The sequence below is a fragment of the Butyricicoccus sp. OF27-2pH9A genome (assembly GCF_027693185.1).
Taxonomy (GTDB): Bacteria; Bacillota; Clostridia; order Oscillospirales; family Butyricicoccaceae; genus Agathobaculum; species Agathobaculum butyriciproducens.
On sequence record NZ_JAQEXK010000007.1, the window covers coordinates 1 to 57671 of the forward strand.

Genomic DNA, 57671 nt, shown 5'->3' on the forward strand with positions numbered 1-57671 from the left:
CAGTTCGCGTCCCCCGCTCAGCCGGTGCAGAGAAACAGGCTGCCGCCCGGAAAGGGCGAACACGCCTGCGCAGTTCACGTCCCCCGCTCAGTCGGTGCAGAGAAACAGGCTGCCGCCCGGATTGGGCGAACTGCCTGCGCGGTTTGTGCGCCCCGTGTAAAATTTACCGCAGAATAGTTAGCGACTCTCGATTTGCCGAACGGTCAGCAAGTCACCTTCCACGGTGAATTTGACCTCAAATCCCGCAAACGGGAAGCCGTACACGCGACCCGGCTCGTGCTGATAGCCCGGTCGGGGGTCTTGTGCGAGCACGTTCAGCAGGGTTTGACGGCGTTCCTGCGGCAGCTTTTCGAGCAGCTGCGCCGGACACTTAACCCGCACCGCATCGGTCGTCAGCGCAAAACCGCCGCGTGCCTCCGGATGCGAATCCGTGTACGCAAGGTACGGCTTGATGTCGAAAATCGGCGTGCCGTCCATCAGATCCGCGCCCGAAATGTGCAGCACCGGACCGTCCGGCGTGTTGGGCTCCACGCGGTCAAGGCGCACCGAGGACAGCCCGATCTCGTTCGGCCGGAACGGCGAGCGCGTCGCAAACACGCCGATGCGCTTGTTGCCGCCCAGCTTGGGCGGGCGCACAGTCGGGGACCAGCCGTCACGCACGGCTGCCGAAAACTGCCAGATGAGCCACAGGTGAGAGAAACCCTCGATGCCGCGCAGCGCATCCGCGTTGCGGTATTCCGGCTCGAATACAATGCGCGCCGGTACGTCCGCCAGTCCGCTCTGCCGCGGAATGCCGAATTTGGTGGGGAAATCGCTGCGTATCCGCGCAATAATGTGCATTTCTACCGTCTGTGACATAAAAATTCTCCTTTTGGGTGATATATTCAGTATAGCACAGGAACTGTCAGGTGCAAAGCAGTGTTTTACAAAATGTTAATGCATTCCACCTCAAAACGCGCTATAATAGAATCAGATTAAACTGGGAAAGCAGGGGAGAACTATGCCCAAGAAGATATTGATCGTAGAGGACGAGGCCAACATCCGTGAGCTGCTGCGCCTGTATCTGGAGCGCGAAGGCTACACAGTGCTTGAGGCGGAAAACGGCGTGGAGGGCATCAAAAAGTGGAAGTCCGACAAGCCGGACATGCTGCTGCTCGATGTGATGATGCCGGTGATGGACGGCTGGGCGGTCTGCAGGGAGATCCGCGCGGAGAGCGATGTGCCGATCATCATGCTGACGGCCAAAGGCGAGACCGCAGACCGCGTTTCCGGTCTGGAGATGGGCGCGGACGACTACATCGTCAAGCCGCTCGAAATGCCGGAGGTCATTGCGCGCGTGCGTGCGGTATTCCGCCGCATGGCGCCGGATGATGCGCCCGAAAAGCTGTCATTTGACAATCTGGTGATCGACAAGCAGGCGTATGATCTGGTCATCAAGGGCAAGCGCGTGGATGCGCCGCCGAAGGAGATCGAGCTGCTGTACTTCCTCGCCTCCAGCCCGAACCGCGTGTTCACCCGCGCACAGCTGCTCGACGATGTATGGGGCTTTGACTATTTCGGTGACACGAGAACGGTTGACGTACACGTCAAGCGTCTGCGCGAAAAGCTGGAGGGCGTTTCGGACAAGTGGGAGCTGAAAACCGTATGGGGTGTCGGCTACAAGTTTGAGACCAAGGAGTAAGCCATGGGCAGACGCAGTTTTTTCTTCAAGGACTATGTGGCCCACCTGATTTTGATCGTGTGCGCGTTTGCACTGGCCGGCGTGGTGTTCTGCTACCAGATGAGCAGCTACGCGCTGCACGCCAAGCAGACCGAGCTGCGCACGACCGTGCAGAGCCTTGCCGAGCAGAGCAAGCTGCTCGAGGGTACGGACTCTGACGTGATCCGTCAGATTTACGTGCTGTCTATCGCGCGCGTGGCGAAGGAGGACGAGCTGACCGTGCTCATCACGGACGCGGACGGCAACATTGAAATGGGCGCCAAGCCGGACGGCACGACCTACACGCTGCCCGGCTATCATATCTCAAACGAAGTGGTTGCGGAGATGCACAAAAACGGCAGTTATGCGTCTGTCGGGTCACTCGGCGTGCTGAGTGAGTCCTCGTTTTACACGGTGGGCACCTGCGTCAAGGATGATAACGGCGATGCGGATTTGATGATCTTCGTCTCCACGCAGGACCCGAATTCGGCAGGCGTGGTGCGTCACTCGACGCAGACGCTCGTGCTCATCCTGCTGGTGACACTGGCGGTCATGCTGGTGATTTCGTTCATGATCTCGCAGCACTTCACGCGTCCGCTCAAGACGATTGCCGCCGCCGCCAAGGAATTTGCGGGCGGCAACTTCGATGTGCGCGTGCCCGAGGACAACCGCTGCTACGAGATTGACGAGCTGGCGGTCTCGTTCAACAACATGGCGCGCGACCTTGACCAGCTCGAGGAGCTGACCCGCGGCTTTATTTCCAACGTCAGCCACGAGTTCAAGACCCCGATGACGACCATCGGCGGCTTTGTGGACGGCATGATCGACGGCACGATTCCGCTCGACCAGCGCGACAAGTATCTGAAGATCATCGCGGAGGAGACCAAACGCCTGTCCCGCATGGTAAACCGCATGCTGGATGCCGCAAAAATTCAGTCCGGCGAGCTGATCCTCAGTCCGGCGCCGTTCGACTTTACCGAAATGACGGCGCAGATCCTGCTCTCGTTCGAGCAGAAGATTGAGAAAAAGAAGCTGGATGTGCAGTGCGATCTCGAGGAACGGCTGACCGTTATGGGCGACCGCGACCACCTGTACCGCGTGGTGTACAACCTGACCGATAACGCGGTAAAGTTCATCGAGGACGGCGGTACGCTGAGGCTGAAGGTCCATCAGGAGGGACAGCTGTGCGTGTTCGCCATCAGCAACACCGGTATCGGCATCTCGGCGGAGGATCTGCCGCATGTGTTCGACCGCTTCTACAAGACCGACCGTTCGCGCTCGATGGATAAGACCGGCGCAGGTCTCGGCCTGTATATTGTGAAGAACATCATCAACCTGCACGGCGGCGAGATCTCCGTCCGCTCGGGCGGCGGCGAAACCGAGTTTGAGTTCACCCTGCCGCTCGCACCGGAGCAGAACCGACAGAATAACGCGTAAAAAGTGGCTTCCATGTGCTATCACTGTGCATGGAAGTCCTTTTTCTGCATGTGCTGTATTGAAGCGTTTCGCGCGGCAGCGCACATGAAATAGCATTTGCTCTGCAAATGCTCAAAAAGGGGGAGCATGTATCACCATTTTTGGACTTCTGGAGGGAGAAAGTTTCTGAACAGGAACTTTCGGACGACTTTGGAACGGCCCACGGTCCGTTCCTCTTGTCGGCGAAACTGTAGTTTCGCGACAGGCAGTGTTCAAAAAATATTCATATTGTTTTCAACAAACTGCCACATTGAGAAACTATGATAGAAGCATCAACAGAGGGAACAGAATGGTCCCGCGAATAACAACAGGAGGTCAGTATCATGGACGACTTCAACATGAACAACAAAACACCGCTGAACAGCAGCGATCAGAATAACGAACAGCCGACCGCCGAAACCCGGAACACCGCACCGCAGAGCGAGCAGCCGATGCAGCAGCCGCAGGAAGAACAGCCTGCACAGGCACCGCAGAACGACCAGCCGCAGGCAGAACAGCCCGCACAGGCACCGCAGAACGACCAGCCGCAGGCAGAACAGCCTGCACAGGCACCGCAGAATGACCAGCCGCAGGCAGAGGAGCCGCGCACGCCGTTCCAGACGCCGGTGCAGCATCCGGAGTTCCATCAGGCGCAGCAGCAGACCGGCTTCGGCGAGGTTCCGCCGATGAGTCAGAAGCCGCACACCCCGAAGAATAAAAAGCACAGCAGAGGCTTAGCGCTTGGTCTGTGCGGTGTAGCAGCTGCGTGCCTGCTGTTTGCAGGCGGCGCCGTTGTCGGCAATATGGCGTTCGGCGGCAATGCAAACAACAATTCGGGCACAACGGCTTCCGATTCCTCGGATTCCGCGCCGACGCTGCAGATCAACAGCAAGCCGGAGTCTGATTCGAGCAATTCCTCGGACAACTACGACACCGCGGACGGCATGGCCGGTGAGGATATCTACAAAAAGGTCAATCCGTCGGTCGTATCGGTTATCTCCACCACCTCTGAGGGCACGGGCAGTGGCTCGGGCGTCATCATGAGCAAGGACGGCTACATCATCACCAACAACCACGTTGTGGACGGCGCGCAGTCGGTTTCCGTACAGCTGAGCGACGGCACCTCTCTTGATGCCGAGATCATCGGCACGGATGAGCAGACCGACCTTGCGGTCATCAAGGTAACACCGACAAGCGACCTGACCGCCGCAGAGTTCGGTGACTCGGATGAGCTGGAGCCGGGCGAGTATGCCTACGCGATCGGTTCTCCCGGCGGTGTACAGTTTGCGAACACCATCACCGGCGGCCGTATTTCCGCTATCAACCGCGATCTGACCGTCAATGACCGTGTTATGACGCTGATTCAGACCGATGCTTCCATCAACAACGGCAACTCCGGCGGCGCACTCATCAACAAGTACGGTCAGGTGGTCGGCATCACGTCCGCTAAGCTGTCCGGCAATGCGTTCGGCAGCGCCACTGTTGAGGGCATGGGCTTTGCCATCCCGATCAACACCGCCAAGGATATTGTTGATGAGCTGATTCAGAACGGTTACGTTTCCGGCCGTCCGTCCATCGGCATCACCGGCCAGAACGTCGAGTCCGCGGACGGCAAGGTGTCCGGCGTGCAGGTATATTCCATTGATTCCCGCGCAAAGGCAGCCAGTGAGGGTCTGCAGGTCGGTGATGTCATCACCGCCGTTGACGGTACTCCGACCCCGGACATGGATAAGGTAAACGAACTCAAGCAGGATAAGAAGGCCGGTGACAAGCTGACGCTGAGCGTATACCGCATTTCGACCGGCAAGACGCTCAATATCACCATCACGCTGACCGATTCGCACGACCTCGAGGGCGATGACCCGAATGCCCAGACCCAGCAGCGCCAGAGCAGCCAGAGCGATAATTCGCAGCAGGATGACGGCTACGGCAGCTATCGGTTCTCCAGTCCGTTTGGTTCGTTCGGCTGGTAAATAATTGAGGATTGAAAATGGAGAATTGATGTAACGGTCAGCCATTCTCCATTTTTTCATTTCGAGAAATATAATAGAGCGGTTTTCCGTAGGGTGCCGCAATTCACCTTGCCGCACCCTACGGTAGAGCGTATGCAATACCCAAAACATTCCGAAACAACGGAAATGGTTCCACAATAGCAACAAAACGCAGACCTATGATTTTAAGGTCTGCGTTTTGTTTTATTTAGATGCAGAAATGAAAAATGAAATCATTCTCCATTCTCCATTCTCCATTTTCAATTACTTCCCATACTGCTCCGCCAGCTGCTGGCTGATAAACTGTCTTGCGGTACGCGGCGAGCGGCCGTTGCGGCGCAGCGCGAAGCGCTCTGCAAGCAGGTGCAGCTCGTCGATATCAAGGTTCAGGTCGTTCTCCTTGGCCAGCTGCTCGACGATGTACAGATACTCGTCCTTATCCGGCACGGAGAAGGTGATCTCCAGACCGAAACGGTCGGACAGCGAGGTAACGGTCTCGAGGGTATCGCGCACGCGCACCTCATCGCCCTGACGGTCGGCCATGCTCTCGCGGATGAGATGACGGCGGTTGGACGTTGCGTAAATGACCAGATTGGACGGCTTTCCGGCCAGACCGCCCTCGATGAACGCCTTGAGCGCGGCAAAGTTGTCGTCCTCGCGGCTGAAGGTCAGGTCGTCGAGGAACACGATGAAGCGGAACGGCGAACGCAGGGTCTGCTCGAACAGCTTGGGGAAGTTGGTGATATGCCGCGGAGACATCTCGATGATCTTCAGGCCGCGGTCGGCGTACTCGTTGGCAACCGCCTTGACGGTCGAGGACTTGCCGGTGCCCTTGTCGCCATAGAGCAGGATGTTGTTGGCGTCGCGTCCGTCGAGGAAGGCAAGCGTGTTCTTGAGGATCTTCTGCTTCTGCATCTCGTAGCCGGGCAGGTCGTGCAGACGGATGGCGTCCGGATGCACGATCGGGGTCGCCGAGCCGTCGTCCTGCATGGCAAACGCCGAGGACTGTGCGAAGAAGCCGTAGCCCTCCTCGCGGTAGTAATCGGCAAGTGCCGCACCGGTGGAGAACGGAAGCGAATCCGCAGCCTCGAAGTCCGGCAGATCCTCGAGGGCAGGCTCGTAGAATTTGTCCGCTGCGGCGGACTTGAAGGCTTCGCCGTCGAGCGCGAGCAGAGCGTTCAGCACGTCCAGATCGTGGGTTGCGGCGTTGAGCACAGCCGCTTCCGGTGCATTGATGGTATCGGTCAGGGTGTTGGTGTCAAAGTGCACGACGTCGAGCACTGCCTGCGCGATATCGCCGCAGGAGAAGCGGGTCGCGCACAGTGCGCCGTAGCGGTCGGCAAAGTCGGCAGCTGTGCCGTCGAGCGCGGTCAGCGCGTCACTGTAGGCGCGCACCAGCGGATGGGGGAGCAGTCCGCGCAGCACGGAAAGCGCGCGCAGACGCAGGGAAAGGGCGGAAAGCTCCATTGTTTTCAGCTCCAGTCGGGATTGTAGTTTATAACCTAATCAGCATAGCACACTTTTTCGCTCATTTCAACATAGTATGAGGGGAGAAACCTTAGGGCAACACCGCACAATTAAAGCTGCGGCTCCTTGCGCAGGCTCCGGTCGCGCTGCCGAGATTTCACGGTAATACATCAAGTATTACCGCAAAGCTGCGCCTCGTCAGTTCGCAAAATTTACTCACAAATCGCTCTTGTTCAATTATGCGGTATTGCCTTAGTTTCTCAGAATTGGGAGGGAGGAGTGCCCTTATGGGCGGTTATGCGCTGTTGATCTGCCGCAGTCAGACCGAGGCTATCGGCCTGCGGCGGCATTTGGCGCGGTTGGGTGTACCGGGAGAGGTCGCGCGCCCGCCGCGTCACGAACGAACCGAATCCTGCGGATGGGCGGTGCGCGTGAGCGCGCAGCAGGCGGACTGGGCTGTGCATCGGCTGCGGCAGCTTGGTGCGCCGCCGTGCCGCGTGCTGCGGGAGGACTGACATGATCTATCTGGATAATGCTGCCACCACCTTGTATAAGCCGCGGGCGGTCGAGCAGGCGATTCGCCGTGCGATGTACGGCGCGGCAGGCTACGCACGAGGCGGCTACGCGGCAGCCGATCGAGCGGGAGAGCTGGTGTACGCCTGCCGGGAGCAGGCAGCGGCGCTGTTCGGCGTGGGCGAGCCGGAGCGAGTTATTTTCACGCTGAACGCCACGCATGCGCTGAATATTGCGATAAATGCGCTCGTAAAACCGGATTCCCGCGTCATTGTGAGCGGTTACGAGCACAATGCGGTCATGCGGCCGCTGACGGCTCGAAATATCGAGCCGACCGTGTTGGATACGCCGCTGTGGGACGGCGCGGCTATGGTTTCCGCGCTGAAACAGGCGCTTGTGCAGGGCGCCGACTTGATGATACTCAGCCACGTTTCCAACGTATTCGGCAGCATTGCGCCGCTGGACGAAATCGCGGAATTGCTGACGGCGGCAGGCGTGCCGCTCATCCTGGATGCGTCGCAGTCGGCGGGCGTGGCGGAGATTGACGTAAAGCGCTATCCGTGTCTTGCGGCGGTGTGCATGCCCGGACACAAGGCGCTGTACGGACCGATGGGCACGGGCATTCTGCTGGCGCTCGACGACCGGATTGCCGCGAAGCCGCTGCTGACCGGAGGAACGGGCAGTCTCTCCGAGGAGCTGCACCAGCCGGATTTTCTGCCGGATGCGCTCGAGAGCGGCACGCCGAACGTGCCCGGCATCGCGGGACTCGCGGCGGGCATCGCCTTTGTCCGGGCGGTCACGCCGGCGCACATTGCCGGGCAGGAGAGACGGCTGGTGCATGAGCTTGCCCGTGCGCTCTCCCGCGAAAGCAAAATCGAGTGCTTTGCCGGAAAGAAGCAGACCGGCGTGCTGTCCTTCCGCGTTCCCGGCACGCCGAGTGAGGTGCTCGCGGATATGCTCTCGGACGAGGGCGTGTGCACCCGGGCGGGGCTGCACTGTGCGCCGCTCGCGCACCGGACGGCGGGCACGGAGGACACCGGAACCGTGCGGCTGTCCCTGTCGTTCTACTCGACGGCGCGGCAGCTGGAGCAGGCCGCAGACAAAGTTTGCAGATTGGTAAAAAAACTGTGAACACGCTATACAGAAAGCCGGATTTGTGGTAGTATAAGTAAGGTAAAACATGGCTTTCTGTAAAGGTAACAGACTGCGGCTTGTCGAAAAGAAGTCTGTGCTTTACCGATTTGTTTTTTCTTCGCGCGTCAGCGCGCATAAAATAGAATTTGCTCAGCAAATTCATAAAAAGCGGGAGCATGTATCGGCGCAGCGCGGCCAAGAAGCCGCGCAAGGATAGCGCTGGTTTTTATGCCCTGAGAGGGAGAAAGTTTCCGAATGGGAACTTTCGGACGACTTTGGAACGGCCCACGGTCCGTTCCTGTTGTCGGCCAAACCGTGGTTTGGCGACAGCCAAAAAATGAGGAGCAAGTTAGGATAGGTGACAAAATGGGAGCGCTGCAAAATGTATTCTCACCGAATTTATCATGGCGGACCATAATAAGTTCTTTTTTCAGTGCGTTTGATCAATTCCGCACAATGACGCCGATCGACGTGGTGGATATCCTCGTCGTGGCGTATATCATTTACCGTGTTATGAAGCTGCTGAAGGATACCAGCGCCGCACGACTGGCCAAGGGTATTCTTATTCTGGTGCTTATCATGCTGTTCGCCAGCTTCCTGCGTCTGACCATGATCTCGTGGCTGCTGCGCAACGCGCTCAGCGTCGGCGTATTCGCCGTTGTGGTCATTTTTCAGCCGGAGCTGCGCCGCCTGCTCGAGCAGATCGGCAAGGGCAACCTCAGCCGCATGCTGATTCCGGATACCGACCCGAATGTGGTAGAGAGCATGATCGTTGCAACCGTTTCCGCGTGCGCGGATATGTCTAGGACCAAGACCGGTGCGCTCATCGTGTTCGAGCGCAAGGAGCGTCTCGGTGAGATCATCGCCACCGGCACGAGAGTGGACGCAGCACCGTCTGCCGAGCTCATCAAGAACATTTTCTTCAAGAACAGCCCGCTGCATGACGGCGCCATGATCGTCCGTGCCGGACGGGTGTGCGCTGCAGGCTGCGTGCTGCCGCTTTCCGGCAATCAGGGTCTGTCGCGCGACCTCGGCACGCGCCACCGCGCGGCTGTCGGCATGAGCGAGACCGCGGACAGCGTGCTCGTCGTTGTCTCCGAGGAGACCGGCGCGATCTCTGTCGCCATCGGCGGCATGCTCAAGCGCCATCTGTCGCCCGAGATTCTGCAGAAGATGCTCGAGAGCGAGCTGCTCGGCGATGAACTCAGGAACAGGAACGAAAAAAGCCGTATTGCCGCCATCCGCGACAAGTGGAAGGGAGGTGCCGGCAAGTGAAGAAGAATTTTATCAAAAAGCAGGATTTTCTGCTGAAGCTCCTGTCGCTGGCGCTGTCTATCGTTCTGTGGGCAGTTGTTATGGATATTGACAATCCTGAGCGCAACATGCGCTTTGACGATGTGCCGGTGCGCGTCATTGGTGCGTCGCAGCTGAAAGCATCGACCGGTCTGGAACTCATCGAGGGCGAGAACACAACGGTCACTGTCAGCCTGCGCGGTCAGAGCAAGAGCGTCGGCGAGGTCCGCGCCAGCCAGATCACCGCAACGGTGGATATCTCGGGTCTGACCGAGGCGAATGAATACGATCTTCCGGTCACCGTGTCGGTCAGCAAGTCCGGCGTGGAGACTAACTATGTCAATCCCGGCAAGGTGCACGTCCGCGTGGACCGCGTGGAGAGCAAGGATGTTCCGATCGAGGTCAATGTGACCGGCACACCGAGCGATGGCTACCGCGCAGGCAAGCCGACCGCGGCCACCAAAAAGGTCACCGTTTTCGGTCCGGCAACCGATCTGGCGCAGGTGGCCAAGGCGGTTGCAGCCGTGGATGTTACCGGCCGCAATTCCTCGCTGACCAACTACGAATGCAGGATAACCCTGTATGATCAGGACGGTGCGGCGTTCACCTCGAACTATATCACCAGCCAGACCGAAAAGATCAAGGTTTCGGTTCCGATCTACCGCGTCAACAACATTCCGCTGACCGTTACCCTCAAGGACGGCGGCAGCCTGACGCAGAATCAGGTGCAGTGCGTCATCGACCCGGAGAACGTAGAGGTTATCGCGAGCGATCAGGCGGTGCTGAGCGACATCAAGGAGATCAACCTCGGTGAGATCGACCTCGGCAGCGTCCACACGGGCACGCCGATCTCCATGTCCATCAAGGATAAGCTGCCGAGCGGCGTTTCGCTCGTCAGCGGTCAGCCGGAAACGGCAAACGTCACCATCTCGGTGGACGGTATTGCGACCCGCAAGGTTCAGGTCTCTAAGTTCGCGTGGAACGACACCGCGCAGGAGAATACGCCGTACAAGGTTTCCATCCTCACCAAGTCGGTCGAGATGGAGCTGCGCGGCAGTGAAAGCCAGCTGAAGAAGGTCGATGTGAATAACCTGTCCATCGGTCTGACATACGATTCGGTATCGCTCGGCGTTGGCAGGCACAAGGTCAAGGGCGTGGCTACGACCGTCGGTCTGCCGAGCGGCGTAACGCTCGTCGAGGAGGATATCGAGGTCGAGATTGAGATCACCGACCCGCATGTGTCGGATGAGACGATCACCTCGGATAAGACAGACAGTACAGACGATACGGACAGCACGGCCGCAGAGCCGACCGTGCACCGTACAAGAAAGGGCGGTGACAGCCAGTGAGCCTGATGGTAACCGGCATCCGTCTGCCGTTTGATCTGCCGGAGCAGGCCGCCGTTGCGGAGGCACGCCGGCTGACCGGTTTGACGGCAAACGACATACAAGCGGCGGTCTGCCGCGTCAGCATTGACGCGCGGCGCGGACAGATCAGCCGGGTATATTCGGTGCGTCTGGACGCGCCGTTCGACGAAAAGGCATTTGCGGAAAAACTGCAAATGCCCTTCGTGCGTTATAAACCCAATACGAAAATCGTCATTCCGCACGGCGAAAAGCGGCTCGAGCACCGTCCGGTGGTGGTCGGTCTCGGCCCTGCGGGATTGTTCGCAGCCTATGTGCTGGCAAAGCACGGCTACCGTCCGCTCGTGCTCGAGCGCGGCGGAGATCTGGACGAGCGCGACAAGGTCGTGGACGCGTTCTGGAAGGGCGGTGCGCTCGATACCGACTGCAATATCCAGTTCGGCGAAGGCGGCGCCGGCGCTTACTCGGACGGCAAGCTGACCACGCGCATCGGTGATCCGCTGTGCGACAATGTGCTGGAAATCCTTGCCGCGCACGGTGCTCCGGCAGATATCGTCAAAAAGGCGAAGCCGCACGTCGGCACGGATATCCTCAAGAATGTAGTTCGTGAAATGCGGCGTGAGATCATCAAAAACGGCGGTGAAGTGCGCTTTCGCACGCCGCTGACCGGCGTTTCGGTCAAAAATGGTACGCTCTGCGCCGTCGAGGCGGACGGGCAGGACATCGCCTGCGAGCGGGCGGTGCTGGCCATCGGCCACTCGGCGCGCGACACCTTTGCTGCGCTGCACGGAAACGGCGTGTACTTTGAGCCGAAGGCGTTCTCTGTGGGCGTGCGCATCGAGCACCTGCAGACCGAGATCGACCGCGCTCTGTACGGAAAGGCGGCGGGACATCCCATGCTGCCGCCTGCGGAGTACAATCTCTCGCGCAGAGCCGACGGACGCGCGTGCTATTCCTTCTGCATGTGCCCGGGCGGCGTGGTCGTTGCGGCACAGAGCGAGGAGAATACGGTCGTCACCAACGGCATGAGCTATCATGCGCGCGACGGCAAAAACGCCAACGCGGCGCTTGCTGTGTCGGTTGACCCGAAGGACTACGACGACGGAACACCGTTCGGCGGCGTGGCGCTGCAGCGCCGGATCGAGCACGCGGCGTACGTGCAGACCGGCTCGTACCGCGCGCCGTGCCAGAAGGTCGGGGATTTTCTGAACGGCAAGCCGACCCGAAAACTCGGTGCGGTCAAGCCCAGCTATCCCATCGGCGTGGAGCTGGGAGAGGCGGCAGCCTGCCTGCCTGACTTCGCGCAGACCATGCTGCGGGACAGCCTGCCGTATTTCGGCCGGAAAATTCGCGGCTACGACACAGCGGACGCGCTGCTGACCGGTCCGGAAACGCGGACCTCGTCTCCGGTGCGCATGACGCGCGGCGAGGACCTGTTCGGACTCGGCTGCAATGGCATCATTCCGTGCGGCGAAGGCGCCGGATACGCCGGAGGCATTATGTCTGCCGCCGTGGACGGAATCAGAGCGGCATTTCGGATTATGGAAGAGTTTGCAGATTGAGAATGGAAAATGGAGAATGGAGAATGAATGTGCCGCCCAAAGGGCGGAATTAAATAAATGCGCTTTGCGCATAACCTGTCGCAACGCGGACGGAACTCGCGCAAGGAGAGCGACATTTTCAATTCTCCATTCTCAATTTTCCATTACTGCAACCGGTTTTGAATAATAGAGAGGAAGATTTCAACGTGACCCAACAGGGAACCATCAAAAAGCTGCTGCCGAACGGTCTGGCAGAGGTCGAGGTAACGCGCCGCTCGGCGTGCGGCCACGACTGTGCCAAGTGCGGCGGCTGCGGCGGTCTGGAAACCCAGACGCTTTACGTTACCGCGCGCAATCACGCGCATGCGTCCGTCGGCGACCGCGTGCTGCTCGAGGGCGAGACCAAGCAGGTGCTCGGCTTTGCCGTGCTCGTGTATCTGCTGCCGCTCGTGCTGTTTTTTGTCGGCTACGGCGTCGGCGCAGGAATGAAACTTGGCGGCGGACTGTCCGCGCTCATCGGCGGCGTGCTGTTCATCGGCGGCATTCTGGCGGCGATGTGGTACAGCCATAAGCTGAAGCTCAGAAATGAAGCGCCGTTTGCCATCACCGAGCGGCTTTGATGTGGAATAGAGTCGGCGAAACCGTGTTTTCACGACAGGCAGTTTTAATTTTTTATGAATTTTCGCCAATTTTCCGCGTTCGCCCTTGTCAGATACGCAAAAGTTCGGTAAAATAGATTGAATACGAAAGTCCGTGCACACCGCACGGCGGGAAAGGGCTATGCGATGTTTGGCTTTATCCGTCCGGTGAAGGCCGAGTTGCGGGTGAAGGAGGCTGACCGTTTTCAGCAGGTTTACTGCGGCTTATGCCACACGATCCGCACAGAATACGGCAGATTTTACACCTTATTTTTAAGCTACGATATGACGTTTTTTGCACTTGTTGCAGGAAGTGAGGAGGCGGAGACTGCTCCGCCGTGCAGAAAACGATGCGACGCTTCTCCGTTTCGGCGGAAAAGCTGTGCCGAGACAGACGATGCACTTCGTCTGGCGGCGGACGCGAGCATCCTGCTGACCTATCACAAGTTTCAGGATGACCTGGCGGACGAAAAGGGCGCGAAACGCGCGCTTGCGGCGCTGCTGTGCCGCCTCGGCCGCCGCGGCTACGAGAAGGCACGCGCACGCATGCCCGAAGCGGACGAGGACATCCGGCAGGCACTCGAGGATCTGCGCTGTCTGGAGGCGGAACGCTGTCCGTCCATGGACCGTGCGGCGGATACGTCCTCGCGCATGACGGCTGCCGTTGTGCCGCACACCGGAGACACCCGCGAGCGTATTCTGCACCAGATGTTCTACCAGATCGGCAGGTGGATCTACCTTGTCGATGCGGTGCAGGACATCCAAAAGGATATGGAAGAGAACAGCTACAATCCGGTCGTTCTGCGGTACGAGCTGCAAACGCCGGACATCTCTGCGGTAAGGGAACCGCTCGAGCGCACGCTCGAACGCTCACTGGCGGATATCTGCATGGCGTTTGACCTGCTGAGTCCCCGGAGAGATGCGGACCTGATCCGCAATATCATTTTTCTTGGTATGCCGACCGTAACCCGACAGGTACTGAACGGCACCTACCAGACGAACGAAGGAAGGGGCAAACATGGATCCCTATAAAGTGCTCGGTGTAACACCGCAAACAAGTGATGATGACGTTAAGCGCGCGTACCGTGAACTGGCGCGCAAGTATCATCCGGATAACTATGTAAACAATCCGCTGGCAGATTTGGCCGAAACCCGCATGAAGGAGATCAACGAAGCGTACGACATGATCATGAACGAACGCAGGAATCCGGCGGGAGGCAGCAGCGGACAGCAGCAGAGCTATGGCGGCGCATACAACGGACAGCAGTACGGCGGCTATCAGCAGCGCACCTACACCGGTGCGAATGCCGCGCTGTACAGTCAGGTGCGGCAGGCCATCAATCAGGGCAACCTCGGCATGGCGGAGGCGCTGCTGCAGCGTGCCGCAGGACGGGATGCGGAGTGGTTCTATCTGACCGGCACGGTATACTACCGCAAGGGCTGGTACGATGAGGCCGCCCGCGCGTACACGCAGGCGTGTCAGATGGACCCGAACAACGCGGAGTATCAGCACGCGCTGCAGAATCTCCATCTGTCCGGCGGCTACGGCGGCTACCGGCCCATGCAGGAGACAAGCATGTGCGACTGCTGTGTGCAGACGCTCATCTGCAACTGCTGCCTGAACATGTGCTGCGGCGGAGGCGGCTGCTGATATGAGCACGCGCGAGATCGCCCGCGGCGGACTTCTGGCAGCGGCGGCCACGGCGTGGCTGTATTTCGGCGGCGTGATGCCGCAGATCGGACCGGCGGCCTGCCTGATAGCGGGTATCGCCTCGGCGATACCGCTGCTGCGCCGCGCGAACGTAAAAACGGCGGTGCTGCTGTACCTCGTCACCTCGGTGCTGGGACTGCTGCTGACACCGCGCAAGCTGATCGCGGCGGCCTATGTGCTGCTGTTCGGCCTGTACCCGATCGTGAAATATCTGATCGAGTGCCGTCTGCCGGTTTTCACGCAGCTGAGCGGCAAGCTGGCGTATTTTAACGTGGTGCTGGTGCTCGCAGCCGTTCTGGTAAGCTGCGGTCTGTTTCCGCAGGTGCAGATGCCGGGTATTTTCCGGCTCGCCGGACTGTGGATCGCGGCAAATATCGGCTTTATTGTATATGATATCGGGCTGTCAAAGGTGATCGCGCTGCTGCGCCGCACCTTGCCGCCCGAATAAGAAGGGAAAGAGATATCTATGAAGAGTATGACCGGCTACGGACGTGCCAAGCAGGAGCTGCACGGCAGAACCATCACAGCAGAGCTGCGTGCGGTCAACCACCGCTATCTGGACTGCACGGTAAAGGCTCCGCGTCAGTACGGCTTTCTGGATGATGCCGTGAAAAAGGCCGCTGCGGCGCGTATTGCACGCGGCAAGGTTGAGGTTTACATCGGCGTGGAGACGCAGGAGGGCGGCGACATTGCGGTTACGGTGAACCATGCGGTCGCGGAGCACTATCTGACGGCGCTGCATGAGCTGGCCGACAAGTACGGTCTGCGCGACGACGTGAGCGTGATGAGTCTGGCGAAGCTGCCGGACGTGCTCGGCTCCGAGCGCATCGAGCAGGACGCGGACGAGATGACCCGCGATGTGCTGTCCGTCTTTGGCGAAGCCTGCGACAATTTCGACGAAATGCGTACCCGCGAGGGTGCTAAACTGGCTGAGGATGTGCGAAACCGTGCGTCCGAGATCGAGCGCATGGTCGGTGAGGTGGAGGTCCGCTCGCCGGAGCGCGTGCGCGAGTACCGCGAGAAGCTGCTTGCCCGCATGAAGGAGGTGCTGGCGGATACGTCCATCGACGAGACCCGCATCGTCACCGAGGCGGCCATCTACGCGGACAAGACCGCCGTGGACGAGGAGACCGTGCGTCTGCGCAGCCATCTGCAGCAGCTGGACGGCATGCTGAATGAGGTCAAGCCGGTCGGCCGCAAGCTGGATTTCCTTGTGCAGGAAATGAACCGCGAGACCAATACCATCGGCTCCAAGGCAAACGATGTGTCCATGGCGCAGATCGTGGTCAATATCAAGAGCGAAATTGAAAAAATCCGCGAACAGATTCAGAATATCGAGTAATTTACAGTATATCGAGGAGTGAGGTCAGCGATGAAGCTCATCAATATCGGATTTGGCAATATGGTCGCTTCGTCGCGGCTGATCGCCATTGTCAGCCCGGAATCCGCACCGGTCAAGCGCACCGTGCAGGAGGCCCGCGACCGCGGCATGGTCGTGGACGGCACCTACGGCAGACGCACCCGCGCCGTGCTCATCATGGACAGCGACCATGTGGTGCTCAGTGCTCTGCAGCCGGAGACCGTTGCGGCTCGTTTTGCGGGCGAGACCGAGGAAGGAGAACCAGAAGATGCGTAAGGGAACGTTGTATGTATTCACCGGACCGTCCGGTGCAGGCAAGGGCACCGTGCTGTCCAGGCTGCTGAGCGAGGACGAGAAGCTGTTCTTCTCGATCTCCGCGACGACCCGTGCGCCGCGTCCGGGCGAAAAGGACGGCGTACAGTATTATTTCCTCACGAAAGAGGACTTTGAGGCGAAGATCGCCGCCAATGCGTTCCTCGAGCACGCGAAGTACGTGGATAACTACTACGGCACGCTGGAGGCTCCGGTGAACGAAAAGCTGGAGGAAGGCTATGATGTTATCCTCGAGATCGAGGTGCAGGGTGCGATGCAGGTGCATGAAAAGCGTCCGGATGCCGTGATGGTGTTCATTGCGCCGCCGTCGTTCGAGGAACTCGCGAACCGTCTGCGCGGACGCGGCACCGAGGACGAAGCCAAGGTGCAGAAGCGTCTGGAAACGGCGAAGGGCGAGCTTGCGCAGCAGGATAAATTTGATTACGTTGTCGTAAACGACACGGTGGAGCGTGCGGTTGAAGAATTGCACGGCATTCTCGCCAAGCGTCGATAAGCGACATTATATAAACAGAAACTTTCATAAAATAAAACTATATCTGGTAAATAAGGAGAACTGATTACTATGCTGAACCCTTCTATGCAGGAACTGATGAAACGAGTAGGCAACCGCTATCTGCTGGTAAACCTGGCAGCGCAGCGTGCCCGCGATATTGCCGATGAGGCAGAGGAAAAGGGCGAGCCGCTGCCGGACAAGGCTGTTAAGCTGGCGCTCGACGAGATCGCAGCCGGCAAGATCGTTTACCGTCCGGGTCCGCGTGTGGAGACTGCCATTCCGCAGAACAATGCCATTGCAGCTGCTATGGTTGACGTGGACGACACCCTTGATCTGGATGAGGACGAGGAGCACACCGACTCCGAGGCTGACGAGGACAAGGATGAGAATGCGGATGAGGTGCGCCGCCTGAACGAGTTTGACGACGGCTCTCTGAGCGACGGCGACATTCCGGAGGAGGACCTCTAAGCCATGCGTTTTGCAGGGAAAACGGTCGTTCTGTGTGTGACGGGCGGCATTGCGGCCTATAAAGCTGCCGATCTCACCAGCAAGCTGCACCAGAACGGCGCGACTGTCCATGTGCTGATGACCGAGTCCGCGGCCCAGTTTATCGCGCCGATGACGTTTGAAACACTGTCCGGCAACCGCGCGGTCGTGGATACGTTCGACCGCAGCTTTCCGTGGGAGGTGGAGCACATTTCGCTCGCGAAGGCGGCTGACGTGTTCGTGATCGCACCGGCGACCGCCAACGTCATCGCCAAGGCGGCGCACGGCATCGCGGACGACATGGTGACGACCACGCTGCTTGCCACCAAGGCGCCGGTCGTTGTCGCTCCCGCGATGAACACCGGCATGTATGACAATCCGGTGACGCAGGAGAACCTTGCTGCGCTGAGAAAGCGCGGCTTCCACATCATCGAGCCGGACGCAGGCCACCTCGCCTGCGGCGACAGCGGACGCGGCAAGCTGCCGGACACGCCGACGCTCCTCTGGGGCATTGAAAAGGCGCTGACCGAGCAGGATCTGGCAGGCAGGCACGTTCTTGTCACCGCCGGTCCGACACAGGAGGCCATGGACCCGGTTCGGTTCCTGTCCAACCACTCCACCGGCAAAATGGGCTACGCGATCGCGGCCCGCGCAGCCATGCGCGGCGCTGACGCAACGCTCGTTTCCGGACCGACCGCACTCGATACGCCGCACGGTGTCACGCGTGTGGATATTGTTTCCGCGCGGGATATGTACGACGCGGTGACGAGCCGCGCACCCGAGCAGGATTTCATCATCAAGGCTGCCGCCGTCGGTGATTACCGTCCGGCGCAGACAGCGGATGAAAAGCTCAAAAAGGGTGACGGCGAGATGAATATCGAACTGACCCGCAATCCGGATATTCTCGCCGCACTCGGCAAGGATAAAAAGCCGGGACAGCTGCTGTGCGGCTTTGCGATGGAAACGCAGAACCTTCTGGACAATGCCGAGAGCAAGCTGCGCCGCAAGAACTGCGATATGCTCGTGGCGAATTCGCTGCGCGATAAGGGCGCGGGCTTCGGCACGGATACCAATGTGGCTACCTTGCTGTTCAAGGACGGACATCGAGAGACGCCGCCGATGATGAGTAAGGAAGATCTGGCGGACCTGATTCTCGATAGACTTCTCTCGATGCAGGGTTAAAATCTGTTCCGTAGGGCACCCCGCCCTACGGTGTATTATCACATGGTTATATGGTGTTATACCGTGTGCAGAATGTTAAATTATTGTAGGGACGCGCATTGCGCGTCCAAAAACGAAAGGTTGGTGTGTTCCTTGGCGGAAAAAATCTGTGCGGCCGCCGTGGATGCGGCAACCTATGCCATCGACAAGCTATATTCTTACCGTGTGCCGGACGAGCTGCGGGAACAGGTGCAGATCGGCACCCGCGTTCTCGTGCCGTTCGGCTTTGGCAATAAACGGGCGGAAGCGGTGGTGCTCTCCTTCCGCGAGGATGCGGGCGAGTTCAAGCTCAAGCCCATCGTGGAGGTGCTGGACGAAACGCCGATTCTGACCGCCGAGCAGCTGAGACTCGCGGCGTGGATGCGGGAAAGATTGTACTGCACCTACTTCGACTGTGTACACGCCATGCTGCCCGCCGGCTTGTGGTTCAAGCGAAACGAGACGTACACGCTCGCGCCGGACGCGGATTTGGCGGCTCTGCGGGAGCGGGACGGCGAAGCCGGTCAGGTGCTGGCGCTGTTTGAGCAGCCGGGACAGACGCTCTCGGTGAGCGAGATACGCGAACGGCTCGGCAAAGGCGCGGGACAGACACTGGACGCGCTGGCAGGCGAGGGAATCCTCATCTACCACAGCAATACGGCGCAGAAAACCGGTGATAAGACCGAAAAAATGCTCCGTCTGGACATGGAAGCAAGTGAAGCCATGTCGCATATCAGCCGCCGCAGTCCGGCGCGGATGGACGTGGTGTCGCTGCTGTCGGACGGCGGTGCGATGAGCCAGAAGGAAATTGTCTACATGACCGGCGTGAGCGACGCCGCGCTGCGCGACATGACGAAAAAGGGCATCCTCCGCGCGGAATACGAGGAAGTGCTGCGCGCACCGGACTTTTCCGAGGTGCCGCGCGCCGCGGCTCCGGTGCTTTCGGCGGCACAGCAGCAGGCGTATGACGGCATGGCGGCGCTCATGGACGAAAACGCGCCTCGTGCGGCGCTGCTGTTCGGCGTGACCGGCAGCGGCAAGACGCAGGTATACCTGCAGCTGATCGCGCACGCGCTCGAGCAGGGAAAGAGCGCCATTGTGCTCGTGCCCGAGATCGGACTGACACCGCAGCTTCTGCGGCAGTTTGCCGCCCGATTTGGCGAAGAAGTCGCGGTTCTGCACTCGGCGCTGTCCGCCGGTGAGCGGTACGACAGCTTCAAGAAGATAAAAACCGGCAGAGCAAGGGTGGTCATCGGCACACGCTCGGCGGTGTTCGCGCCCGCGAAGAACCTCGGCGTTATCATCATCGACGAGGAGCAGGACGCGGCGTACCGCTCGGAGCAGTCGCCGCGCTACCATGCGCGGGATGTGGCAAAGTACCGCGCGGCACAGACGAACGCGCTGCTCGTGCTCGGCTCGGCAACACCGTCGGTCGAGACGTATTACGGCGCAAAACAGGGAAAATACCCGGTTTTCGCGCTCACCGAGCGCTTCCTCGGTGCCGGACTGCCCGAGGTCATCATCTCGGACATGCGCGGACTGGCACGCGAGGGACGGAGCGGCATCATCGGGCCTGACCTCGAGCGCGAACTGATCAGCACGCTCGAAAAGGGCAAGCAGGCCATCCTGTTCCTCAACCGGCGCGGCAACAGCCGCGTGATCGGCTGCGGCGTGTGCGGCTGGGTGCCCGAGTGCCCGTCCTGCTCGACTACCATGACCTACCATTCAGTGTCCGGCCGCGCGATGTGCCACTACTGCGGCGCATCCATCAAGATAACCGGCAAGTGCCCGGCCTGCGGCAGCACGAGCCTGTTCACCGAAACGCCCGGCACGCAGAAGCTGGAGGAGGAGCTGCATGAGCGGTTTCCGTCCGCGCGGGTGCTCCGCATGGACGCGGACACCATGACCGCCAAGGGCGCACACGAACGCCTGCTGAATCAATTCGGCAAAGGCGAAGCCGATATCCTTATCGGCACCCAGATGGTGACCAAGGGACTGGATTTTGAGAACGTCACGCTGGTCGGTGTGCTGGACGCGGACCAGAGCCTGTACGCGCAGGACTACCGCGCGCATGAGCGCACGTTTTCGCTCATCACGCAGGTGGTCGGCCGCGCCGGACGGCGATTTGACACCGGCCGCGCCGTGATCCAGACGTACAGCCCGCTGCATCCGGTCATCCTGACCGCCGCGCGGCAGGACTACGAGGCGTTCTACGAGAGCGAAATGCAGACGCGCGAAGCGCTTCGGTGCCCGCCCGTGTGCGACATCACCATGATAACCGCCGTCGGTGAACTGGAGCAGCAGGTGCTCAGCAGTCTGCTCGCGCTCAAAACGCGCTTGCAGAGCCTGATGGAAGGGCAGTTTGCCGATGTGAAAGCGCCCGTGCTCGGCCCTGCCGCGGCGCAGATGGTCAAGGTGATGGGACGGTATCGCTACCACCTCACCATCCGTGCGAAGGACTGCGCAAGATGGCGCAGGCTCATCTCGGGCGTGCTGCGGGAGTTTATGCAGGACGGTAAAAACCGGGGCGTTACTGTGTTCGCGGATTCCAATAATGAAATGTAGCAGTAATTGAGACCCCGGCAAAGAAGGTTAATTCAATGAGTAAATTTGTCATTCGCAAGGCAACAGAAAACGATGCAGAATCGCTTTTGAAGATTTACGAGCCTTACATAACGGATACAACCATCACGTTTGAATATGAGGTGCCGACGGCTGAAGCGTTTGCGGACCGTATCCGCGAAACGGCGGCTGCGTTTCCGTATCTCGTCTGCGAGTGTGACGGCGTTATCATGGGTTACGCCTACGCGCACCGCATTCGTGAGCGCGCGGCCTACGACTGGGATGCGGAGCTGTCCATCTATCTGGCACAGGGCACCCACGGACATGGTGTGGGCACGACCATGCTGGCGTGCCTGATCGACCTGCTCGAGCTGCAGGGACTGCGCCATCTGTACAGCTGCGTGACCCTGCCGAACGAAAAGAGCATCCGCATGCAGCGCAGACTGGGCTTTGCGGACGCAGGCGTGTGGCACGACTCCGGCTGGAAGTTTGACGGCTGGCACGATGTGGCATGGCTGGAAAAGCATATCGGCAGCGGAAAACCGCAGCCGGTGACGCCGTTTCCGGCGCTCGATGAGAAAAATATACAGGAATGTTTACAAAAATACATGGATAAGCTGAATCAAGTGGAGGAATAAAACAATGGCACTGAGAAAGATTTTGACCGAGGGCGACGAGCAGCTGCTCAAGCACAGCCGCAAGGTAGAGAAGTTTGACGACCGTCTGCACACGCTGATCGACGATATGCGTGAGACGCTCGAGAACTCCGGCGGCGTTGGTCTGGCAGCACCGCAGGTGGGAATCCTGCGCCGCGTTGTTGTGCTGCTGGATGTGAACAAGGAGCCGGAGGAGATGGTCGAGCTGGTAAACCCGGAAGTTATCGAGCAGAAAGGCTCCGAGCGCGTTGTCGAGGGCTGCCTGTCTGTGCCGGGCGTTTACGGCTATGTGACCCGTCCGACCTGGGCGAAGATTCGCGCACAGGACCGTTTTGGCAACTGGTTCGAGCGCGAAGGCGAGGGCATTGTAGCGCAGTGCTTCTGCCACGAGACCGAGCATCTGGACGGTCATCTGTTCACCGAGAAGGTCGAGGAGTATATCGACCCGGAGGCAATGCAGGGTGGTGACGAGGAATAATGCGTATCGTATTCATGGGCACGCCGGACTTCGCCGTGCCGAGCCTGCAGGCGCTCATCGATGCCGGACATGACGTCTGCGCCGTGTACACCCAGCCGGATAAGCCGCAGGGCCGCAAGCAGATTCTCACTGCACCGCCGGTGAAAACGCTCGCACTCGAGCATGATATTCCGGTTTTTCAGCCGAATACCCTCAAAAATGAGGACGAGCAGGCGCGTCTGCGCGAGCTGGCACCGGAAGTCATTATTGTTGTCGCGTACGGCAAGCTGCTGCCTAAGGCGGTTCTCGACATTCCGCCGCACGGCTGTATCAACGTGCATGGTTCGCTGCTGCCGCGCTGGCGCGGCGCCGCTCCGATCCAGTGGGCGGTCATCGCGGGCGATGAAATGGCAGGCGTTACCACCATGCAGATGGCGGAGGGTCTGGACACCGGCGATATGCTGCTCACCTATGAGACCAAGGTTGGCGAGAAGGAGACCGCAGGCGAACTTTTTGACCGTCTGGCGCAGTCCGGTGCGAAACTTTTGACCCAAACGCTCGTCAAATTAGATGAGATCGAGCCGCGTCCGCAGGACGATGCGCAGAGCTGCTATGCCCATATGCTGGATAAGCAGATGGCGGTGATCGACTGGAGCAAGTCCGCACATGAAATCGACTGCCTGATTCGCGGCCTGAATCCGTGGCCGATCGCGCTGACCATGCTTTCCGGCGAAAGACTGAAGGTGTTTGCCGCCGAAAAGGCAAACGGCAGGGGAGAGCCGGGCACGGTGCTCGAAGCCGACCCGAAAAAGGGGCTGACCGTGGCGTGCGGAGAGGGCGCGCTGGGACTGACCGAGATTCAGCTGGTCGGCGGTAAGAGAATGAAGGCGACGGACTTTCTGCGTGGGCACGTAATCGAAGTCGGCACTAAGCTGGGAGACGAATGAAAAAGCGTGAGGAGTGAAGAACGGAGAGAACGTAAGCTCCAATCTCCAATTCTCCGCTCCGGTATGGAGGTTTTCTTATGCCTTATCATGGTTACTACTACGGCATTGATATGTACTACATCGTACTGGTTCTGCCGTGCGTTTTATTTGCATTCTGGGCACAGAGCAAGGTAAACAGCACGTTTAACCGCTACTCGCGGGTGCAAAATCTGCGGGGACTGACCGGCGCACAGGCGGCGGAGGCGGTGCTGCGGTACAACGGCGTTTCCGGCGTGCGCATTGAGTACGTTTCCGGCAAGCTGACCGACCATTTTGACCCGAGAAGCAATGTCATTCGCTTATCGAGTGCGGTGTACTCGTCCACGTCGGTGGCGTCCATCGGCGTTGCCGCGCACGAGGCAGGGCACGCGGTGCAGTACGCCATCGGCTATGCGCCGATCAAGCTGCGTGCGGCGATCATCCCGCTGACGCAGTTCGGCTCGATGGCGGCGATGCCGCTGCTGATCCTCGGCCTGATCCTTAACACGAGCACGCTCGTCACGATCGGCATTGCGGCGTTCGGTCTGTCCACGCTGTTCCAGCTGGTGACCCTGCCGGTGGAGCTGGACGCATCCCGCCGCGCCCTGCAGACCATTCAGCAGAACGGCCTGCTGACCGCAGACGAGTACCCGATGGCGAAAAAGACGCTCACGGCGGCGGCGCTGACCTATGTTGCCGCGCTGGCGACCTCGCTGGCACAGCTGCTGCGTCTGGTGCTGATTTTTGGAGGAAGAGACCGCAATGATAGATAAACGTCCCAAAACACCGCGTGAAGTGGCGGCATTTTCGCTGTTTTCCATGGCAGAGGAGGCCGCCTGGTCGGACGGTGCGCTGCACCACTATTTATCCCGCACGGGACTGGACAGCCGTGATGCGGCGCTGGCCTCGCGGCTGACCTACGGCACGGTGCAGAACCAAATTTTACTGGACTGGTACTTGCGGCACTTCTCGAGCGTGCGGCTGAAAAAGATCGCGCCGCGTGTGCTGGCGTGCCTGCGGATGGGTCTTTACCAGCTCATCTTGATGGATAAGATTCCCGCGCATGCGGCGGTTGCCGAGACGGTCGCGCTGGTCAAGCACTACGGCCATGCAAATGACCGCACGGTCGCCTTTGCCAATGCGGTGCTGAGAAATGCCGCAAATGCGGCCCAAAACGGCTCTTTGCCGCGCCTGAACTGCCCGGATAAGGAAAGCTACTACGCGCTGCAGTACAGCCATCCGGAGTGGCTCGTGCGCCTGCTTTCCGAGCAGTACGGCCAGAAGCTGACGCAGAAAATCTGTCAGGCGGATAACGCGGACGCGCCGATTTCGGTGCGCGTGAACACGATGAAGAATACGCCGGAGCAGGCAAAAGAGGAACTTGAAGCCGCCGGACTGACCGTGCAGCCGCACGAGGCATTCCCGGAAATCCTGCTGTGCAGCGGCGGAGACGCAGCCGCGCTTCCGGCGTTTATCGAGGGCCGCGTGACCGTGCAGGACGCGGCAAGCGCACTCGCGGCGGCGGTCGCTGACCCGAAACTGGGCAGCACCGTGCTCGACTGCTGCGCGGCGCCCGGCGGCAAGAGCTTTGCCATGGCTGAAAAAATGCAGGGGAAAGGCAGCGTCACCTCGTGCGATATTTACGAGCACAAGCTGAAACGCATCCGCGACGGCGCAGCCCGCCTCGGATTGCCGAATATCCGCACCGAGCTGCAGGACGCGTCGGTCTGCCGCGAGGAATGGAAGGACAGCGCGGACGTTGTGCTGTGCGACGTGCCCTGCTCGGGACTGGGCATTATCCGCAAGAAACCCGAAATCCGGTTCAAAAATCCGGATGAGATCGCCGGACTGCCGGAGATTCAGGCGAGAATCCTTGCAAACTGTGCACAGTATGTAAAGAAGGGCGGCACGCTCGTTTACTCGACCTGTACCATCCTGCAGCGGGAAAACGAGGACGTTGTCCGCGCGTTTCTCACCGAAAACCCGGAGTTTGAAGCGGTTTCGTGGACGCATCCGGTCTGCGGAGAGAGGGCAGACCGGATGGTGACGCTGCTGCCGCCCGTTCACAATACGGATGGATTCTTTATTGCGAAAATGCACCGTAAGTGATAGTGGAATCGTAGGGCGGGGCGCCCGCCCTACAGGAAAACGAGAGAGAAGATTTGAAGGAGAGACACATGGTCGAAATCAAATCCCTTACAATAGATGAACTGAAAAGCGCTTTGAAGGAAATGGGCGAAAAGCCGTTCCGTGCGGGACAGATCTTCAAATGGCTTCACGAGGGTGTGGAGTCCTTTGAAGAGATGTCCAACTTATCCAAGGACTTACGGGCGCGTTTAGCGGAAAATTTCCTGCTGACCGTACCGGAGGTTGCCCGCAAGCAGGTGAGCCGCGTTGACGGCACGGTGAAATACTTATGGCGTCTGCGGGACGGCAACTGCGTGGAGTCCGTACTGATGCACTACGAGCACGGCGTGTCGGTCTGCGTTTCGACGCAGGTCGGCTGCCGGATGGGCTGCAAGTTCTGTGCCTCCGGTCTGAACGGACGCACGCGCAGTCTGTCCGCAGGCGAGATTCTGGACGAAATCCTGTTCATGCAGAAGGACAGCGGCGAAAAGGTCTCCAACATTGTGCTGATGGGCACCGGTGAGCCGCTCGACAACTATGAAAACGTGCTCAAATTCCTGCATCTGGTGAGCTGCCCGGAGGGGATCAACATCGGGCAGCGCCATATCTCCTTGTCAACCAGCGGAATTGCTGATAGAATAGAGATGTTAGCACGGGAAAAGCTGCAGATCACGCTGTCCGTGTCGCTGCACGCGCCGGATGACGAAACACGCTCGTCCATCATGCCGGTGAACGACGCGTATCCGGTCGAGCGCTTGATGAAGGCGTGCCGTTACTATTTCGACACCACCGGACGGCGCATTTCCTACGAGTACATGATGGCGCGCGACAAGACCGACCGCCCGTGGCAGGCCGACCTGCTGGCCAAGCTGCTGAAAGGAAGACCGGCACACGTCAACCTCATTCCGCTGAATGAGGTTGCGGAAAGTCCGCTGAAGCCGTCCAGGCCGGAAACCGTCCGCAGGTTCCAGCAGGCGCTCGAGAAGCGCGGCGTTACCGCGACCGTAAGGCGCAAGCTGGGTCCGGATATTGATGCGGCGTGCGGTCAGCTCCGACAGCGGCAGCTGAAGGAGGACGGAAAGGGCAGTTCTCGTGATTAACTTGAATATTCTCACATATAAACACAATCGAAGGAGGTTGTGAAATGGAATATTTCGGCTTGACCGATAAGGGACGGGTGCGCCCGACCAATCAGGATATTTTTCAGATCGAAGCGCGGGAGGACAACCGGACCGCGCTCCTCGTCGTGTGCGACGGCATGGGCGGTGCAAATGCGGGCAACGTAGCCAGCCGCTTTGCCGCGCAGAGCTTTATCGAGTCCGCGGGTGACGCTTTAAGCGGCACGCTGGACGAAACGGCACGGCAGAACCTGCTGACGCAGGCGCTCAAGCAGGCGAACGAGACGGTTTTCTCTCTGGCGGGCAGGCAGCCGGAGTTCCGCGGCATGGGCACGACGCTGGTTGCCGCGCTCATTCAGGGCGACTGCGCGACCGTTATCAACGTGGGTGACAGCCGCGCGTACCGCTTTGACGGCGAAGCCATGCACCAGATCAGCGAGGACCACTCCTATGTGGAGGAGATGCGCCGCCGCGGCAAGATCACCGAGGCGGATGCGCGCACCCATCCGCAGAAAAACCTCATCACCCGTGCGGTAGGCGTGGAGCCGTATGTCGAAGGCGACCTGTTTGAGGTGCGCCTGACCGAAAAGGACATGCTGCTGCTCTGCTCGGACGGTCTGACCGGCATGGCGGAGGACAGCCGGATCGCGGAGGTGCTGGCAAACGCGCCGACGCTCGAGCTGGCCGGTGACGCGCTGCTGCAGCTGGCGCTTGACGGCGGCGGCCGCGACAACATCACCGTTGCGCTGTTCACCCTCGGCAAAAAGCAGGGAGCGTGACAGATTATGGATAAATATATCGGCAGTATGCTCGGCGGACGCTATCAGATTGAGGAAATCGTCGGCGTCGGCGGCATGGCGGTCGTTTATCGGGCGCGGGATACCATTCTCGGGCGCGATGTGGCACTCAAGGTGCTCAAAAAGGAGTTCGCGGAGGACCCGGATATCCGCAAGCGGTTCTCCATTGAGTCGCGCGCCGTTGCCAAGCTGAGCCACCACAATATTGTTTCCGTGTTCGACGTCGGCAGCGAGGACGGCACGGATTATATCGTTATGGAGCTGATCGAGGGCATCACCCTCAAGCAGTATCTGCAGCGCAAGGGCCATCTGTCGTGGGAGGAGACCATTTTCTTCGCTGAGCAGGTTGCCCGCGCACTCATGCACGCACACTCGCGCGGCATCATCCATCAGGACGTTAAGCCGCAGAACGTTATCATTCTGCGGGACGGTACGGCAAAGCTGACCGATTTCGGCATTGCCTCGTTCGCTGCCGCGCAGGAGACCCGCGTGGTGCAGGAGGCCATCGGCTCGGTGCACTATATCTCGCCGGAGCAGGCCAAGGGCAGCAAGATCGACTACCGCACCGACCTGTACTCGCTTGGCGTGATGATGTACGAAATGCTGACCGGCAAGCTGCCGTTTGAGGGCGAAACCGCGCTCCAGATCGTCATGCAGCACATCAATGAGGTGCCGATCATCCCGAGCGCGTTTGTGCCGGGCATTCCCAAGGGCGTGGACGACATTGTCATGCACGCCATGAGCGCGAACATCAGCCGCCGGTACGAGTCCGCGGAAAAGATGTACGAGGATATGGAGCAGATCCGCTCGGACCCGAATGCACGCTTCCACTATGTGGCAAGCGAGGATAACTCGGGCGAGACGCAGATCATCGGCGCGGACATTCAGCGTGCGGCGCGCCGCAGTGCGGCAGAGCATGAAGCCGCTTCCGTTGAGGGCGCAGCTGCGCCGCGCACCCGCACGCGCACGCAGACCCGGACCCGCACCCGCACCGGTTTCCGCAAAAAGGAACAGGATGAGCCGGACGGCTTTTTTGAAAAGCTGGCCGAGCGCCCCGGCATGGCGGTCGGCATGGCGGTCGGCGTGATTGCGGTGATCAGTCTGCTGCTGGTCGGCATTCTGATGCTCACCGGCAGCAGCGACAAGTCGGAGAAGATTATCGTGCCCGACCTCATCGGACGCAATATCGACGAAGTGATGGCCGACCCGGATATAACCGACAACTTCACGGTAAAGGAAGCGACCGAACGGCAGGAATCCGACCGTCCGGTCGGTGAGATACTCGAGCAGGACCCGGACGGCGACGGCAAGAAAAAGGCAACCAAGGGTACGATCATCACGGTAACGGTATCCTCGGGCGGCGAAAACGTCAAGGATACCTACAAGGTGATCGACTTTACCGGCAAGACGCTCGATTATGTGCAGGCGGCGCTGGCATCGCACGACATCAAGTGCGAGGTCGTTGAGGAATACAGCGACGACGTGGAGGAAGGCAAGGTCATCCGCACCGACCCGGAGGCGGGCGCCGAGCTGGAAAAGGGCGCGACGCTGACCGTCTATATCAGCAAGGGCAAGCAGAAGGACGATAACGAAAACGTCTCCGTGCCCGGTCTGCTCGGCATGACCGAGGACCAAGCACGCGCGGCGCTGGAGGCAAAGGGCCTGAAGATCGGCTCGGTAGACTCGGTGGACAGCTCTGCGGAAGCGGGGTCGGTCGTATGGCAGTCGCAGGATGCCGGTGCTGAGGTGACCAAGGGCAGCACGGTCAACATCCAGATCTCCAAGGGCAAGAGCACATCGAACAATAACTCGCCGGATAATAACAGCGGCGGCAATTCCGGCGGTCAGGACAACGGCGATGGCGGCTATGACGATACGCCGAGTCTCGGCAGTGCGACCATTCCGGTTTCGCTGCCGGACAACACGGATACCGCGCATGTTATCATCTATGTGGACGGCGTGATCCAGTATGACGACACCTGCAGCACGAGCGGCGGAAGCACGTCCATCTCGGTGAGCGGCTCGGTGGGCGACCATGATGTTACGGTCAGCGTGGACGGTTCGACTACCTCGCAGACGTACACATTCAGTTAAAAACGGAGGAATTAAGTTTGATCGAAGGGATCATTCTGAAGGGCATCGGCGGTTTCTACTATGTGGATACCGCCGAGGGTCTCATTGAATGCAAAGCACGCGGACGGTTCCGCAAGACCGTGGGCAAGCCTATCGTCGGGGACCGGGTAACGCTGGAAATCCAGCCGGAGGACGGCACCGGCTATCTGCAGACGATCGCGCCGCGCAAGAACAGCCTGATCCGGCCGGCTGTGGCGAATCTGGATCTGGTCGTTGCCGTGGCGAGCGCGGCACCGCCGGTAACCGACCCGTTCCTGATCGACAAGGTAACGGCGATCGCGGTGCACAAGAACATGGACGCACTGGTCGTCATCAACAAGACGGATGCGAATCCGGGTGACGAGCTGTATGAAACCTACCGCAGGAGCGGCATCGAGGTGCTGCGCGTGAGCGCGCACACCGGCGAAGGCATTGACGCACTGCGCGAGCGCATCCGCGGCAGGGTGAGCGCGTTTGCGGGCAACTCGGGTGTCGGCAAGTCGAGCGTGCTCAACCGGCTGGACAGCTCGTTCGGCGCTGAGGTCGGTGCGATTTCGGACAAGATCGGCCGCGGCAAGCACACCACCCGTCATGTGGAGCTGCATCCGATCGAAGGCGGCGGCTACATCGCGGACACGCCCGGCTTCTCCTCGTTTGAGACCGAGCAGATGGATTTGGTGCTGGCCGAGGATCTGCAGTACGCATTTCCGGAGTTCGAGCCGTACATCGGGCAGTGTAAATTCACCGGCTGCGCGCATGTCAAGGAGAAGGGCTGCGCCATCCTTGCGGCGGTCGAGAATGGAGAAATTGCGAAAACCCGTCATGAAAGCTATGTAAAGCTGTACGAAAGTGTAAAGGATCTGAAGGAATGGGAACTTACCAAGGGCGGCACGCGCTGATTTTTGCGGCTGCACCGGAAACCGATTACGGTTATATCCGCGCGTTTCTGCGCGAGCATCCGTCCGCGCTTGTTGCGTGTGCGGACGGCGGTCTGCGGCATGCGCGGGCGCTCGGTCTGCATCCGGATTTCATGATCTCCGACCGGGATTCCATGACCGAGGTGGAGGGAGAGGACGTTATCCTCTTGAAGCCCGAAAAGGACGACACGGATTCGCAGAGCTGTCTGCGCGAGGTGTTCCGCCGCGGCTGCCGCGAGGCGACGCTCGTGTGTGCGACCGGCGGGCGCATCGACCATATGCTGGCAAATCTCTCACTGCTTGAGGAAGCAAAGACGCTCGGCGGTCACCTGACCATCCTCGATCCGTACAACCGCGTCGAGCTGCATCAGGGCGGACGGCAGGAATTCATCATGCCGGAGACGTTTACCTACTTCTCGGTCGTGCCGATGGACGCGGTGCTCGAGGGCGTGACCATCGAGAATGCAAAATATGAATTAACGAACGGCACGGTTACCCGTGTCGGCATGATCTCCACCTCGAACGAGGCAAAACCGAACAGCCGCTTTGCCGTCACGATTGAACGGGGAACGGCTCTGATTATCTTCTCGCGCGACCGTGTTTTGTGAAAATTCCACCCCTGACCCGCCAATATCGGCGGGTTTTTTTATTGTGTCGATTTTGCAATTTATTAAGTCAGGACTTGCAAAAATAAGTTCGCAGGCATATAATAAAAACACATGATAACTGATGAGAGATATAAGGGAGTGCTGAGCATGGCATTGAAGCCGATTTCCAAGATTGCAGCAGGTGTGCAGGCGTCCACGACGCTGGCCATTGATTCGCTGTTCAAGCAGATGAAGGCAGAGGGCAAGGACGTTGTCGGCTTTGGTGCCGGTGAGCCGGATTTTCCGACGCCGGAGCACATCAAGCAGGCCGGTATCGAGGCCATTGAGAACAACCAGACCAAGTACACGCCGGCAGCCGGTCTGATGGACCTGCGCAAGGCAGCCTGCTACCGTCTGAAGGAGGACTGCGGTCTGGACTACGAGCCGACGCAGATCGTTGTGGCTTCGGGTGCAAAGCACTCGGTCTATATCGCGCTGATGACGCTGTGCAACCCGGGCGATGAGGTCGTTATCGCGGCTCCGTACTGGGTAAGCTATTCCGAGATGGTAAAGCAGGCAGGTGCAATCCCGGTCATCGTAGCCGCAACCGAGGAGGCGGACTTCAAGATCACCGCAGAGCAGCTGGACGCCGCCATCACCGACAAGACCAAGGTGTTCATGCTGAACTCTCCGTCCAACCCGACCGGCATGGTATACACCAAGGCCGAGCTGGAGGCGATCGCTGAGGTTTGCTGCCGCCATAACATCTACGTTATCGCGGATGAGATTTACTGCAACCTTGTATATGATAACAATGAGTTCGTTTCGTTCGCTTCTCTGGGCGAGGATGTGAAGAACCGCACCATTCTGGTAAACGGCGTATCCAAGAGCTACGCGATGACCGGCTGGCGTATCGGTTACAGCGCGTCCAATCCGCAGCTGGCCAAGGTGATGGCGAACTACCTGAGCCACTCCACCTCTGCACCGTCCACCATTTCCCAGCAGGCGGCCATCACCGCGCTGACCGGCCCGCAGGAGGACATGCAGGTGATGAAGCAGGCGTTCGAGCAGCGCCGCGACCATCTGGTAGAGCGCATGAACAAGATCGAGGGCGTTTCCTGCATCAAGCCGGAGGGCGCGTTCTATGTTATGATGAACATGAAGGGCTTCCTCGGCAAGACCATGTACGGCAAGGTCATCGAGAGCGCCGAGGACTTCGCGCAGCTGTTCCTTGAGAAGGGTCTGGTTGCGACCGTTCCGTGCACCGCATTTGCCGCGCCGGGCTTCGTCCGCTGGAGCTATGCGACCTCGCTCACCGAGATTGACAAGGGTCTCGACCGCCTCGAGGCGTTTATCAAAAACGCGTAAGCATGCGTAATTCTGAGCAGCACTCTGAAAAGGGTGCTGTTTTTTGGTTTCTGCACCGAGCCTCTGGGGCACTTGAACCGCGCAGGCGGTGCAGGAAAAAGAGGAGGACGCAAAATCTAACGGCGAAACCGCTGCAAACTTTGTTTATTGCTACAAGATAGCGCAAAACCGGTCGGTTTTGCTTGAAATGACCGGTGCAAAGTGTTAAACTAAAATCGGACTGTTATGGAAGATTAGATACCATCCAAGTCCGTTATTTCGTTATAATTTGGATAAAATACACACCGGAAAGGACGAATAACATGAACAACGTGTACGAAAGCCCGCTTTCCTCGCGCTACGCTTCCAAGGAGATGCTCTACACCTTCTCCTCGGATATGAAGTTCTCCACCTGGCGTCGGCTGTGGCTGTCGCTGGCTAAGGCGGAGCTGGCGCTCGGTCTGCCGATCACGCAGGAGCAGGTGGACGAGATGGCCGCGCACCTGACCGACATCGACTACGATGTGGCTCGTCAGCGCGAGAAGGAGGTACGCCATGACGTTATGGCGCACGTTTATACCTTCGGCAAGGCGGCTCCCAAGGCGGCCGGCATTATCCACCTCGGCGCTACCAGCGCGTATGTCGGCGACAATACCGACATCATCCAGATCCGCGAGGGTCTGCTGCTGGTTCGCAAAAAGCTGGCGACCGTACTGGACAAGCTGGCACAGTTCGCGGATGCGCACAAGTCCCAGCCGACCCTCGGCTTCACCCACTTCCAGCCGGCACAGCTGACCACGGTCGGCAAGCGCGCTACCCTGTGGATGAACGAGCTGCTGATGGATTTGAATGAGGTAGAATACCGCATCGAAAACCTGCGCATGCTCGGCAGCAAGGGCACGACCGGCACGCAGGCGTCCTTCATGGAGCTGTTTGACGGCGACGAGAGCAAGGTTAAGGAGCTGGAGAAGCGCATTGCCGATGATTTCGGCTTTGCAGGCGTGGTTCCGGTCTCCGGCCAGACCTACTCCCGCAAGATCGACGCGCAGACGCTCGCAACGCTCGCCGGTATCGCAGAATCCGCTTCCAAGTTCGCAACCGACCTGCGTCTGCTGCAGCACCTGAAGGAAGTAGAGGAGCCGTTCGAGAAGAACCAGATCGGCTCGTCCGCCATGCCGTACAAGCGCAACCCGATGCGTTCCGAGCGTATCTGTGCACTGGCGCGCTACGTCATCTGCGACAGCCTGAACCCGGCGTTCACCTCGGCTACCCAGTGGTTCGAGCGCACGCTCGACGACTCTGCGAACAAGCGCATTTCCGTGCCGGAGGCATTCCTTGCCGTTGACGCAATCCTCAACATCATGATCAACGTCGTTTCCGGTCTGGTCGTTTACCCGAAGGTCATCGAGGCGCACGTTATGAACGAGCTGCCGTTCATGGCAACCGAGAACATCATGATGGACGCCGTAAAGCGCGGCGGCAACCGTCAGGACCTGCACGAGCGCATCCGCGAGCACTCCATGGCTGCGGGCAAGCGCATCAAGGAGGAGGGCCTCGAGAACGATATGGTTGACCGCATTGCCGGCGACCCGATGTTCGGCATGACCCGTGAGCAGATCCTCGAGCACCTCGACCCGTCCGCTTACATCGGCCGCTGCCCGTCGCAGGTGGACGAGTTCCTGAACGAGTGCGTTCGTCCGGCGATTGCGCCTTATCTGACCGGTGAGGACGTAAAGGTAGAGATCAACCTTTGATTCGTTTCAGATTATAGTCTGAAACGAGATAGGATGTACCGCACACGGCGCGGATACATTCCGGGCGCATATTTGCGCGCCGCACGCGGCACACAAATATGCTTACCGGTATAAAAATCGGTGCTAACCTTGCGCGGCATTAAAAAGCCGCGCTGCACAGGTACATGCCCCACGGTTTTTATGAATATCCCGCGCAGCGGGATATTCTATTGCACACGCGCCACAGGCGCGGAATTGTTATACAATATGTGCAGAATGATTGACTTTTTGGCTATTATGCTGTATACTAAATCAGTTGTGTAACAAAAAAATAAAGGAGGCACTTGCAAGTGAAAAAGAGTGTAACTTCCTTTATCGCGGTCATGCTGATCATCATTTTCCTCGGCGTGACGGCGGTAACAGGAGTGTACATTCCGGGCGGCTGGACCATGCCGTTCCGGAACACGGCAACGTCCGACACGTCTGCGACGGATACGAGCGACACCTCGTCTACCGACAGCAGCGCAGACAAGGCGGACAACAAGGCAGACAGCACGGATGCGTCTGCTGACACCTCTGCTGACTCGGCTTCGACCGATTCTGCAGACACGACAGACTCCGGTCTGAAGGCCATCATCCCGAGCGTACTCGATACCGACAACGGTATCCGTCTGGGTCTGGATCTGGTCGGCGGCTCCCGTATCGTATACGAGGCCGAAATCCCGGACGGCTACGACACCAGCAACCTGTCCGACGACATGAACTCGGTACAGAAGGTCATCCGTCAGCGACTGACCGGTAAGGGCTTTACCGAGGCTACCGTATCCCTCAGCGGCGAGAACCGCGTAACGGTTGAGATCCCGCAGATCACCAACCCGGAGGAGGCCGTACAGACCCTCGGCACCACCGCACAGCTCACCTTTGTTGATGCTGACGGCAAGGAGTGGCTGACCGGCTCTGACGTTAAGAAAGCTACTTACGGCTATGGCCGCCCGACCGGCAACGAAGTTGCGGATACCCATTATGTAGAGGTACAGTTTACCTCTGAGGGCAAGCAGAAGTTTGCTGAAGCGACCGAGAGCATCGCGGCCCGCACTGACGGCACCAACGTGATGGCTATCGTCATGGACGATCAGGTTATTTCCGCACCGTCCGTTTCTTCCAAGATCGACAGCGACAGCTGCGTAATCTCCGGCTCGTTCACCCGCGACAGCGCGACCGAGCTGGCAAACCTCATCAACGCAGGTCAGATTCCGTTCTCGCTCAAGCAGGTAGAGCTTCGCTCTGTCGGCCCGCAGCTCGGCGCTGACGCGATGAGCTCCAGCCTGAAGGCAGGTATGATCGGTCTGGTACTTGTTATGCTGTTCATGATCATCATGTACCGCATTCCGGGCTTTGTTTCCTGCCTCGCTCTGTGCTTCTACATGGTTATCGAGGCGCTGCTGTTCAGCCTGATCCGCGTAAACCTGTCCCTGCCGGGCATTGCAGGTATCATCCTGTCCATCGGTATGGCGGTTGACGCAAACGTCATTATCTTCGAGCGCATCAAGGAGGAAATGGCTGCCGGCAAGACCGTCAAGAGCGCTATTGACTCCGGCTTCAAGCGTGCGTTCACCGCAATTCTGGACTCCAACATCACCACCCTGATCGCGTGCGGCGTGCTGTTCTTCCTTGGCACCGGCACGATCGTCGGCTTCGCTACCACGCTGGGCATCGGTGTTATCGTGTCCATGTTCACTGCGCTGACCATCACGCACTTCCTGCTCAGACGCATGGTGGATTTCCACATCCGCAATCCGAAGGCTTACGGCCTGCGCGAGCGCAAGGAAGAGAAGAAGCATTTCCCGATCCTCAAGAACTTCAAGATCTTTGGCGGTATCTCTGTCGTACTGATCGTAACCGGCCTTGTTGCGCTGATTCTGCTGCCGTTCGGCAAGAACCTGTTCAACCTGAGCATCGACTTTGCCGGCGGTACCGAGATGGAGTTCAACATGCATACCGCTGTTACGCAGGATATCCAGACCGAGGTCAGCGATCTGTTCAAGGACGCAACCGGTGTGGACGCATCCTCTGTAACCTCCTCCGGTGACGGCAATGAGGACGTGCTGATCCGCTCCACCTCCATCGACTCCGAGCAGCGTGCTGCCGTGATCGACAAGATGCTGGAGAAGTACAGCCTTGCCGATACCGATATCCTCAACAACAACGACGTATCCGCTTCTGTCGGCAGCGACCTGCAGCGTTCGGCATTCATCTGCTCGATCCTTGCAATCCTGCTGATGCTGGTGTACATCACCTTCCGCTTCGAGCTGACCAGTGGTCTGGCTGCGATCTGCTGCCTGGTTCACGATCTGCTCGTTATGCTGAGCGTTTACGTTCTGCTGCAGATTCCGCTCGACAGCAACTTCATTGCTGCTGCACTGACCATCCTCGGCTACTCCATCAACGCGTCCATCATCGTATTCGACCGCGTTCGTGAGAACCTGCGCACCGCGCGCAAGGAGCCGTTTGAGGTCATCGGCGAGAAGAGCATCTGGCAGACCATGGGCCGTACCATCAACACCACGCTTACCACGCTGTTCACCATCGGCATGGTATACATCCTCGGTGTTCCGTCGCTCAAGCAGTTCACCCTGCCGCTGATCGTCGGTATCCTGGCCGGCGGCTGGTCGTCCGTTATGCTGTCTACCGGTCTGTGGGGCTTCTTCCGTAAGAAGTTCCGCCGCCGTCGCAAGATCTAACGACTATCGAAAAGGCACCCGTTCGGGTGCCTTTTTGCGTTTGTTTATCGGCACAGGGGGAGCGGTACAGAGAAAGGAGCCGCCCGGAGGGCAGGGCAGGAAAAGGTGCCGCTTTATCACAATAAAAAATTGACTTAACAGCACCCCGCGTAGTATAATAACAGCAGACAGATAACAAACCACGCGCGTGAAGCGGTGTTCACAAGGGGGAAGTACGATGAAGTGCCCATTTTGCAGCTTTGAAGACAGCAAGGTCGTAGACTCCCGTCCGACGGACGAGGGTACCAGCATCCGTCGCCGGCGTGAATGTCTCCACTGCGGAAAACGCTTTACCACCTACGAGACGGTAGAGCGCATGCCGCTTATGCTGATCAAGCGCGATGGCACGCGGCAGGCGTACGACCGCCAGAAGCTGCTCAACGGTCTGGTGAAGGCGTGCGAGAAACGCCCGGTTTCGCTGATGCAGCTGGAACAGATCGTCGATCACGTTGAGCAGAAGCTGTTCAGCTCGCTCGAAAGCGAGGTTTCCAGCAAGGTCATCGGTGAGCTTGTCATGGAGCAGCTGCGTAAGGTTGATGAGGTCGCGTATGTGCGGTTTGCCTCGGTCTACCGCCAGTTTAAGGACATCAACACCTTTATGGAAGAGCTGAACACGCTCCTCAAAGATAAATAATTCGGCGGGTATGGCGCAGGCTGTACCCGTTTTTTCATATCGAAAGGAAGATGGATTTATGGACGAACGGCTGCAGAAACAGCTGAATTTCATTCTTGAGATCGACAAGGAGAAGAACATTTTCCGGCAGACGCATCTCTCCGGCCACGGCCGCCGCGAGAACGACGCCGAGCACGCATGGCACATGGCCATCATGGCGTATCTGCTGCAGGAATATTCCAACGAGCCGGTGGATGTGGCGCGGGTCATGCTCATGTGCCTGCTGCACGATGTGGTGGAGATTGACGCAGGTGACACATACGCCTACGACACCGACGGTCTGCAGACGCAGAAGACGCGCGAGGACGCGGCAAAGCAGCGCATTTATTCGCTCCTGCCGGACGACCAGAAGCACGAGCTGATGGCTGTTTTTGACGAATTTGAGGCCGATGAGACCGCCGAGGCGCACTTTGCCCACGCGATGGACAATCTGCAGCCGCTTCTGCTCAACAACAGCAACGGCGGCAGCGACTGGGCTGACCACGATGTGACCGCTAAGCAGGTCTACGGCCGCCAGAGCCGCACGGAGAAAGGCTCGGCGTACCTGTATGAGCTGACAGATAACATTCTGCAGGCGAACATCGAAAAGGGTGCGCTCAAAGAAAAATAAAAGAAAATAGGAATAGTTTTCGACCGAGTTGACCATTCGTGGTCAATTTTCGCCGCCGAACGGCGTATGGGTGCAGGCACTTATGCGAAGCAAGGAGGTGAAAACGTGTCAGCTGAGATCATCATTGCGGGACTGAGTCTGCTGGGGACGCTGGCGGGCACGGCCGGCGGCATGATCGTCTCCGGCAAGCTGGTCAATTACCGCATCGAGCAGCTTGAAAAGAAGGTCGAAAAGCACAATAACCTCATCACCCGAACCTTCAGGCTGGAGCAGCAGGTCGCGCTGCTGGACGAGCGTGTCCGCGTGGCTAACCACCGCATCAGTGATTTGGAAAAGGAGGAAGTCGAGTGAACTGGAAGGTGCGGTTTAGGAATCCGGTGTTCTGGGTGCAGATCGTCGTGAGCGCGTTCGCCGCGGTGCTGGCGTATGCCGGTCTGACCGCCGCTGACCTCACCACCTGGGAGAGTGTCGGCGCGCTGCTCTGCAATGCGGTGCGCAATCCGTATTGCCTGTTCCTTGTGCTGTCGAGCGTGTGGAACGCCGTCAATGACCCGACAACTAAGGGTGTCGCGGACAGCGAACGGGCAAGGCAGTATACCATTCCGCAGAAGTAAACAGAAAAAACCCCTCTCATAGAGCAATGTCAGCTTAACTTGCTGGCATTGCTCGTTTGAGAGGGTTTTTCTTACAGAATCTCTTTCAGCGCGGCGATAAGCTTATCCATCTGCTCATCCGTGCCGACGGTGATACGCAGGTAATTATCAATGCGCGGCAGCTTGAAATAGCGGATAAAGATACCCTTTTCGCGCAGGGCGGCGAAGATATCCGGCGCTTTCTTGTTCGGATGGGTGACAAACAGGAAGTTTGTCAGCGACGGCAGCACGGTAAAGCCGAGCGCCCGCAGCGCCTCCGCCGAGCGGTCGCGGGTGGTGCTGACCTTGCGGCAGGTCTGCTGGAAATAGTCCTCGTCGCGGATGGATGCCTCACCGACAGCGAGTGCGATGGCGTCCATCGTGTACGAGTTGTACGAGTTTTTAACCGCCTCGAGCGTGGAAATCAGCGTCTCCGAGCCGAGCGCGTAGCCGATGCGCATGCCCGCGAGCGAGCGCGACTTGCTGGTTGTCTGCACGATGAGCAGGTTTTCGTACTTGCCGAGCAGCGGAACCGCGCTCTGCGCGCCGAAGTCCACATACGCCTCGTCGATGATGACAACGCAGTCCTGATTGTGCTGCAGCAGGTCCTCGAGGAACTCGAGCGTTACGCCGCGGCCGGTCGGCGCGTTCGGGTTCGGCAGCACGATACCGCCGTTCGGCTTGTCGTAATCACGCACATTGACGCAGAAATCCTCGTCAAGCGGCATGTTTTCGTACGGAATGCGGAACAGATCGCACCACACCGGATAGAACGAGTAGGTGATATCCGGGTAGAGGATGGGCTTGTCCGAGCAGAAGAACGACTGGAACGCCAGCGCAAGCACATCATCCGAGCCGTTGCCGAGGAATACCTGCGACGGCTGCAGGTCAAACCGCTCTGCGATAGCGGTTTTGAGTGCTTTTGCGTTCGCATCCGGGTAAATCGCGAGTTTTGCGGCGTCAAACGTGCGCAGAACCTCGGTCACGCCCGGAGCGGGCGGGTATGGGTTTTCGTTGGCGTTCAGCTTGATGATATCGGCGGTTTTCGGCTGCTCGCCCGGCACATACGGGTCGATCTTGCGCAGCTTATCGAGAAAAGGCTTGTCCATGGGGAGACCTCCTGTGTTCGTTTTCTTTGATGGGGATAGTTTATCATAATAAAGTGATAAAGTCAAGAGGGTTTGTCGATAACGAAAGTTTGTGATATAATTTCACATATATCAATATTGAAATGATACACCGTAGGGCGGGGTGCCCTCAGAAGGTGAATTGCCCGTAGGGCAAGAGAAGCCACCCTGGGGTGTCCCGCCGTCTAACGATTGGCACATGTTATTTCGTAGGGGAGCACAGTGTGCTCCCACGCAACGTCACATTACACGGTTCCCGGGCGAACAATGTTCGCCCCTACGATTACGCAATGTGCAGATGATTTAATATACGGCGGGGCACCCCGCCCTGCGGAGAAGATTATAAACGAGGGAAGAAAATGTACCAACCTTTAGCAGATAAAATCCGTCCGAAGACTTTGGACGATGTGGTCGGGCAGCGGCATTTACTGGGCGAAAACGGCCTTTTGCGCCGCGTCATTGAAAGCGGCAGCATCCCGAACCTGATATTTTACGGGCCGTCCGGCGTGGGCAAGACCACGGTTGCGTCCATCATCGCGCAGCAGACCGACCGCAAGCTGTACCACCTGAACGCCACCACGGCGGGCATTGCCGACATCAAGGCGATCATTGACGAGCTGGACACCTTCCTTGCGCCGAACGGTGCGCTCGTGTACCTCGATGAGATCCAGTATTTCAACAAAAAGCAGCAGCAGAGCCTGCTGGAGTTCATCGAAACCGGAAAGATCACGCTGATCGCATCGACGACGGAAAACCCGTATTTTTACATCTACAACGCGATTTTAAGCCGCTGCACGGTATTCGAGTTCAAGCCGGTCGAGGCTGCCGATATGCGCCGGGCAGTGGAACGTGCGTTGAAACTTGCGATGGGCGAGGACGCGAAGCCGGTCGAGGACGGTGTGGCGGATTACATCGCGCAGGCGGTCGGCGGCGACGTACGCAAGGCGCTCGGTGCGGTCGAGCTGCTCGTCTCCGGTGCGGGGGCGGACGGCATCACGCTCGCGGACGCGCAGCAGGCGGCGCAGCGCTCGAATATGCGCTACGACCGCGACGGTGACAGCCATTATGACATCCTCTCGGCGCTGCAGAAGTCTGTGCGCGGCTCCGACCCGGATGCGGCGCTGCATTATCTCGCGCGGCTGCTCGAGGCAGGCGATATGATCTCCGCGGCGCGGCGCATGCTTGTCATTGCGAGTGAGGATATCGGTTTGGCGTACCCGCAGTGCGCCGCCATCGTCAAGGCGTGCGTGGACAGCGCGTTTCAGTTGGGATTGCCCGAGGCGCGGATTCCGCTTGCGGAAGCGATCATTTTGATGGCGACCGCGCCCAAGTCCAACAGTGCCATCAACGGCATTGATGCCGCCATTGCCGACATTCGGGCGGGCAGGGCAGGCGATATTCCGGCGCACCTCAAGGATACGCATTACGGCGGCGCAAAGAAATTAGGCCGCGGACTGACGTATCAGTATCCGCATATGTACCCCAACCATTGGGTGCAGCAGGAGTATCTGCCCGAGGAGCTGCGCGGTGCACAATACTACGAATACGGCCCGAATAAGACCGAACAGGCCGCGAAAGCGTACTGGGATAGAGTGAAAAATCAGAAATAATGGAAAATGGAGAATGAACGTGACGGTTTCATTCTCCATTTTTTTGCTGTTCACTCGAAAACGGTTTTAACCGGCTTTTTATCGCACCCAACCGGCGTATAGGTCCACGCATCAATATGTCCGCCCGTGATGAAATACCGTGGCGGTGTCGGTGCGTCATACGGCGAGAGAACGTCGATGATGGTCAGCTTTACCTTCATCCGCTGCGGCAGGATGGACTTGATGTACACGGATACCGCCATGCCGGGCCGCAGGTCTGCGCGCGGCTCCGCGAGACCGGACAGGTTGGGCGTAAGCTCGATGAACACGCCGTACGGCTCGATGGAGCGGACAACGCCGCGCACGGTCTCACCGACGGAGAACAGCGCCGCGTTCTGCGCCCAGGTGCCGAGCAGCTCGCGGTGGGTGAGCGAAATTCGCCGGTTTTCCGGCTCTACGGTGCGGACAGCGGCTAAAATGGACTGCCCGACGGTCAATCGGTCGCTCGGGTGGCAGATGCGCGACACGGACAGATTTTCGATGCCGATGAGCGACGGCACGCCGCAGCCTGCGTCCACGAACGCGCCGAACGGCTCCAGATGCGTTACGCGCGCCGGAATCACGTCACCCGGACGGAGGGAATCGAGCAGCCGGTCCTGCGCCTTCTGCTGAACGATGGTGCGCGACAGCCACGCCGTGGGCGGGTCCGTGCTCTCGTCGATATCGGTGACGACGAAGCAGGTGGGCTTGCCTACACGCGACAGGATGGCAATCTCGCGCGTGTCGCCCTCTGCCACGCCGAGCGCGCAGGACACGCGCGGCAGGATGCCCTGCGCGATGCCGAGGTCGAACAGCAGGTCGTGCGCGGCGGTGCACCGCTGGGCGACGGCTTCCAGAATGCGTCCCTCGTCCTGCGCCTGCCGCAGTGCGCCGAGCGTTGAAAATGCCTGCCGAACCGCAGGCTGTACCATGTAGCTGCCCTCAGGCAGATAGGATTCGCTTGTTTTCATATGCAGCCGAGCCTCCTTTGGGGTCTGCCTTACTATATGTGCAGGCAGGGCAGAGTAGCACCAAATTTCGCAAAAGTGCATAGTCTGTAAGCAGAAATTATGGATAAGGGGCTGATTGGATGGCAGATTCGGCAAATATTTCGCTGTCGGCGCTGCGGGACGGACAGCAGGCGCGGGTTGCGGCGCTGCACCTCAGCGGCGGCATGCGGCGGCGCGTGCAGGATTTAGGGTTAGTGCCGGGCACGCGCGTCACCTGTGTGCGGCGTGCGCTTTCGGGCGACCCAATCGCGTACCGGATACGCGGCGCGGTGGTTGCTCTGCGTAAATGCGATGCCGCTCAAATCGAGGTGCAGCCATGAGGCGCACCGTGGCGTTGGCGGGCAACCCGAACGTCGGCAAATCGACCGTGTTCAACGCCCTGACCGGCAGCCGTCAGCACACCGGCAACTGGAGCGGAAAAACAGTCGCGTGCGCCGAGGGCAGGCTGCGCGGCGGCGGTCTGACGCTGACCGACCTGCCGGGTACTTACTCGCTGCGGGCGCACTCAGAGGAGGAGCGTGCCGCGCGGGAATTTCTGGTTTCGGGTCAGGCGTGCGCGGTGGTGCTCGTGGCGGACGCGGGCTGTCTGGAGCGCAGCCTCATCCTCGCTTTGCAGGTGCTGGAGGTACAGAAAAACGCCATTCTGTGCCTGAATCTCATGGACGAAGCCGCGAAAAAGGGCATTGAGATTGATGTTGCCGCGCTCGAGCGAGAGCTTGGCATACCGGTGATACCGTGCGCCGCACGGCAGGGAAAGGGTCTGCACGAGCTCGAAGCCGCGATACGCCGAGCGGCGGCAGGCGAAAATGAAACGCACCCGACCGCCATCCGCTATCCGGCGATGGACGAGGATTTGACGGAGGAGCAGAGGGACGATATTGCAACCGCAGCGGCGGCACTCCGCGCGGAGGAGATCGCACTGACGTGCGTCAAGCAGCCGGAATGCGCCTGCGTGCGGGACGATAAAGCGGACGATGTTATCCTCAGCCGGAGATTTGGCGTGCCGCTCATGCTTTTACTGCTCGCAGGCGTGTTTTACCTCACCTTATTCGGCGCAAACGTGCCGAGCGAGTGGCTGAGCACGCATCTTCTGGCACTCGGCACGCCGTTTGCGGGCGCGCTTGCGAAGCTGGGACTGCCGCCGTTTTTCGTCTCGATGCTGACCGACGGGTTATGGCGCGTACTGGCAACCGTAGTCTCGGTCATGCTGCCGCCGATGGCGATCTTCTTCCCGCTGTTCACGCTGCTCGAGGACGCAGGCTACCTGCCGCGCGTGGCGTTTCAGCTTGACCACGCCTTCCAGTGCGCGAGAGCGAGCGGCAAGCAGAGCCTGACCATGTGCATGGGCTTCGGGTGCAACGCCTGCGGCGTGACAGGCTGCCGCATCATCGACTCGCCGCGGGAGCGGCTGATCGCCATCCTCACCAACAGCTTTGCGCCGTGCAACGGACGGTTTCCGCTGCTCATTTTTCTGTGCTCGGTGTTTTTCGCGGGCAGCGCGGCAGGCGGCGCGCTGCTGCTGACCGGCGTCATCGCGGCAAGTGTTGGCTTGACGCTGCTCGTGTCGCGCATTCTCTCGGCAACGGTTTTGCGCGGAGAGGCGGTATCGTTTGCGCTCGAGCTGCCGCCGTACCGCATGCCGCAGATCGGGCGCGTTATTGTGCGCAGCGTGCGCGACCGGACGCTGTTCGTCCTTGCGAGAGCCGCCGCCGTGGCGGCTCCGGCGGGCGTGCTCATCTGGCTGCTCGCCAATGTGCAGATAGGGAATACAGCTATCCTGTCGCACATCACGGCATTTTTAGACCCGGCAGCGCGGGTGTTCGGAATAGACGGCGTGATACTGCTTGCGTTCATCCTCGGCTTTCCGGCGAACGAGCTGGTCATGCCGCTCATCGTGATGGGCTACCTCTCGTCCGGCACGATTGCCTCCGGCGTGGACTTTGCCTCCTTCCGCGCGCTGCTGCTGGCAAACGGCTGGACGGTGCAGACCGCGCTCTGCACACTGGTGCTCACCGTGGCGCATGCACCGTGCTCGACAACCTGCCTTACCATCCTGCAGGAGACGCGCAGCGCAAAGTGGACACTGGCGGCGGTGCTGATTCCTGCGGGAGTCGGGCTTGCCTTTTGCATATTGATACACTGCATGCTTGCTTCGGCAGGCTGAAAAGCAGGAAAAAAGTGCGTTTTTTTTTTTTTTTTTTAGGGTAAAATGTGTGAAATGTTAAAAAATCTGCATTTTCAAAACAAAATAGCTTGCATAAACCTGTAAAGAATGTTATCATACTAATGGATTATTTTAGCGTTATCCCTGCCGGTTTTCTGCCCTGCAGACCTCGGCTTTTATGCATGCAGATGCATGCAGGAACACGATTTGTTTTATGCGGCCTGTGATCAATCAATCACGGTATCTATTGCTTGACCGGCAGGAGGTTTTAGCACGAATGAAAGAGAAAAGCACGATTCTGATCGTAGATGATTCCGAGCTGAATCGCACGATCTTAACCGATATTCTTGGTGATGAATACAATTTTATCGAGGCGGAAAACGGCGCACGCGCGATCGAGCTGCTGCGGACGCACACCGATATCGACCTTATCCTGCTGGATATGGTCATGCCGGAGATGAACGGCTTTGACGTGCTGACCGCGATGAACAACAACCGCCAGATCGAGGATATCCCGGTGGTGATGATCTCGGCGGAGAACGGCATCGAGCACATCGAGCGCGCGTATGACCTCGGCGTTATCGACTATATCAGCCGCCCGTTCGACCGCATGGTCGTGCGCCGCCGCGTGGTCAACGCGCTGATACTGGCCGCCAAGCAGAAGCGGCTGATGCGGCTTGCCGCCGAGCAGATTTACGAAAAAGAAAAGATCAGCGACCTGATGATCAATATCTTCAGCCATATTGTCGAGTTCCGCAACGGCGAGAGCGGCCCGCATGTGCTGCACATCCGCACCATCACCGAGGTGCTGCTGAGCCGTCTGGTGCAGAAGACCGACCGCTATTCGCTGACGCAGGAGGATATTCAGCTGATCTCGAGTGCGTCCGCGCTGCACGATATCGGCAAGGTCAGTATTCCGGATGAGATCATCAACAAGCCCGGCAAGCTGACAAAGGAAGAGTTCGAGATCATGAAGTCGCACACGACGGTCGGCGCGGATATCCTGCACGGCCTGCCGTTCTCGAATGAGGAGCCGCTGCTCAAGACCGCGTATGAGATCGCGCGCTGGCATCACGAGCGCTACGACGGCCGCGGCTATCCGGACGGCCTGACCGGCGAGGAGATCCCGATTGCGGCGCAGGTCGTTTCGGTTGCCGATGTGTACGACGCGCTGACAAGCGTGCGCTGCTACAAGTCCGCGTATGACCACGAGACCGCCCTGCGGATGATCGTAAACGGCGAGTGCGGCACGTTCAATCCGCTGCTGCTCGAGTGCCTGCTCGATGCGTCGCTGCAGATCAGGGAGCGTCTGCGCGAGGCGAACGAGGGATATATGCACAGCACGGCGCGCACGCAGCAGCTTTCGACCGAAATGATGCTCAAGCAGGCGACGCCGCAGGTCGGGCGCTCGATTCAGGCGCTCGAGACCGAGCGTATCAAGACCGACTTCTTTGCCAAGCAGTCCTGCGGCATTCAGTTCGACTATGATGCGGCAACGCGCACCATCTCTGTGACGGACCACACGGATACGCTGCCGTTTGGCAGCCGTCTGTATGATGCGGCGGATACGGAAAAATTCACGATCTTCAGCAAGGATGACCTTCACCGCCTGGAAAACGCGCTGTATGTTACCACGCGGGATGCTCCGGATGTCAGCATGCCGATCACCCTGCGGTTTCCGGAGGTCGGCTGGGAACACGAGTACATGCTCGCGGCTCGTGCGCTCTGGTCGAGTGACGCCAAGCCGCGGTATCTCGGCGCTGTCGGTCAGTTCCGCGAGCTGCAGACCGATATCATGCTGCCGGAAATGGCGCTGCCGGATTCCGGCGCTGTCACCGGCAGGCAGCTTGCGGATGCAATGCAGGGAATGAGCCGCATTTTTGATGTGGTGCGGCTGGTTGATCCGAAAAGGGGCGAAATCCTGCAGCTGAATGCGGACGGCACGTTCTCGGACCGCGTCCTGCCGTGCTCTCCGGTGTGGAACCACGGAAAGCGATGCAGCAGATGCATTTCCTGCTGCTGCATGGAGGAAAAGACGCGCATGAGCAAGCTGGAGCTTACCGACGAGTGCGCGTATCAGCTGATTTCGCGCTATCTGGTCGTGGACGGACGCGAGTGCGTGCTCGAGCTGGGCAGCAGGCTCAGCGACAGCGTTTGGGTGACGAGCGGCGGGCGGCAGTTCCGGCTGGATGCCTCGCACGGAGAGGATTTTTATCTGGATCCGGTGACAGGCGCGTACGGGCGCCGCTACCTCGAGGACCAGCAGCCCGAGCTGGAAAAGGCGGAGGCGCTGGCGGTGATCGACATTGACAACTTTAAGGAGATCAACGACGAATACGGCCACCTTGCGGGCGACGCGGTGCTGCGGCACGTTGCGAATGTCATTCTCGCGCGCGTCAACACAGCGGACACACTCGTCCGCTACGGCGGTGATGAATTTGTGCTGCTGCTGTCGCATATCCCGGCGGAGAAATTTCGTTCGACACTCGAGCGCATTCGGGGAGCCGTGTACACGACCGAAATCCCGCAGTACAAGAATATCCACCCGACCGTCAGCATCGGCGGTGTGTATCAGGCGCATCCGCTGATCGAGGCCATCCGCCGGGCGGACAAGCTGATGTACTGGGCAAAGCAAAAGCGCAACGACGTACAGACCTGAGGAGGAGTACATACATGAATCTGGAAGAGTTTTATGCACAGATCGGCGGCGATTATGCGGACACGCTGCAGCGCCTGTGCAATGAGAACATGGTGAAAAAGTTCGTGAAGAAGTATCAGGATGACCCGACCTGCGCCGACCTGCACAACGCGGTGGAGCAGCAGGACTGGGAAGCTGCCTTTCGCGGTGCGCATACCCTCAAGGGCGTAGCGCAGAACCTCGGCTTTGAGCGGCTGTATCAGGTCAGCGCTGTGCTGACCGAGGCCATGAGAGGGGAGAAGCCGCTCGAGGACAGGAGCCTGCTCGACGCCGTGGAGCAGCAGGATGCCGCAATCCGCAGAGCGATTTCGGAGCTGGAGTAAAAGCAAAGGACGAACCGTTTGGTTCGTCCTTTTTTCTTGACTTTGCCGGATAAAGTGGGTATCCTTAACATAAGAGTAAAGGAGGAAAAACCCATGCAGGTATTGGAAAACGAACGCTTTCGGGTGGAAATTAACGAATTCGGTGCCGAACTGACCCGCTTTACGAGCAAAAAGGACGGCACGGAGTACGTCTGGAAGGGCGATCCGGCGGCATGGAAACGGCATGCGCCCATTCTGTTCCCAATCGTGGGACGGCTCAAGGATAAGACCTATACGGTGGACGGTAAGCCGTATGAGATCACGCAGCACGGCTTCGGGCGCGATCTGGAGTGGCAGGCACAGAAGATCAGCGGCACCTGTGCGGAATTCACGCTCACGCCGAGCGAGTACACGAAAAAGATGTATCCGTGGGATTTTATCTGCACCGTGCGCTATACTTTGGACGGAAATGCGCTGAAAAAGGAGCATATCGTCAAGAATACGAGCGATTCCGTGATGTATTACGAGGTTGGCGGTCATGACGCCTACACGCTCTGCTGGGAGGACGGCGAGAAGATAACCGACTACTATGTGGAGTTTGAGGGCACGGATGCGCTCAGCCGCATTGCAACCGACGAGAACGTCATGCTGACCGCCGACCGCATTTCCGTTCCGCTGACCGACGGCAGACTGCCGATTTCCCGCGAGCTGTTTGCAAACGATGCGGTCATGACCGAGGGTCTGCCGTTCCGCACGGCGACCATTGCCAGCACGAAGAACCGCCGCCGTGTGACGATGGACTTCACCGACTTCGACTATTTCGCAGTGTGGAGCCCGTACAAGGATTTCGAGGTACCGTTCGTCTGCCTCGAGCCGTGGAGCACCCTGCCGGACGGCAATCACCTTGACCATGCCATTGAGCACAAGCAGGGCATCCGCAAGCTGAATCCAAACGAGAGCGAAACCCTGACGTTCACTACCATCATCGACGAGTAATGCACAGCCTGTGCATAAAAAAGAGGACTGCGTTTGCAGTCCTCTTTGCTTTTACTCTGCGCTCGAAAGCATGAGCTTGATTCGATTTTCCTGGTTAATTTTCGACGCGCCCGGGTCGTAATCCACCGCGACGATATTCGCCTGCGGGTACACCTCGCGGATTTTTCGGATCATGCCCTTGCCCGCGATGTGGTTCGGCAGGCAGCCGAACGGCTGGGTGCAGACGATGTTGGTCACGCCTTCGCTGATGAGCTCGACCATTTCGGCGGGGAGCAGCCAGCCTTCGCCCATCTTGACGCCCTGACCGATAATGGCGTGCGACTTTTTGCGTACCTCGTCAAACGGCATCGGCGGACGGAAATGACCGTCCTTTTTCATCATTTTGATGATATCGGCCTGCTTGCCGAGCACAAACTGGTACACCATCTTGTAGACGGCGGCGGTTTTGCCGTTGCGGCTGTACAGCTCGTGGTCGATGACCGAGTTGTAGATGCAGTACAGGCAGAAGTCCATCAGACCGGGCAGCACCGGCTCGCAGCCTTCGCTGAGCAGGAATTCTTCCAGACGGTTGTTGCCGAGCGGCGAGAACTTGACGTAGATCTCACCGACAATGCCGACCAGCTTTTTCTTCTGCGTTTTATCCAGCTTCAGCTTGCCGAATACGGCCAGAACGAACCGGAACAGGTGCTTTACCTCGCCGTAGCGCACCATGCGTTCGCCGGTGAAGCGCCCCGTGACCGCGTCCATGCAGATGTCGATCGCCTTGTCGGTCGAGCCGGGCACGACCTCGTACGGACGGCACTGATTGGCGACCATCATAATCAGATCACCAATCAAAAGTGCATACGCCACCTGCACGAGCATGGTCTTGGTCAGCTTGAAGCCGGGGTTGCTCTCCAGACCGGAAAAGTTCAGCGAAATGACCGGAATGAAGCCGTAGCCGTTCTTTTCCAGCGCCTTGCGGAGCAGGTGGATATAGTTGGACGCACGGCAGCCGCCGCCGGTCTGCGGCAGGATGAGCGCGATTTTGTGAATGTCGTACCTGCCGGATTCGATCGCGTCCATCAGCTGACCGATGACCAGCAGGGCGGGGTAGCAGGTGTCGTTGTGTACGTTGCGCAGACCCTGCTCCGCGATGTTCGGACCCTCGGTGTGCAGCAGCTCCATGTCGTAGCCGTAGTTTTTCATTAGGCGGCAGATGAGTCCAAGCTGCACGGGCAGCATGTTCGGCACCAGTATCTTATAGTTTTTTCGCATTTCCTCCGTGAACTGCGGGTAGGAATATGCGGGCGTTGCCTCAGGCGTTTTGCTGTTCTGCAAGCTTGCGTCCCTCCTCTACGGCGGCCAGCATGCTGCGGATACGGATTTTTGCCGCACCGAGATTGCTGATCTCGTCGATTTTCAGCTGTGTGTAAATTTTGCCGCCGTTTTCGCAGATGGCGCGCATCTCGTCGGTCGTGATGGCGTCAATGCCGCAGCCGAAGGACACCAGCTGGATAAGCTGGGCGTTCTCCTTCTGGGTGACGTACTTCGCCGCGCCGTACATGCGCGAGTGGTACGTCCACTGGTTGAGCACATGCACCTCGGGTGCATCGGTCAGCTGCCAGACTGCATCCTCGGACACGATGACCAGACCGAACGAGGCGATCAGCTGGTCGATGCCGTGGTTGATCTCCGGGTCAACGTGGTACGGACGGCCTGCAATAACGGCAACGTCAAGGTCGTGCTCGTCCGCGTAGCGGATGGCGCGCTGACCCTCGATGCGAACGTCAATGTAGTATTCGTCCTGCGCCATGTATGCGTCCTCGACAGCGGCGATGACCTGCTTTTTCTTGATCTGCGGGTACTTGCCGCAGAAATACTTAACGGCGTGCTTCGTGAAGCGCTTTTTGTCCGCGAGTTCAAAGTACGGCATCATAAAGTCGAAGTCCGCGAGTGCGGAGACGTTCGCCTTCAAAAGCTCCGGATAGTAGGCAACGACCGGACAGTTGTAATGGTTGGTCGCGCGTTCCTCATCGAGGTTGTAGGTCATGCACGGATAGAAGATCGCATCGACGCCCTTTTCGAGCAGGTTCTCGATGTGGCCGTGCATCAGCTTCGCCGGATAGCAAACCGTGTCGGACGGGATGGAATGCTGTCCCTGCATGTACATATCGCGGGTGGAAACGTCGCTGAGGACGGTCTCGAAGCCGAGTTTACGCAGGAATGCCGTCCAGAACGGCAGCAGCTCGAAGTTATTCAGTCCGAACGGCAGACCGATTTTTGCAATCGGGTTTGCAATGCCGGACGGCTCACCGTAGCTTTTCAGCTTTTCCAGCTTCCATTTATAAAGGTTGGGCAGGTCGGCCTTTTTCGTGCCGCCGAGCGGACGCTCGCAGCGGTTGCCCGAAATGAAGCGGCGGCCGCCGCCGAAGTCGTTAATCGTCAGATTGCAGTGGTTCTCACACAGACCGCAGCGCGTGGAGCGCACGTTGTGCTCGAAGCCTGCGAGGATATCCGTGCCGATGAGCGTGGTGGTGTCGCAGCGGTTGTCCTTGGCGTGCAGTGCTGCGCCGTATGCGCCCATCAGACCCGAGATAGCCGGGCGGGTCACGTCGCGGCCGATTTCCTGCTCGAACGAGCGCAGGATGGCGTCATTGAGGAACGTGCCGCCCTGTACGACAATGTGCTGACCGAGGTCGTCCGGCGAGTGGGCGCGGATAACCTTGTACAGCGCGTTCTTGACGACGGAAACCGACAGACCGGCGGAGATTGCGTCAATGCCCGCGCCGTCCTTCTGCGCCTGCTTGACCGAGGAGTTCATGAACACCGTGCAGCGCGAACCGAGGTCGATGGGGTGCTTGGCGAACAGACCCAGCTTGCAGAATTCCTCGATGGAGTAGCCCATCGAGCGGGCGAACGTCTCGATGAACGAGCCGCAGCCGGACGAGCACGCCTCGTTGAGCGAAATATTGTCGATGCATTTGTTGCGGATTTTGAAGCACTTGATGTCCTGACCGCCAATGTCGATGATGAAATCAACATCCGGGCAGAAATGGCGCGCCGCGCGGAAGTGCGCGACCGTCTCGACCAGACCGAAATCCACGCCGAAGGCATTCTGGATGAGCGCTTCGCCGTAGCCGGTGACCGCCGAGGACACGATATGTACGCGGTCGCCGCACAGCTCGTACAGGCGGGTGAGCTGCTCGCGGATAACGTCTGCCGGATTGCCCTTGTTGGACTGGTAGTGGTGGAACAAAATCTGGTCGTCCGCACCGATGAGCACCAGCTTGGTGGTGGTGGAGCCGCAGTCAATGCCGAGGTAGGCGTCGCCCTCGTACATGGTGACGTTCTGCGTCATGACATCGTGCATGGCGTGACGGTTCTTGAATTCCTCGTACTGCTGCTCATCCTCGAACAGCGGCGGCAGGTAGTTGGCAACGACCGGAGCGTCTGCCGCCTTTTCGAGCGCCGCGAGCAGCGAATCGACCGTGTAGGTCTTCTGCGTGCCGCCTGCGTACTCCGCCGCGCCCGCCGCGATGGCATACGGCGCGAGAGCCGGGAAGTGCGCGTGCGCATCGTCCAGCTTCAGCGTCTCCTGAAAGCGCTTTTGCAGGCCCTTGAAGAAGAACAGCGGGCCGCCGAGGAACAGCACATCGCCCTTGACCTCGCGGCCCTGCGCCAGACCGGCAATGGTCTGGTTGACGACCGCCTGGAAGATGGACGCGGCAACGTCCTCCTTGCGCGCGCCCTCGTTGAGCAGCGGCTGAATATCCGACTTGGCGAATACGCCGCAGCGGGACGCGATGGTGTAGATGCGCTCCGCGCCCTGCGCGAGCTGGTCGAGCTCGGCCGGCGTTACGTCCAGCAGGACCGCCATCTGGTCGATGAACGCGCCGGTGCCGCCCGCGCAGGAGCCGTTCATGCGCTCCTCCAGCTGACCGGTGAGGAATACGATCTTCGCGTCCTCGCCGCCCAGCTCAATGACAACATCGGCCTGCGGAACGTGCACGCCTACCGCCTTGCGGGTGGCGAACACCTCCTGTACAAAATCAATATCCGCGGCCTTCGCCACGCCTAAACCGGCCGAGCCGGTGATCGAACAGCGGAGCGGCGTGTCCTCGCCGATGAGCTCGCGCGCCGCGCGCACCAGCTCGACCGCCTTTTCACGCACCTTGGAAAAATGCCGTTCGTAGTGTTTGTGGATGATCTCTCCATCGCGCACAACGACGATCTTGACGGTCGTTGAGCCGATGTCGATTCCAACATTTACATTCATAATACCCTTAATCTCTCCCATAACAAAACAGAGCACCCGTTAAGGTGCAAAGTGAATGCGGGTAAGTGCTGCCGTGCGTCAGCCTGAGAAGGCTGTGTGATGTGATAAAGGCAATACCGCATGATTGAACAAGAGTGATTTGCGAGTAAATTTTGCGTACTGACGAGGCACAGTTTTGCGGTAATACTTGATGTATTACCGTGAAACTGCAACGAAGTCAGGACACAAAATTTCCGCAAAGCACCGCGGCAGCGCGACCGGAGCCTGCGCAAGGAGCCGCCGCTTTAATTGTGCGGTGTTGCCTGAAATATGCAGGGCAAAATCTTACCTTTATTACTATAACGGTGTGAGCGGAAAATGTCAATGCGGCGATATTCCACTTGGCTGCCGAAAATTTCCCTTGACAAAGCCGGAAATTTTATATAAAATATACGGCGTAAGTGAATACATGTCCTTATCGAGAGCGGTGGAGGGAACGGCCCTGTGAAACCCGGCAACCTGCGTTGTTTTGCAACGTAAGGTGCCAAATCCGGCGTAAGAATACGAAAGATGAGGGAGCAAAACGAACTTTTCGCTCCCGCTGAGGAGCGTTTTTTAATGCTCTGAAAATGAACTGGAGAAAGGAACTGATACTTAATGGCACATCATTTTTTCACCTCGGAATCGGTTACGGAAGGCCATCCCGATAAAATCTGCGATCAGATCTCGGACGCGATCCTTAACGAGATTTTAACGCAGGATCCGTATGCCCGCGTAGCCTGTGAGACCACCTGCACCACCGGTATGGTTCAGGTAATGGGCGAGATTTCCACTTCCTGCTATGTGGATATCCCGAAGGTTGTCCGCGACACGGTTCGTGAGATCGGCTACGATCGTGCGAAGTACGGCTTTGACTGCGACACCTGCGCTGTCCTGACCGCCATCGACGAGCAGTCCGCCGACATTGCACTCGGCGTTGACAACTCCCTTGAGAGCAAGGAGGGCGCCTCTGAGGCTGACCTCGCCATCGGCGCGGGCGATCAGGGCATGATGTTCGGCTATGCGTGCGATGAGACCAAGGAGCTTATGCCGCTGCCGATCTCTCTGGCGCACAAGCTGGCAAAGCGCCTGACCGACGTTCGCAAGGACGGCACGTTCGACTATCTGCGTCCGGACGGCAAGAGCCAGGTTACCGTAGAGTATGACGAGGACAATCAGCCCGTCCGCGTGGATACGGTTGTTATTTCCACCCAGCACAGCCCGGAGGTGTCCCTCGCGCAGATTCGTGAGGACATGATCGAGCAGGTGGTAAAGAAGGTCATTCCGTCCCATCTGCTGGATGAGAATACCAAGTATTTCATCAACCCGACCGGCCGCTTTGTCATCGGCGGCCCGCACGGCGACTCCGGTCTGACCGGCCGTAAGATCATCGTGGACACCTACGGCGGCATCGGCCGTCATGGCGGCGGCGCGTTCTCCGGCAAGGACCCGACCAAGGTGGACCGCTCGGGCGCGTATGCGGCCCGCTGGGTTGCGAAGAACATTGTTGCGGCAGGTCTGGCAAAGCGCTGCGAGATTCAGCTGGCGTATGCCATCGGCGTTGCCGAGCCGGTTTCCATCATGGTAGAGACCTTCGGCACCGGCGTTGTTGGCGACGATGTGCTTGAGAAGGCCGTAGAGAAGGTGTTCGATCTGCGTCCGGCGGCGATCATCGAGCAGCTTGACCTGCGTAAGCCGATCTACAAGCAGCTGGCAGCCTACGGCCACATGGGCCGCGAGGAGCTTGGCGTCAAGTGGGAGAATACCGATAAGGTTGAGGCGCTGAAGGCAGCGGTAAACGGTTAATTTGCGCTGAAATTGCATAGAGAAAGGCTCTGGAGTATATCCAGAGCCTTTTTTGTATCTCAAAATTTCGCGGCAGGGATTTACCGGGGCACGCGAACTGCGTAAGCGTGTTCGTCCGAACGGGGCGGCAGCCTTTTCAGCACCGGCTGAGCGGGGGACGCGAACTGCGTTAGCGTGTTCGTCCCTGACGGGCGTCACCTTTTTTCTCAGCACCGGCTAAGCGGGGTACTTGAACCGCGCAGCCGGTTCACCCTATCCGGGTGGGAAGTTTTTCGCTGAACCTCAGCAAGGGGATTCGCCGTCTGCGGACGGCGGGAACGTCGCGGCGCCCGCCGCGGGGGCAAAAAGGAAGGGACACCTGCGGTTTCCCTTCCTCTTTGGACTCCTACCTTTCCCTTGGATAGTCTGGCGCAGATTGCCTACATGTGACCGCTGCGAAATAGGGGAACGGCAGTCGGGTTACCTCAGCGTGTCTTTCGTAAAATATTCGCAGTTCACAGATAGCGTACTGCTACACATGTAGTTAAATCAACGCAGGCGCAACATACCCGTGTTGCGCAATTCTTTAGCGCGTTATTATAGACAGGGTCTGCGAAGATAAATGGTGCCGAATACCTAAATTCGCAGGTGCCTTCCGGTATAACACGCAAAAAAATTGCGCGGCACTGTCATGCCGCGCCTGCGTAGAGTAAACCACCTGTGTAGCAGTACTGTATCTGGTAATGCGTATAGGTTTCGACATGGGAGCACACTGTGCTCCCCTACGGTAGAAAAATCCTCTGCCGTTCCCCGTATTTCGCAGCGGTCACATGTCGGCAATCTGCGCCAGACTCTCCCAAAAGGAAGTGGGAGTTAAGAGGGTAGAAACCTTGGTGTCTACCCTCTTGCCCCGCCGCGGGGCGCGGCACGTTCCCGCGCTCCGCAGAGCGCAACTCCCCGCTGAATCTCAGCGAAAAAGACTGCCGCCCGGATAGGGTGAACCGCGTGCGCGGTTCAAGTACCCCGCTGGGTCGGTGCTGAAAAAGGCTGCCGCCCGTCAGGGGCGAACACGCTTGCGCAGTTCGTGTACCCCGCTCAGCCGGTACTGAAAAAGGCTGCCTCCCGGATAGGGCGTAGCGCTACGCGCCTCGTGTACCCCGCACAGCCGATGCAGGGAAATTGGCTCACATATCTCGCGTGATCTGCCGAAACCGCAGCAAAAACAGCGTTGTCGTTGTAGCCGCAGCTAATAAATCCGCGACCGGCTCCGCGAGGAACACGGCGAACAGTTTATCCGCGAAAAAGTGCGGCAGGATTAAAATAAACGGTATCAGCAGGAAAACCTTGCGCTCGAGCGCGAGAAAAAGCGAGATACGCGCCTCGCCGAGCGCCACAAACGACTGCTGGAATCCGGTCTGGAACGCATTGGTAAATCCGAGCGCAAAGTACACGCGCAGCGCCCAGACGGTGCGTTCGACCAGCTCCTCATCCGAGGTGAACAGGTGCACGACCGTATGCGGGAACAGCTGCACAGCTGCCCAGATCGAAAACGCGAACACGAACGCCGCCGCGAGATTCAGCTGCACGACGCGCTTCATGCGGTCGGGCCGCTTCGCGCCGCAGGCGTAGCTGAGGATGGGCTGCGCGCCCTGCGCGAGTCCGGTCAGCGGCAGCTGCACCATCTGCGCCACCGAGGTCAGAATGGTCATTGCGCCGACGGCTGCGTCGCCGCCGTACTTCTGCAGCGATACGTTGAACGCGATGGTGAGCAGGCTTTCTGTTGACTGCATGACAAACGGGGACGCGCCCAGACCGACTGCGGATGCCAGAACCGGTCGGTCAATGCGGAAATACGCGCGTTTTAAGCGCAGAACGGTCTGCTTTCCGGTCAGAAACCGCAGAACCCATGCCGCAGACACCGCCTGCGAGATAATTGTCGCTACAGCCGCGCCGCGCACGCCCATTTTCAGCACGAAGATGAACAGCGGGTCAAGCACGGTGTTGAGCACCGCACCGATAACGACCGTTTTCATCGCAACCGAGGAACGGCCCTGCGCGGTGATGAAGCCGTTCAGACCGAGCGATGTCATCACGAAAACCGTGCCGAGAACGTAGAGGTTGAGGTACTGCATCGCATACGGCAGGGTGTCGGCAGATGCGCCGAACAGTTTCAGTAATGGCGCCTGAAACAGCAGGAAAAGTGCTGTCAGCACGAGTGCAAGCGCCCAGAGCGCCGCCGTACACGTTCCGAGGATGCGCTCCGCGCGGTCGTGCTCCTTTGCGCCGAGCGCGATAGACGCCCGCGGTGCACCGCCCATGCCGATCAGCGCCGCGAATGCGGAAATGAGCGTGATGACAGGGAAGGTGACGCCCATGCCGGTCAGCGCCAGCTTGCCCTCGAGCGGGATGCGTCCGATGTAAATGCGGTCCACGATGCTGTAAAGCAGGTTGACAACCTGCGCCGTGATGGTCGGCAGCGCCAGCCGAAAGAGCAGCGGCCCTACGGGTGCTGTGCCGAGGGCCGCTGTCTGCTGATTCTGTTGTTCACTCATGCCTTGCTGTCCTCACGGATGAGCACGCGGATGGCCTCCACGGCGGCCTTTACGCCGCGCTCGGTGGCGTCAGGCGGGATGGCGGGAGCATCGTCGTTGTCCGCGTTCCACAGCACGTTGAGCACCGCGCCGCACCGAACGTGCAGCACCTGCGCGACGATCATGAGCGCGGCTGTCTCCATCTCGCTGGTGAGCGCGCCTGCCGCCTTCCATGCCTTCCACTTGGCGGTCAGCTCGTCCGCAATGGGCATCTGCGCGGGACGGATCTCGCCGTAAAAGCTGTCCTTGGACTGAATAACGCCCATGTGATAGGGGAAGCCGAGCGCCTGCGCCGCCTCGTGCAGCGCGGAAACAACGGAAAAATCCGCGACTGCCGGGAACT

General features: G+C 59.0%; 50 protein-coding genes and 1 riboswitch (1 of these 51 running past the window's edge). Of the genes, 42 read left to right on the forward strand and 8 right to left on the reverse strand.

Annotated elements, in window-relative coordinates:
- Positions 1 to 177: 177 nt before the first annotated feature.
- Complete coding sequence (tsaA, locus tag PG722_RS06865) at positions 178 to 858, reverse strand: tRNA (N6-threonylcarbamoyladenosine(37)-N6)-methyltransferase TrmO (protein WP_270580062.1); 681 nt, start codon at positions 856 to 858, stop codon at positions 178 to 180.
- Positions 859 to 1000: 142 nt separating this feature from the next.
- Here tsaA and PG722_RS06870 point away from each other — a divergent pair, with 142 nt between their 5' ends.
- From PG722_RS06870 to PG722_RS06880, 3 genes are all read left to right on the forward strand, one after another.
- Positions 1001 to 1681 (forward strand): response regulator transcription factor, encoded by a 681-nt coding sequence (locus PG722_RS06870; RefSeq protein WP_110435133.1) that lies wholly within the window; start codon positions 1001 to 1003, stop codon positions 1679 to 1681.
- A 3-nt stretch (positions 1682 to 1684) separates the two neighbouring features.
- Complete coding sequence (locus PG722_RS06875) at positions 1685 to 3136, forward strand: sensor histidine kinase (RefSeq protein WP_118647949.1); 1452 nt, start codon at positions 1685 to 1687, stop codon at positions 3134 to 3136.
- Between the two features lie 362 nt (positions 3137 to 3498).
- Positions 3499 to 5127 (forward strand): trypsin-like peptidase domain-containing protein, encoded by a 1629-nt coding sequence (locus PG722_RS06880; RefSeq protein WP_270580063.1) that lies wholly within the window; start codon positions 3499 to 3501, stop codon positions 5125 to 5127.
- A gap of 282 nt (positions 5128 to 5409) precedes the next feature.
- Here PG722_RS06880 and PG722_RS06885 read toward each other — a convergent pair whose 3' ends face one another.
- Entirely contained in the window at positions 5410 to 6612 is a 1203-nt protein-coding gene (locus PG722_RS06885; RefSeq protein ID WP_270580065.1) for an ATP-binding protein, read from the reverse strand.
- 266 nt (positions 6613 to 6878) lie between these two features.
- Here PG722_RS06885 and PG722_RS06890 point away from each other — a divergent pair, with 266 nt between their 5' ends.
- The 32 genes from PG722_RS06890 (at position 6879) to PG722_RS07045 (ending at position 38733) form a co-directional block, all read left to right on the forward strand.
- Positions 6879 to 7127: a putative Se/S carrier-like protein gene (locus PG722_RS06890; RefSeq protein WP_158576187.1), complete on the forward strand. Its 249-nt coding sequence runs from the start codon at positions 6879 to 6881 to the stop codon at positions 7125 to 7127.
- 1 nt (position 7128) lies between these two features.
- Positions 7129 to 8256: an aminotransferase class V-fold PLP-dependent enzyme gene (locus PG722_RS06895; RefSeq protein WP_270580066.1), complete on the forward strand. Its 1128-nt coding sequence runs from the start codon at positions 7129 to 7131 to the stop codon at positions 8254 to 8256.
- Positions 8257 to 8715: 459 nt separating this feature from the next.
- Positions 8716 to 9534, forward strand: coding sequence for a diadenylate cyclase CdaA (cdaA, locus tag PG722_RS06900; RefSeq protein WP_270580067.1), 819 nt, complete (start codon positions 8716 to 8718; stop codon positions 9532 to 9534).
- Entirely contained in the window at positions 9531 to 10901 is a 1371-nt protein-coding gene (locus PG722_RS06905) for a CdaR family protein (protein ID WP_270580068.1), read from the forward strand. The genes cdaA and PG722_RS06905 overlap by 4 nt, the downstream gene beginning before the upstream one ends.
- A gap of 5 nt (positions 10902 to 10906) precedes the next feature.
- The gene (locus PG722_RS06910) at positions 10907 to 12478 is read left to right on the forward strand and encodes an NAD(P)/FAD-dependent oxidoreductase (RefSeq protein WP_270580148.1); all 1572 of its coding nucleotides are present in this window, start codon (positions 10907 to 10909) and stop codon (positions 12476 to 12478) included.
- 185 nt (positions 12479 to 12663) lie between these two features.
- Positions 12664 to 13077, forward strand: a complete 414-nt coding sequence (locus tag PG722_RS06915; RefSeq protein ID WP_158557324.1) for a SoxR reducing system RseC family protein — start codon at positions 12664 to 12666, stop codon at positions 13075 to 13077.
- Positions 13078 to 13194: 117 nt separating this feature from the next.
- On the forward strand, positions 13195 to 14127 hold the full coding sequence (locus PG722_RS06920; RefSeq protein ID WP_270580069.1) for a DUF5685 family protein: 933 nt from the start codon (positions 13195 to 13197) through the stop codon (positions 14125 to 14127).
- A complete protein-coding gene (locus PG722_RS06925; RefSeq protein WP_110435122.1) occupies positions 14114 to 14746 on the forward strand; it encodes a J domain-containing protein in 633 nt (210 codons plus the stop codon). The genes PG722_RS06920 and PG722_RS06925 overlap by 14 nt, the downstream gene beginning before the upstream one ends.
- 1 nt (position 14747) lies before the next feature.
- Entirely contained in the window at positions 14748 to 15254 is a 507-nt protein-coding gene (locus tag PG722_RS06930; RefSeq protein ID WP_270580071.1) for a hypothetical protein, read from the forward strand.
- Between the two features lie 18 nt (positions 15255 to 15272).
- On the forward strand, positions 15273 to 16148 hold the full coding sequence (locus tag PG722_RS06935; RefSeq protein ID WP_117751693.1) for a YicC/YloC family endoribonuclease: 876 nt from the start codon (positions 15273 to 15275) through the stop codon (positions 16146 to 16148).
- 30 nt (positions 16149 to 16178) lie between these two features.
- Positions 16179 to 16442 carry a DUF370 domain-containing protein gene (locus PG722_RS06940; protein ID WP_110435119.1) on the forward strand — a complete coding sequence of 88 codons (264 nt, stop codon included), beginning with the start codon at positions 16179 to 16181 and terminating at the stop codon, positions 16440 to 16442.
- Positions 16435 to 16992 (forward strand): guanylate kinase, encoded by a 558-nt coding sequence (gene gmk / locus PG722_RS06945; RefSeq protein WP_118761042.1) that lies wholly within the window; start codon positions 16435 to 16437, stop codon positions 16990 to 16992. Before PG722_RS06940 ends, gmk begins: the two co-directional genes overlap by 8 nt.
- A gap of 69 nt (positions 16993 to 17061) precedes the next feature.
- Positions 17062 to 17460 (forward strand): DNA-directed RNA polymerase subunit omega, encoded by a 399-nt coding sequence (gene rpoZ / locus PG722_RS06950; RefSeq protein WP_118285692.1) that lies wholly within the window; start codon positions 17062 to 17064, stop codon positions 17458 to 17460.
- A 3-nt stretch (positions 17461 to 17463) separates the two neighbouring features.
- A complete protein-coding gene (coaBC, locus tag PG722_RS06955) occupies positions 17464 to 18660 on the forward strand; it encodes a bifunctional phosphopantothenoylcysteine decarboxylase/phosphopantothenate--cysteine ligase CoaBC (protein WP_270580073.1) in 1197 nt (398 codons plus the stop codon).
- A gap of 132 nt (positions 18661 to 18792) precedes the next feature.
- A complete protein-coding gene (gene priA, locus PG722_RS06960) occupies positions 18793 to 21243 on the forward strand; it encodes a replication restart helicase PriA (RefSeq protein WP_270580074.1) in 2451 nt (816 codons plus the stop codon).
- Positions 21244 to 21278: 35 nt separating this feature from the next.
- Positions 21279 to 21878, forward strand: coding sequence for a GNAT family N-acetyltransferase (locus PG722_RS06965; RefSeq protein ID WP_270580075.1), 600 nt, complete (start codon positions 21279 to 21281; stop codon positions 21876 to 21878).
- 4 nt (positions 21879 to 21882) lie between these two features.
- Positions 21883 to 22374 (forward strand): peptide deformylase, encoded by a 492-nt coding sequence (def, locus tag PG722_RS06970; RefSeq protein ID WP_116704623.1) that lies wholly within the window; start codon positions 21883 to 21885, stop codon positions 22372 to 22374.
- Positions 22374 to 23300, forward strand: a complete 927-nt coding sequence (fmt, locus tag PG722_RS06975) for a methionyl-tRNA formyltransferase (RefSeq protein WP_270580076.1) — start codon at positions 22374 to 22376, stop codon at positions 23298 to 23300. Before def ends, fmt begins: the two co-directional genes overlap by 1 nt.
- A 77-nt stretch (positions 23301 to 23377) precedes the next feature.
- Complete coding sequence (locus PG722_RS06980) at positions 23378 to 24091, forward strand: zinc metallopeptidase (protein ID WP_116704621.1); 714 nt, start codon at positions 23378 to 23380, stop codon at positions 24089 to 24091.
- The gene (gene rsmB / locus PG722_RS06985; RefSeq protein WP_270580077.1) at positions 24081 to 25427 is read left to right on the forward strand and encodes a 16S rRNA (cytosine(967)-C(5))-methyltransferase RsmB; all 1347 of its coding nucleotides are present in this window, start codon (positions 24081 to 24083) and stop codon (positions 25425 to 25427) included. Before PG722_RS06980 ends, rsmB begins: the two co-directional genes overlap by 11 nt.
- A gap of 68 nt (positions 25428 to 25495) precedes the next feature.
- Entirely contained in the window at positions 25496 to 26545 is a 1050-nt protein-coding gene (gene rlmN / locus PG722_RS06990; RefSeq protein WP_270580078.1) for a 23S rRNA (adenine(2503)-C(2))-methyltransferase RlmN, read from the forward strand.
- 44 nt (positions 26546 to 26589) lie between these two features.
- Positions 26590 to 27342, forward strand: a complete 753-nt coding sequence (locus tag PG722_RS06995; RefSeq protein WP_118564022.1) for a Stp1/IreP family PP2C-type Ser/Thr phosphatase — start codon at positions 26590 to 26592, stop codon at positions 27340 to 27342.
- Between the two features lie 6 nt (positions 27343 to 27348).
- Positions 27349 to 29454 carry a Stk1 family PASTA domain-containing Ser/Thr kinase gene (gene pknB, locus PG722_RS07000; RefSeq protein ID WP_270580079.1) on the forward strand — a complete coding sequence of 702 codons (2106 nt, stop codon included), beginning with the start codon at positions 27349 to 27351 and terminating at the stop codon, positions 29452 to 29454.
- 17 nt (positions 29455 to 29471) lie between these two features.
- On the forward strand, positions 29472 to 30371 hold the full coding sequence (gene rsgA, locus PG722_RS07005) for a ribosome small subunit-dependent GTPase A (RefSeq protein WP_243022142.1): 900 nt from the start codon (positions 29472 to 29474) through the stop codon (positions 30369 to 30371).
- Entirely contained in the window at positions 30341 to 30997 is a 657-nt protein-coding gene (locus tag PG722_RS07010; RefSeq protein ID WP_117488788.1) for a thiamine diphosphokinase, read from the forward strand. Before rsgA ends, PG722_RS07010 begins: the two co-directional genes overlap by 31 nt.
- A gap of 147 nt (positions 30998 to 31144) precedes the next feature.
- Positions 31145 to 32344, forward strand: coding sequence for a pyridoxal phosphate-dependent aminotransferase (locus PG722_RS07015; protein ID WP_270580081.1), 1200 nt, complete (start codon positions 31145 to 31147; stop codon positions 32342 to 32344).
- A gap of 302 nt (positions 32345 to 32646) precedes the next feature.
- Positions 32647 to 34077, forward strand: a complete 1431-nt coding sequence (gene purB, locus PG722_RS07020) for an adenylosuccinate lyase (protein WP_118647666.1) — start codon at positions 32647 to 32649, stop codon at positions 34075 to 34077.
- A 329-nt stretch (positions 34078 to 34406) separates the two neighbouring features.
- On the forward strand, positions 34407 to 36797 hold the full coding sequence (gene secD / locus PG722_RS07025; RefSeq protein ID WP_270580083.1) for a protein translocase subunit SecD: 2391 nt from the start codon (positions 34407 to 34409) through the stop codon (positions 36795 to 36797).
- 217 nt (positions 36798 to 37014) lie between these two features.
- Positions 37015 to 37470, forward strand: a complete 456-nt coding sequence (gene nrdR, locus PG722_RS07030; RefSeq protein ID WP_270418404.1) for a transcriptional regulator NrdR — start codon at positions 37015 to 37017, stop codon at positions 37468 to 37470.
- Between the two features lie 58 nt (positions 37471 to 37528).
- Positions 37529 to 38119 carry an HD domain-containing protein gene (locus PG722_RS07035; RefSeq protein WP_270580085.1) on the forward strand — a complete coding sequence of 197 codons (591 nt, stop codon included), beginning with the start codon at positions 37529 to 37531 and terminating at the stop codon, positions 38117 to 38119.
- 105 nt (positions 38120 to 38224) lie between these two features.
- Entirely contained in the window at positions 38225 to 38470 is a 246-nt protein-coding gene (locus PG722_RS07040; RefSeq protein ID WP_270580086.1) for a hypothetical protein, read from the forward strand.
- Positions 38467 to 38733, forward strand: a complete 267-nt coding sequence (locus PG722_RS07045) for a phage holin (protein ID WP_118478442.1) — start codon at positions 38467 to 38469, stop codon at positions 38731 to 38733. Before PG722_RS07040 ends, PG722_RS07045 begins: the two co-directional genes overlap by 4 nt.
- Before the next feature lie 71 nt (positions 38734 to 38804).
- On the opposite strand, the gene hisC is transcribed toward PG722_RS07045, so the two are convergent.
- Positions 38805 to 39860 carry a histidinol-phosphate transaminase gene (gene hisC, locus PG722_RS07050; RefSeq protein WP_270580087.1) on the reverse strand — a complete coding sequence of 352 codons (1056 nt, stop codon included), beginning with the start codon at positions 39858 to 39860 and terminating at the stop codon, positions 38805 to 38807.
- 377 nt (positions 39861 to 40237) lie between these two features.
- Between hisC and PG722_RS07055 the strand changes: the two genes are divergently transcribed.
- The gene (locus PG722_RS07055; protein ID WP_199667355.1) at positions 40238 to 41488 is read left to right on the forward strand and encodes a replication-associated recombination protein A; all 1251 of its coding nucleotides are present in this window, start codon (positions 40238 to 40240) and stop codon (positions 41486 to 41488) included.
- Between the two features lie 50 nt (positions 41489 to 41538).
- On the opposite strand, the gene PG722_RS07060 is transcribed toward PG722_RS07055, so the two are convergent.
- Positions 41539 to 42477 carry a S1 RNA-binding domain-containing protein gene (locus PG722_RS07060; RefSeq protein WP_270580088.1) on the reverse strand — a complete coding sequence of 313 codons (939 nt, stop codon included), beginning with the start codon at positions 42475 to 42477 and terminating at the stop codon, positions 41539 to 41541.
- Between the two features lie 119 nt (positions 42478 to 42596).
- Here PG722_RS07060 and PG722_RS07065 point away from each other — a divergent pair, with 119 nt between their 5' ends.
- The 5 genes from PG722_RS07065 (at position 42597) to PG722_RS07085 (ending at position 48676) form a co-directional block, all read left to right on the forward strand.
- Entirely contained in the window at positions 42597 to 42836 is a 240-nt protein-coding gene (locus PG722_RS07065; RefSeq protein WP_110435094.1) for a FeoA family protein, read from the forward strand.
- Complete coding sequence (gene feoB / locus PG722_RS07070) at positions 42833 to 44680, forward strand: ferrous iron transporter B (protein WP_270580089.1); 1848 nt, start codon at positions 42833 to 42835, stop codon at positions 44678 to 44680. Before PG722_RS07065 ends, feoB begins: the two co-directional genes overlap by 4 nt.
- 277 nt (positions 44681 to 44957) lie before the next feature.
- Positions 44958 to 47339 (forward strand): diguanylate cyclase, encoded by a 2382-nt coding sequence (locus tag PG722_RS07075; RefSeq protein ID WP_270580090.1) that lies wholly within the window; start codon positions 44958 to 44960, stop codon positions 47337 to 47339.
- Positions 47340 to 47353: 14 nt separating this feature from the next.
- On the forward strand, positions 47354 to 47701 hold the full coding sequence (locus PG722_RS07080; protein WP_227109741.1) for an Hpt domain-containing protein: 348 nt from the start codon (positions 47354 to 47356) through the stop codon (positions 47699 to 47701).
- A 93-nt stretch (positions 47702 to 47794) separates the two neighbouring features.
- Complete coding sequence (locus PG722_RS07085) at positions 47795 to 48676, forward strand: aldose 1-epimerase family protein (protein ID WP_270580091.1); 882 nt, start codon at positions 47795 to 47797, stop codon at positions 48674 to 48676.
- A 51-nt stretch (positions 48677 to 48727) separates the two neighbouring features.
- Here PG722_RS07085 and PG722_RS07090 read toward each other — a convergent pair whose 3' ends face one another.
- Entirely contained in the window at positions 48728 to 49996 is a 1269-nt protein-coding gene (locus tag PG722_RS07090) for a 2-hydroxyglutaryl-CoA dehydratase (protein WP_330674659.1), read from the reverse strand.
- The gene (locus PG722_RS07095; RefSeq protein ID WP_270580093.1) at positions 49974 to 52955 is read right to left on the reverse strand and encodes an acyl-CoA dehydratase activase; all 2982 of its coding nucleotides are present in this window, start codon (positions 52953 to 52955) and stop codon (positions 49974 to 49976) included. Before PG722_RS07095 ends, PG722_RS07090 begins: the two co-directional genes overlap by 23 nt.
- Before the next feature lie 430 nt (positions 52956 to 53385).
- Positions 53386 to 53490: riboswitch (SAM riboswitch) on the forward strand.
- A gap of 80 nt (positions 53491 to 53570) precedes the next feature.
- On the opposite strand from PG722_RS07095, the gene metK reads away from it, so the two are divergent.
- Positions 53571 to 54758, forward strand: coding sequence for a methionine adenosyltransferase (metK, locus tag PG722_RS07100; RefSeq protein ID WP_119191448.1), 1188 nt, complete (start codon positions 53571 to 53573; stop codon positions 54756 to 54758).
- Positions 54759 to 55921: 1163 nt separating this feature from the next.
- On the opposite strand, the gene PG722_RS07105 is transcribed toward metK, so the two are convergent.
- Both PG722_RS07105 and udp read right to left on the reverse strand, forming a co-directional pair.
- Positions 55922 to 57289, reverse strand: a complete 1368-nt coding sequence (locus tag PG722_RS07105; RefSeq protein ID WP_270580094.1) for an MATE family efflux transporter — start codon at positions 57287 to 57289, stop codon at positions 55922 to 55924.
- Positions 57286 to 57671 carry the 3' portion of a uridine phosphorylase gene (gene udp, locus PG722_RS07110; RefSeq protein WP_270580096.1) on the reverse strand. Its footprint extends 376 nt past the window's final position, so 386 of the gene's 762 nt are visible here — the last part of the coding sequence; its start codon lies off the right edge, out of view; it ends in the stop codon at positions 57286 to 57288. Before udp ends, PG722_RS07105 begins: the two co-directional genes overlap by 4 nt.

What these genes read in the sequence shown, in the direction of transcription:
- tsaA (WP_270580062.1), bottom strand. Translation starts at nt 858, where the DNA reads ATGTCACAGACGGTAGAAATGCACATTATTGCGCGGATACGCAGCGAT.
- PG722_RS06870 (WP_110435133.1), top strand. Translation starts at nt 1,001, where the DNA reads ATGCCCAAGAAGATATTGATCGTAGAGGACGAGGCCAACATCCGTGAG.
- PG722_RS06875 (WP_118647949.1), top strand. Translation starts at nt 1,685, where the DNA reads ATGGGCAGACGCAGTTTTTTCTTCAAGGACTATGTGGCCCACCTGATT.
- PG722_RS06880 (WP_270580063.1), top strand. Translation starts at nt 3,499, where the DNA reads ATGGACGACTTCAACATGAACAACAAAACACCGCTGAACAGCAGCGAT.
- PG722_RS06885 (WP_270580065.1), bottom strand. Translation starts at nt 6,612, where the DNA reads ATGGAGCTTTCCGCCCTTTCCCTGCGTCTGCGCGCGCTTTCCGTGCTG.
- PG722_RS06895 (WP_270580066.1), top strand. Translation starts at nt 7,129, where the DNA reads ATGATCTATCTGGATAATGCTGCCACCACCTTGTATAAGCCGCGGGCG.
- cdaA (WP_270580067.1), top strand. Translation starts at nt 8,716, where the DNA reads ATGACGCCGATCGACGTGGTGGATATCCTCGTCGTGGCGTATATCATT.
- PG722_RS06910 (WP_270580148.1), top strand. Translation starts at nt 10,907, where the DNA reads ATGGTAACCGGCATCCGTCTGCCGTTTGATCTGCCGGAGCAGGCCGCC.
- PG722_RS06925 (WP_110435122.1), top strand. Translation starts at nt 14,114, where the DNA reads ATGGATCCCTATAAAGTGCTCGGTGTAACACCGCAAACAAGTGATGAT.
- PG722_RS06930 (WP_270580071.1), top strand. Translation starts at nt 14,748, where the DNA reads ATGAGCACGCGCGAGATCGCCCGCGGCGGACTTCTGGCAGCGGCGGCC.
- PG722_RS06935 (WP_117751693.1), top strand. Translation starts at nt 15,273, where the DNA reads ATGAAGAGTATGACCGGCTACGGACGTGCCAAGCAGGAGCTGCACGGC.
- PG722_RS06940 (WP_110435119.1), top strand. Translation starts at nt 16,179, where the DNA reads ATGAAGCTCATCAATATCGGATTTGGCAATATGGTCGCTTCGTCGCGG.
- gmk (WP_118761042.1), top strand. Translation starts at nt 16,435, where the DNA reads ATGCGTAAGGGAACGTTGTATGTATTCACCGGACCGTCCGGTGCAGGC.
- rpoZ (WP_118285692.1), top strand. Translation starts at nt 17,062, where the DNA reads ATGCTGAACCCTTCTATGCAGGAACTGATGAAACGAGTAGGCAACCGC.
- coaBC (WP_270580073.1), top strand. Translation starts at nt 17,464, where the DNA reads ATGCGTTTTGCAGGGAAAACGGTCGTTCTGTGTGTGACGGGCGGCATT.
- PG722_RS06965 (WP_270580075.1), top strand. Translation starts at nt 21,279, where the DNA reads ATGAGTAAATTTGTCATTCGCAAGGCAACAGAAAACGATGCAGAATCG.
- def (WP_116704623.1), top strand. Translation starts at nt 21,883, where the DNA reads ATGGCACTGAGAAAGATTTTGACCGAGGGCGACGAGCAGCTGCTCAAG.
- fmt (WP_270580076.1), top strand. Translation starts at nt 22,374, where the DNA reads ATGCGTATCGTATTCATGGGCACGCCGGACTTCGCCGTGCCGAGCCTG.
- PG722_RS06980 (WP_116704621.1), top strand. Translation starts at nt 23,378, where the DNA reads ATGCCTTATCATGGTTACTACTACGGCATTGATATGTACTACATCGTA.
- rsmB (WP_270580077.1), top strand. Translation starts at nt 24,081, where the DNA reads ATGATAGATAAACGTCCCAAAACACCGCGTGAAGTGGCGGCATTTTCG.
- rlmN (WP_270580078.1), top strand. Translation starts at nt 25,496, where the DNA reads ATGGTCGAAATCAAATCCCTTACAATAGATGAACTGAAAAGCGCTTTG.
- PG722_RS06995 (WP_118564022.1), top strand. Translation starts at nt 26,590, where the DNA reads ATGGAATATTTCGGCTTGACCGATAAGGGACGGGTGCGCCCGACCAAT.
- pknB (WP_270580079.1), top strand. Translation starts at nt 27,349, where the DNA reads ATGGATAAATATATCGGCAGTATGCTCGGCGGACGCTATCAGATTGAG.
- PG722_RS07010 (WP_117488788.1), top strand. Translation starts at nt 30,341, where the DNA reads ATGGGAACTTACCAAGGGCGGCACGCGCTGATTTTTGCGGCTGCACCG.
- PG722_RS07015 (WP_270580081.1), top strand. Translation starts at nt 31,145, where the DNA reads ATGGCATTGAAGCCGATTTCCAAGATTGCAGCAGGTGTGCAGGCGTCC.
- purB (WP_118647666.1), top strand. Translation starts at nt 32,647, where the DNA reads ATGAACAACGTGTACGAAAGCCCGCTTTCCTCGCGCTACGCTTCCAAG.
- nrdR (WP_270418404.1), top strand. Translation starts at nt 37,015, where the DNA reads ATGAAGTGCCCATTTTGCAGCTTTGAAGACAGCAAGGTCGTAGACTCC.
- PG722_RS07035 (WP_270580085.1), top strand. Translation starts at nt 37,529, where the DNA reads ATGGACGAACGGCTGCAGAAACAGCTGAATTTCATTCTTGAGATCGAC.
- hisC (WP_270580087.1), bottom strand. Translation starts at nt 39,860, where the DNA reads ATGGACAAGCCTTTTCTCGATAAGCTGCGCAAGATCGACCCGTATGTG.
- PG722_RS07055 (WP_199667355.1), top strand. Translation starts at nt 40,238, where the DNA reads ATGTACCAACCTTTAGCAGATAAAATCCGTCCGAAGACTTTGGACGAT.
- PG722_RS07060 (WP_270580088.1), bottom strand. Translation starts at nt 42,477, where the DNA reads ATGAAAACAAGCGAATCCTATCTGCCTGAGGGCAGCTACATGGTACAG.
- PG722_RS07065 (WP_110435094.1), top strand. Translation starts at nt 42,597, where the DNA reads ATGGCAGATTCGGCAAATATTTCGCTGTCGGCGCTGCGGGACGGACAG.
- feoB (WP_270580089.1), top strand. Translation starts at nt 42,833, where the DNA reads ATGAGGCGCACCGTGGCGTTGGCGGGCAACCCGAACGTCGGCAAATCG.
- PG722_RS07075 (WP_270580090.1), top strand. Translation starts at nt 44,958, where the DNA reads ATGAAAGAGAAAAGCACGATTCTGATCGTAGATGATTCCGAGCTGAAT.
- PG722_RS07080 (WP_227109741.1), top strand. Translation starts at nt 47,354, where the DNA reads ATGAATCTGGAAGAGTTTTATGCACAGATCGGCGGCGATTATGCGGAC.
- PG722_RS07085 (WP_270580091.1), top strand. Translation starts at nt 47,795, where the DNA reads ATGCAGGTATTGGAAAACGAACGCTTTCGGGTGGAAATTAACGAATTC.
- PG722_RS07095 (WP_270580093.1), bottom strand. Translation starts at nt 52,955, where the DNA reads ATGGGAGAGATTAAGGGTATTATGAATGTAAATGTTGGAATCGACATC.
- metK (WP_119191448.1), top strand. Translation starts at nt 53,571, where the DNA reads ATGGCACATCATTTTTTCACCTCGGAATCGGTTACGGAAGGCCATCCC.
- PG722_RS07105 (WP_270580094.1), bottom strand. Translation starts at nt 57,289, where the DNA reads ATGAGTGAACAACAGAATCAGCAGACAGCGGCCCTCGGCACAGCACCC.